General features: G+C 73.5%; 60 protein-coding genes, 1 tRNA gene and 1 riboswitch (2 of these 62 cut by a window edge). Of the genes, 26 read left to right on the forward strand and 35 right to left on the reverse strand.

Annotation, left to right across the window (positions count from 1 at the left end):
* Positions 1–127, forward strand: partial view of a CPBP family intramembrane glutamic endopeptidase gene (locus ACFQPP_RS08540; RefSeq protein WP_376916144.1) — the final stretch only. The gene continues 686 nt to the left of window position 1, outside the view; the window shows 127 of its 813 coding nt (coding positions 687–813); its start codon lies off the left edge, out of view; its stop codon occupies positions 125–127.
* A gap of 16 nt (positions 128–143) precedes the next feature.
* Here ACFQPP_RS08540 and ACFQPP_RS08545 read toward each other — a convergent pair whose 3' ends face one another.
* The 10 genes from ACFQPP_RS08545 to ACFQPP_RS08590 form a co-directional block, all read right to left on the reverse strand.
* On the reverse strand, positions 144–1,901 hold the full coding sequence (locus ACFQPP_RS08545; protein WP_376916145.1) for an ABC transporter substrate-binding protein: 1,758 nt from the start codon (positions 1,899–1,901) through the stop codon (positions 144–146).
* Positions 1,902–2,002: 101 nt separating this feature from the next.
* Positions 2,003–4,816, reverse strand: a complete 2,814-nt coding sequence (gcvP, locus tag ACFQPP_RS08550; protein WP_376916146.1) for an aminomethyl-transferring glycine dehydrogenase — start codon at positions 4,814–4,816, stop codon at positions 2,003–2,005.
* Positions 4,816–5,172: a glycine cleavage system protein GcvH gene (gene gcvH, locus ACFQPP_RS08555; protein WP_376916147.1), complete on the reverse strand. Its 357-nt coding sequence runs from the start codon at positions 5,170–5,172 to the stop codon at positions 4,816–4,818. The genes gcvP and gcvH overlap by 1 nt, the downstream gene beginning before the upstream one ends.
* Positions 5,169–6,269, reverse strand: a complete 1,101-nt coding sequence (gcvT, locus tag ACFQPP_RS08560; protein ID WP_376916148.1) for a glycine cleavage system aminomethyltransferase GcvT — start codon at positions 6,267–6,269, stop codon at positions 5,169–5,171. Before gcvT ends, gcvH begins: the two co-directional genes overlap by 4 nt.
* A 64-nt stretch (positions 6,270–6,333) precedes the next feature.
* Positions 6,334–6,422, reverse strand: a riboswitch (glycine riboswitch).
* Between the two features lie 76 nt (positions 6,423–6,498).
* Complete coding sequence (gene mnhG, locus ACFQPP_RS08565) at positions 6,499–6,840, reverse strand: monovalent cation/H(+) antiporter subunit G (protein WP_376916149.1); 342 nt, start codon at positions 6,838–6,840, stop codon at positions 6,499–6,501.
* Positions 6,837–7,127, reverse strand: a complete 291-nt coding sequence (locus tag ACFQPP_RS08570) for a monovalent cation/H+ antiporter complex subunit F (RefSeq protein WP_376916150.1) — start codon at positions 7,125–7,127, stop codon at positions 6,837–6,839. Before ACFQPP_RS08570 ends, mnhG begins: the two co-directional genes overlap by 4 nt.
* Complete coding sequence (locus tag ACFQPP_RS08575) at positions 7,124–7,657, reverse strand: Na+/H+ antiporter subunit E (RefSeq protein ID WP_376916151.1); 534 nt, start codon at positions 7,655–7,657, stop codon at positions 7,124–7,126. The genes ACFQPP_RS08570 and ACFQPP_RS08575 overlap by 4 nt, the downstream gene beginning before the upstream one ends.
* Before the next feature lie 8 nt (positions 7,658–7,665).
* A complete protein-coding gene (locus ACFQPP_RS08580; protein ID WP_376916152.1) occupies positions 7,666–9,162 on the reverse strand; it encodes a Na+/H+ antiporter subunit D in 1,497 nt (498 codons plus the stop codon).
* Positions 9,162–9,713, reverse strand: coding sequence for a Na(+)/H(+) antiporter subunit C (locus ACFQPP_RS08585; protein WP_376916153.1), 552 nt, complete (start codon positions 9,711–9,713; stop codon positions 9,162–9,164). The genes ACFQPP_RS08580 and ACFQPP_RS08585 overlap by 1 nt, the downstream gene beginning before the upstream one ends.
* The gene (locus ACFQPP_RS08590) at positions 9,710–12,586 is read right to left on the reverse strand and encodes a Na+/H+ antiporter subunit A (protein WP_376916154.1); all 2,877 of its coding nucleotides are present in this window, start codon (positions 12,584–12,586) and stop codon (positions 9,710–9,712) included. The genes ACFQPP_RS08585 and ACFQPP_RS08590 overlap by 4 nt, the downstream gene beginning before the upstream one ends.
* Positions 12,587–12,744: 158 nt before the next feature.
* Between ACFQPP_RS08590 and ACFQPP_RS08595 the strand changes: the two genes are divergently transcribed.
* The gene (locus ACFQPP_RS08595; RefSeq protein ID WP_376916155.1) at positions 12,745–13,323 is read left to right on the forward strand and encodes a hypothetical protein; all 579 of its coding nucleotides are present in this window, start codon (positions 12,745–12,747) and stop codon (positions 13,321–13,323) included.
* 91 nt (positions 13,324–13,414) lie between these two features.
* A complete protein-coding gene (locus ACFQPP_RS08600; RefSeq protein WP_376916156.1) occupies positions 13,415–14,011 on the forward strand; it encodes a hypothetical protein in 597 nt (198 codons plus the stop codon).
* 18 nt (positions 14,012–14,029) lie between these two features.
* On the opposite strand, the gene ACFQPP_RS08605 is transcribed toward ACFQPP_RS08600, so the two are convergent.
* Positions 14,030–14,509: a glutathione peroxidase gene (locus tag ACFQPP_RS08605; RefSeq protein ID WP_376916157.1), complete on the reverse strand. Its 480-nt coding sequence runs from the start codon at positions 14,507–14,509 to the stop codon at positions 14,030–14,032.
* 33 nt (positions 14,510–14,542) lie between these two features.
* Positions 14,543–16,108, reverse strand: coding sequence for an APC family permease (locus tag ACFQPP_RS08610; protein WP_376916158.1), 1,566 nt, complete (start codon positions 16,106–16,108; stop codon positions 14,543–14,545).
* A 68-nt stretch (positions 16,109–16,176) separates the two neighbouring features.
* Here ACFQPP_RS08610 and ACFQPP_RS08615 point away from each other — a divergent pair, with 68 nt between their 5' ends.
* On the forward strand, positions 16,177–17,280 hold the full coding sequence (locus ACFQPP_RS08615; protein WP_376916160.1) for an LOG family protein: 1,104 nt from the start codon (positions 16,177–16,179) through the stop codon (positions 17,278–17,280).
* A 6-nt stretch (positions 17,281–17,286) separates the two neighbouring features.
* Here ACFQPP_RS08615 and ACFQPP_RS08620 read toward each other — a convergent pair whose 3' ends face one another.
* Both ACFQPP_RS08620 and ACFQPP_RS08625 read right to left on the reverse strand, forming a co-directional pair.
* The gene (locus ACFQPP_RS08620) at positions 17,287–17,994 is read right to left on the reverse strand and encodes a hypothetical protein (protein ID WP_376916161.1); all 708 of its coding nucleotides are present in this window, start codon (positions 17,992–17,994) and stop codon (positions 17,287–17,289) included.
* A gap of 49 nt (positions 17,995–18,043) precedes the next feature.
* A complete protein-coding gene (locus tag ACFQPP_RS08625; RefSeq protein ID WP_376916162.1) occupies positions 18,044–19,546 on the reverse strand; it encodes an MDR family MFS transporter in 1,503 nt (500 codons plus the stop codon).
* A 179-nt stretch (positions 19,547–19,725) separates the two neighbouring features.
* Here ACFQPP_RS08625 and ACFQPP_RS08630 point away from each other — a divergent pair, with 179 nt between their 5' ends.
* On the forward strand, positions 19,726–20,304 hold the full coding sequence (locus tag ACFQPP_RS08630) for a CDP-alcohol phosphatidyltransferase family protein (protein WP_376916163.1): 579 nt from the start codon (positions 19,726–19,728) through the stop codon (positions 20,302–20,304).
* A 149-nt stretch (positions 20,305–20,453) separates the two neighbouring features.
* The gene (locus tag ACFQPP_RS08635; RefSeq protein ID WP_376916164.1) at positions 20,454–21,509 is read left to right on the forward strand and encodes a Glu/Leu/Phe/Val dehydrogenase dimerization domain-containing protein; all 1,056 of its coding nucleotides are present in this window, start codon (positions 20,454–20,456) and stop codon (positions 21,507–21,509) included.
* Between the two features lie 52 nt (positions 21,510–21,561).
* On the opposite strand, the gene ACFQPP_RS08640 is transcribed toward ACFQPP_RS08635, so the two are convergent.
* Entirely contained in the window at positions 21,562–22,743 is a 1,182-nt protein-coding gene (locus tag ACFQPP_RS08640) for an FAD-dependent oxidoreductase (RefSeq protein WP_376916165.1), read from the reverse strand.
* Positions 22,744–22,839: 96 nt separating this feature from the next.
* Here ACFQPP_RS08640 and ACFQPP_RS08645 point away from each other — a divergent pair, with 96 nt between their 5' ends.
* Complete coding sequence (locus ACFQPP_RS08645) at positions 22,840–23,304, forward strand: MarR family winged helix-turn-helix transcriptional regulator (RefSeq protein WP_376916166.1); 465 nt, start codon at positions 22,840–22,842, stop codon at positions 23,302–23,304.
* A gap of 9 nt (positions 23,305–23,313) precedes the next feature.
* On the opposite strand, the gene ACFQPP_RS08650 is transcribed toward ACFQPP_RS08645, so the two are convergent.
* The 3 genes from ACFQPP_RS08650 to ACFQPP_RS08660 all read right to left on the reverse strand — a co-directional run bounded on the left by ACFQPP_RS08650 (position 23,314) and on the right by ACFQPP_RS08660 (position 26,991).
* Complete coding sequence (locus ACFQPP_RS08650) at positions 23,314–25,449, reverse strand: DEAD/DEAH box helicase (RefSeq protein ID WP_376916167.1); 2,136 nt, start codon at positions 25,447–25,449, stop codon at positions 23,314–23,316.
* Between the two features lie 251 nt (positions 25,450–25,700).
* The gene (locus ACFQPP_RS08655) at positions 25,701–26,564 is read right to left on the reverse strand and encodes a hypothetical protein (RefSeq protein WP_376916168.1); all 864 of its coding nucleotides are present in this window, start codon (positions 26,562–26,564) and stop codon (positions 25,701–25,703) included.
* A gap of 61 nt (positions 26,565–26,625) precedes the next feature.
* Positions 26,626–26,991, reverse strand: coding sequence for a winged helix-turn-helix transcriptional regulator (locus ACFQPP_RS08660; protein ID WP_376916169.1), 366 nt, complete (start codon positions 26,989–26,991; stop codon positions 26,626–26,628).
* 118 nt (positions 26,992–27,109) lie between these two features.
* On the opposite strand from ACFQPP_RS08660, the gene ACFQPP_RS08665 reads away from it, so the two are divergent.
* The 7 genes from ACFQPP_RS08665 (at position 27,110) to ACFQPP_RS08695 (ending at position 30,324) form a co-directional block, all read left to right on the forward strand.
* Positions 27,110–27,958, forward strand: coding sequence for an SDR family oxidoreductase (locus ACFQPP_RS08665; RefSeq protein WP_376916170.1), 849 nt, complete (start codon positions 27,110–27,112; stop codon positions 27,956–27,958).
* Positions 27,959–28,082: 124 nt separating this feature from the next.
* A complete protein-coding gene (locus ACFQPP_RS08670; protein WP_376916171.1) occupies positions 28,083–28,424 on the forward strand; it encodes a hypothetical protein in 342 nt (113 codons plus the stop codon).
* A gap of 111 nt (positions 28,425–28,535) precedes the next feature.
* Positions 28,536–28,871: a hypothetical protein gene (locus ACFQPP_RS08675; RefSeq protein WP_376916172.1), complete on the forward strand. Its 336-nt coding sequence runs from the start codon at positions 28,536–28,538 to the stop codon at positions 28,869–28,871.
* A gap of 152 nt (positions 28,872–29,023) precedes the next feature.
* Positions 29,024–29,365 carry a hypothetical protein gene (locus tag ACFQPP_RS08680; RefSeq protein ID WP_376916173.1) on the forward strand — a complete coding sequence of 114 codons (342 nt, stop codon included), beginning with the start codon at positions 29,024–29,026 and terminating at the stop codon, positions 29,363–29,365.
* Positions 29,366–29,479: 114 nt separating this feature from the next.
* Positions 29,480–29,818, forward strand: coding sequence for a TraR/DksA C4-type zinc finger protein (locus tag ACFQPP_RS08685; protein ID WP_376916174.1), 339 nt, complete (start codon positions 29,480–29,482; stop codon positions 29,816–29,818).
* 99 nt (positions 29,819–29,917) lie between these two features.
* The gene (locus ACFQPP_RS08690; RefSeq protein ID WP_376916175.1) at positions 29,918–30,082 is read left to right on the forward strand and encodes a hypothetical protein; all 165 of its coding nucleotides are present in this window, start codon (positions 29,918–29,920) and stop codon (positions 30,080–30,082) included.
* 83 nt (positions 30,083–30,165) lie between these two features.
* Complete coding sequence (locus ACFQPP_RS08695; protein ID WP_376916176.1) at positions 30,166–30,324, forward strand: hypothetical protein; 159 nt, start codon at positions 30,166–30,168, stop codon at positions 30,322–30,324.
* Between the two features lie 178 nt (positions 30,325–30,502).
* Here the strand turns inward: ACFQPP_RS08695 and ACFQPP_RS08700 are convergent, their stop codons facing one another.
* Positions 30,503–31,018, reverse strand: a complete 516-nt coding sequence (locus tag ACFQPP_RS08700; RefSeq protein ID WP_376916177.1) for a hypothetical protein — start codon at positions 31,016–31,018, stop codon at positions 30,503–30,505.
* Positions 31,019–31,151: 133 nt separating this feature from the next.
* Entirely contained in the window at positions 31,152–31,478 is a 327-nt protein-coding gene (locus ACFQPP_RS08705; protein WP_376916178.1) for an RNA polymerase subunit sigma, read from the reverse strand.
* 162 nt (positions 31,479–31,640) lie between these two features.
* Between ACFQPP_RS08705 and ACFQPP_RS08710 the strand changes: the two genes are divergently transcribed.
* Positions 31,641–32,111, forward strand: a complete 471-nt coding sequence (locus tag ACFQPP_RS08710) for a MarR family winged helix-turn-helix transcriptional regulator (protein ID WP_376916179.1) — start codon at positions 31,641–31,643, stop codon at positions 32,109–32,111.
* A 59-nt stretch (positions 32,112–32,170) separates the two neighbouring features.
* Positions 32,171–32,611 (forward strand): alternative ribosome rescue aminoacyl-tRNA hydrolase ArfB, encoded by a 441-nt coding sequence (gene arfB / locus ACFQPP_RS08715; RefSeq protein ID WP_376916180.1) that lies wholly within the window; start codon positions 32,171–32,173, stop codon positions 32,609–32,611.
* A 34-nt stretch (positions 32,612–32,645) separates the two neighbouring features.
* Here arfB and ACFQPP_RS08720 read toward each other — a convergent pair whose 3' ends face one another.
* From ACFQPP_RS08720 to ychF, 4 genes are all read right to left on the reverse strand, one after another.
* Positions 32,646–33,230: an IMPACT family protein gene (locus ACFQPP_RS08720; protein WP_376916181.1), complete on the reverse strand. Its 585-nt coding sequence runs from the start codon at positions 33,228–33,230 to the stop codon at positions 32,646–32,648.
* 12 nt (positions 33,231–33,242) lie between these two features.
* On the reverse strand, positions 33,243–33,626 hold the full coding sequence (locus ACFQPP_RS08725; RefSeq protein WP_376916182.1) for a helix-turn-helix domain-containing protein: 384 nt from the start codon (positions 33,624–33,626) through the stop codon (positions 33,243–33,245).
* A gap of 212 nt (positions 33,627–33,838) precedes the next feature.
* Positions 33,839–36,409, reverse strand: a complete 2,571-nt coding sequence (locus ACFQPP_RS08730) for an excinuclease ABC subunit A (RefSeq protein WP_376916183.1) — start codon at positions 36,407–36,409, stop codon at positions 33,839–33,841.
* Between the two features lie 113 nt (positions 36,410–36,522).
* Positions 36,523–37,596, reverse strand: coding sequence for a redox-regulated ATPase YchF (ychF, locus tag ACFQPP_RS08735; RefSeq protein ID WP_376916184.1), 1,074 nt, complete (start codon positions 37,594–37,596; stop codon positions 36,523–36,525).
* A 104-nt stretch (positions 37,597–37,700) separates the two neighbouring features.
* On the opposite strand from ychF, the gene ACFQPP_RS08740 reads away from it, so the two are divergent.
* On the forward strand, positions 37,701–38,399 hold the full coding sequence (locus ACFQPP_RS08740) for a DsbA family protein (protein WP_376916186.1): 699 nt from the start codon (positions 37,701–37,703) through the stop codon (positions 38,397–38,399).
* 112 nt (positions 38,400–38,511) lie between these two features.
* On the opposite strand, the gene ACFQPP_RS08745 is transcribed toward ACFQPP_RS08740, so the two are convergent.
* Positions 38,512–38,910 (reverse strand): VOC family protein, encoded by a 399-nt coding sequence (locus ACFQPP_RS08745; RefSeq protein WP_376916188.1) that lies wholly within the window; start codon positions 38,908–38,910, stop codon positions 38,512–38,514.
* Positions 38,911–39,068: 158 nt separating this feature from the next.
* Here ACFQPP_RS08745 and ACFQPP_RS08750 point away from each other — a divergent pair, with 158 nt between their 5' ends.
* On the forward strand, positions 39,069–39,815 hold the full coding sequence (locus ACFQPP_RS08750) for a YqjF family protein (RefSeq protein ID WP_376916190.1): 747 nt from the start codon (positions 39,069–39,071) through the stop codon (positions 39,813–39,815).
* Between the two features lie 20 nt (positions 39,816–39,835).
* A complete protein-coding gene (locus ACFQPP_RS08755; RefSeq protein ID WP_376916191.1) occupies positions 39,836–40,105 on the forward strand; it encodes an acylphosphatase in 270 nt (89 codons plus the stop codon).
* A 130-nt stretch (positions 40,106–40,235) separates the two neighbouring features.
* Here the strand turns inward: ACFQPP_RS08755 and ACFQPP_RS08760 are convergent, their stop codons facing one another.
* From ACFQPP_RS08760 to leuC, 7 genes are read right to left on the reverse strand one after another with little or no spacing between them, the layout of a single operon-like run.
* Entirely contained in the window at positions 40,236–40,976 is a 741-nt protein-coding gene (locus tag ACFQPP_RS08760; RefSeq protein WP_376916193.1) for a hypothetical protein, read from the reverse strand.
* Entirely contained in the window at positions 40,973–42,061 is a 1,089-nt protein-coding gene (locus ACFQPP_RS08765; RefSeq protein WP_376916194.1) for a D-alanine--D-alanine ligase family protein, read from the reverse strand. Before ACFQPP_RS08765 ends, ACFQPP_RS08760 begins: the two co-directional genes overlap by 4 nt.
* Positions 42,058–43,068 (reverse strand): NAD(P)H-dependent glycerol-3-phosphate dehydrogenase, encoded by a 1,011-nt coding sequence (locus ACFQPP_RS08770; protein ID WP_376916195.1) that lies wholly within the window; start codon positions 43,066–43,068, stop codon positions 42,058–42,060. The genes ACFQPP_RS08765 and ACFQPP_RS08770 overlap by 4 nt, the downstream gene beginning before the upstream one ends.
* On the reverse strand, positions 43,061–43,801 hold the full coding sequence (locus ACFQPP_RS08775; RefSeq protein ID WP_376916196.1) for a lysophospholipid acyltransferase family protein: 741 nt from the start codon (positions 43,799–43,801) through the stop codon (positions 43,061–43,063). Before ACFQPP_RS08775 ends, ACFQPP_RS08770 begins: the two co-directional genes overlap by 8 nt.
* Positions 43,802–43,803: 2 nt before the next feature.
* Entirely contained in the window at positions 43,804–45,126 is a 1,323-nt protein-coding gene (gene murA / locus ACFQPP_RS08780; RefSeq protein WP_376916780.1) for a UDP-N-acetylglucosamine 1-carboxyvinyltransferase, read from the reverse strand.
* Positions 45,127–45,161: 35 nt separating this feature from the next.
* Positions 45,162–45,770, reverse strand: a complete 609-nt coding sequence (leuD, locus tag ACFQPP_RS08785; RefSeq protein WP_376916197.1) for a 3-isopropylmalate dehydratase small subunit — start codon at positions 45,768–45,770, stop codon at positions 45,162–45,164.
* On the reverse strand, positions 45,770–47,206 hold the full coding sequence (leuC, locus tag ACFQPP_RS08790) for a 3-isopropylmalate dehydratase large subunit (protein ID WP_376916198.1): 1,437 nt from the start codon (positions 47,204–47,206) through the stop codon (positions 45,770–45,772). Before leuC ends, leuD begins: the two co-directional genes overlap by 1 nt.
* Before the next feature lie 111 nt (positions 47,207–47,317).
* On the opposite strand from leuC, the gene ACFQPP_RS08795 reads away from it, so the two are divergent.
* Together ACFQPP_RS08795 and ACFQPP_RS08800 are read left to right on the forward strand one after the other, a co-directional pair.
* Complete coding sequence (locus ACFQPP_RS08795) at positions 47,318–47,914, forward strand: hypothetical protein (protein WP_376916199.1); 597 nt, start codon at positions 47,318–47,320, stop codon at positions 47,912–47,914.
* Between the two features lie 63 nt (positions 47,915–47,977).
* The gene (locus ACFQPP_RS08800; RefSeq protein ID WP_376916201.1) at positions 47,978–49,177 is read left to right on the forward strand and encodes a cobalamin-independent methionine synthase II family protein; all 1,200 of its coding nucleotides are present in this window, start codon (positions 47,978–47,980) and stop codon (positions 49,175–49,177) included.
* Positions 49,178–49,229: 52 nt separating this feature from the next.
* On the opposite strand, the gene ACFQPP_RS08805 is transcribed toward ACFQPP_RS08800, so the two are convergent.
* The 3 genes from ACFQPP_RS08805 to ACFQPP_RS08815 all read right to left on the reverse strand — a co-directional run bounded on the left by ACFQPP_RS08805 (position 49,230) and on the right by ACFQPP_RS08815 (position 50,918).
* Positions 49,230–49,628 (reverse strand): zf-TFIIB domain-containing protein, encoded by a 399-nt coding sequence (locus ACFQPP_RS08805; RefSeq protein ID WP_376916202.1) that lies wholly within the window; start codon positions 49,626–49,628, stop codon positions 49,230–49,232.
* A 174-nt stretch (positions 49,629–49,802) separates the two neighbouring features.
* Positions 49,803–49,878: transfer RNA gene (locus tag ACFQPP_RS08810), tRNA-Glu, on the reverse strand.
* 98 nt (positions 49,879–49,976) lie between these two features.
* A complete protein-coding gene (locus ACFQPP_RS08815) occupies positions 49,977–50,918 on the reverse strand; it encodes a diacylglycerol/lipid kinase family protein (protein ID WP_376916203.1) in 942 nt (313 codons plus the stop codon).
* A gap of 35 nt (positions 50,919–50,953) precedes the next feature.
* On the opposite strand from ACFQPP_RS08815, the gene ACFQPP_RS08820 reads away from it, so the two are divergent.
* The 5 genes from ACFQPP_RS08820 to ACFQPP_RS08840 all read left to right on the forward strand — a co-directional run.
* A complete protein-coding gene (locus ACFQPP_RS08820) occupies positions 50,954–51,586 on the forward strand; it encodes an MBL fold metallo-hydrolase (protein WP_376916204.1) in 633 nt (210 codons plus the stop codon).
* Between the two features lie 187 nt (positions 51,587–51,773).
* Positions 51,774–52,472 (forward strand): IclR family transcriptional regulator, encoded by a 699-nt coding sequence (locus ACFQPP_RS08825; protein ID WP_376916205.1) that lies wholly within the window; start codon positions 51,774–51,776, stop codon positions 52,470–52,472.
* A 7-nt stretch (positions 52,473–52,479) separates the two neighbouring features.
* Positions 52,480–53,229, forward strand: coding sequence for a TSUP family transporter (locus ACFQPP_RS08830; RefSeq protein ID WP_376916206.1), 750 nt, complete (start codon positions 52,480–52,482; stop codon positions 53,227–53,229).
* Between the two features lie 51 nt (positions 53,230–53,280).
* A complete protein-coding gene (locus tag ACFQPP_RS08835) occupies positions 53,281–53,760 on the forward strand; it encodes a hypothetical protein (RefSeq protein WP_376916207.1) in 480 nt (159 codons plus the stop codon).
* Positions 53,757–53,774: the 5' end (the start) of a 4'-phosphopantetheinyl transferase superfamily protein gene (locus ACFQPP_RS08840; RefSeq protein WP_376916208.1), read on the forward strand. 477 nt of this gene lie beyond the right edge of the window; the window shows 18 of its 495 coding nt (coding positions 1–18); the start codon lies at positions 53,757–53,759; the stop codon falls past the right edge of the window. The genes ACFQPP_RS08835 and ACFQPP_RS08840 overlap by 4 nt, the downstream gene beginning before the upstream one ends.

Consider the following 53,774-nt stretch of genomic DNA (forward strand, 5'->3'; position numbering starts at 1 on the left):
GCTCTACACGCGGTACGGCCGCCTGCTGCCGCTCGTGATCGCGCACGTCCTCATCGACGTCGTCGCGTTCGTCGGCTACCCGGTCGCGGCGGGCGCCTGGCCCGCGCTGTTCGGCCTCGACGGCTGAGCCGCGCGCGGGCGCCTCACTCGAGCGCCCACGCCTCCAGCTGCCACGTGAGCCTCGCGTCGGGGCCGTTGCGCGGCTGCACGCCCTCGACGCCCGGCGCGACGACGTCGGCGACCACGACGTTCGACAGCGGCAGCACCACGCCCTGCGCGACGATCGACGTCTCGACGGCGACCAGGTCGTCGCGCTCGAGGAAGGGATCCGTGCGGGTGCCCGAGGAGGCGATGAGCGCGTCGCGCTCGGGGTCGCCGATGCCCGTGAGGTTCTCCGACCCTCCGGTGCCCCACTGCGCCGCGACCTCCTCGGCCGTCGTCGGCAGCGGCACCGCCGCGATGACGGCGTCCCAGCCGCCCTCGGCGATGCGGGCGTCGAGGTCGTCGGCGCCGCAGTCGGCGATCGCCCACCCCGACTCGGCGACGCCGGCGGCGAGCGCCTGGAACGCGCGCGCCGCGAAGGGCTCCGTGCGGTCGTAGACGACGCAGATCGCCGTGCCCGCCGCGACGCCCGCCTGCTCGCGCTCGATCGCGGACAGCTCGGCGTCCGAGGTGCCCCATCGCTGCGCGAAGCCCGCATCCTGCAGCGCGATCTGGTAGCCGGGCGAGCCCGTCGGGAAGAGCGCGACGTCGGTCGTGCCCATGCTCTGCGCCCACTGGCCGCCCGCTGCCGCGATGACGTCGCTGCGCGGGATGCCGTGGAGCAGCGACTGCCGCGCGAGCGTCGACTGCAGCACGCCGCGGTCGCCGCGCAGCTGCAGCGTCCAGATCTCCCCCGTCTGCGCCGCCGTCAGCACGAAGCCGTTGCGCGTCAGGTCGCGGATGGGGACGAAGTTCTCCTCCGTCGGCTCGACCTCGATCGCCTCGACGTCGCTGCCGACGGCCGTCACGAGCCGATCGACGGGGAGCGACACGAGCTCGACGGACTCGATCGTGGGCGTCGTGCCCGCGTAGCGTCGGTTGGGCTCGAGCGTGACGCCGCCGTCGTCGACGTCGGCGACGACGTACGGCCCGCTCGAGACGAGCAGCGCCGCATCCGGGTCGGCATCGATGGCGAAGCCGTCGTTCCACTCCGCGGCGATCGCGGCGAGCGCCTCGGGATCGGCGATGCGGATGGCATCGAGCACGGCCTGCTTCGCCTCCATCGGATCGTCGATGCCGAGCGCGCGCTGCCCGACGACGTGCGCGGGCACCGCGAGCTGCAGCATCGTCTGCCAGTCCTCGACGGGGGCCGAGAGCGTGACGTCGAGCCTGCGCTCGAACTCGTCGAGTTCGGGCTCGCCCTCGGCGAGCGCGAGGCCACCGGGCTCGGCGACGTCGAACCAGGCGACGTCGTCGGGCACGACGAGGGCGCCCGCATCGTCGACGGACGCCTCGGGATCGAAGCCCCCCGGGGCGAGGGCGTTGGATCCTGCCGCCCACGCCAGCAGGAGGTCGGCCGCGTCGAGCGGGACGCCGTCCGACCACGACACCCCGTCGGCCACGTCGAAGCGCACCGTGAACGGGTCGTCGCTCTCGATCTCGACCGTGCCGAGGTCGGTGTTCGCCACGAGGGCGCCGTCGTTGCCGATCGACGCGAACTGCGCACGCGTCGCCGCCGCGACGTCGACGTTGCCCGGCGTCGCCCCGGCGGTCGAGGCGACGTTCGTGCTCGTGAGCTCGCCCTGCCACCCGATCGCGACCTCGCTGCCCTCCACGACCGACTGCGGCAGCGAGGGTCCGCACGCCGTGAGCAGCACGAGGGCTGCCGCGGCTGCGACGACGGGGCGCGCACGGCGCATGGCCACCTCCGGGTGTCGACGAGGTCGTCGGGATCGGTCGAGGGACGTCAGGATGCGCCGACGATCCTACGGACGCACCCTGACGGCTCCTCCCAGCGGCCTCAGTCGGCGAACGCCTCCGGCGGCGGGCACGCGCACACGAGGTTGCGGTCGCCGAACGCCTGGTCGATGCGCGACACGGGCGGCCAGTACTTCGCGTGCTCGACGCCGGGCACGGGGAACACCGCCTCCTGGCGCGAGTAGGCCCGCTCCCACTCGTGCACGATCGAGCCCGCCGTGTGCGGCGCGCGACGCAGCGGGCTCTGCTCGAGCTCCCACTCCCCCGCGGCCACGCGCTCGGCCTCGGCCTTGATCGCGATCATGGCGTCGCAGAAGCGGTCGAGCTCGGCGAGGTCCTCCGACTCCGTCGGCTCGACCATGAGCGTGCCCGCGACGGGGAACGACATCGTCGGAGCGTGGAAGCCGTAGTCGACGAGGCGCTTCGCGACGTCGTCGTTCGTGACGCCCGTCGCCTCCTTGAGCGGTCGCAGGTCGAGGATGCACTCGTGCGCGACGAGGCCGCCGGGGCCCGCGTAGAGCACCGGGAAGTGCTCGCGCAGACGCGCCGCGACGTAGTTCGCCGCGAGCACCGCGGCGCCCGTCGCCGCCGTGAGCCCCTCGGTGCCCATCATGCGCACGTAGCTCCACGAGATCGGCAGGATCGACGCGGATCCCCACGGCGCCGCCGACACGGGCTGCGCACCCAGCACGAGGCCATCGACCTCGATGGGGGCCTCGCGCGGGTCGCGCGGCAGGAACTCGGCCAGGTGCTGCTTCGCCGCCACCGGACCGACGCCCGGCCCGCCACCGCCGTGCGGGATGCAGAACGTCTTGTGCAGGTTGAGGTGGCTCACGTCGCCGCCGACGTCGCCGAACGACGCGTGGCCGAGCAGCGCGTTGAGGTTCGCGCCGTCGATGTAGACCTGGCCACCCGCCTCGTGCACGAGCTCGCACACGCGCCGCACGCCCTGCTCGTACACGCCGTGCGTCGACGGGTACGTGATCATGAGCGCCGCGAGGCGCTCGGCGTGGCTCGCGATCTTCGCCTCGAGGTCGGCCATGTCGACGTCGCCGGACTCGTCGGTCGCGACGACGACGACGCGCATGCCCGCGAGCACCGCCGAGGCGGCGTTCGTGCCGTGCGCCGACGCCGGGATGAGGCACACGTCGCGCGCCTCGTCACCCCGCGAGCGGTGGTAGCCACGGATGGCGAGGAGCCCGGCGAGCTCGCCCTGGCTGCCCGCGTTCGGCTGCAGCGAGACGACGTCGTAGCCCGTGAGGGCCGCGAGCCACTGCGAGAGCTCGTCGATCATCGCGAGCGTGCCCGCGGCATCCGCATGCGGCGCGTACGGGTGCAGCTCGGCGAACGCCGGCCAGGTGACGGGCTCCATCTCGGTCGCCGCGTTGAGCTTCATCGTGCACGAGCCGAGCGGGATCATGCCGCGGTCGAGGGCGTAGTCCTTGTCGGCGAGCCGCTTCGCGTAGCGCATGAGCGACGTCTCGGACCGGTGCGTGCCGAACACCTCGTGCGTCATGTACTCGGTGGTGCGCGCGAGCGCGATCGCAGGCTCGACCGCGCCCGCGTCGGCGAGGTCGAGGGCTGCGAGCAGGTCGCCGATGCCGGTCTCCGCCCACACCTCGTCGACCGACGCCTGCAGCGTGTCCTCGTCGACGACGTGCACGAGCACGCCGCGCGAGCGGGCGCGCTCCCCCGCCTGCCGCGCACGGCCCGGCAGACGCAGGCGCACGGTGTCGAAGACGTCGTCGTGCACGACCTCGATGCCCGCGGCGCGAGCGGCTGCCTGCAGCCGCACGGCGGCGAGGTGCACGTCCTCGGCGATCCGTCGGATGCCCTCGGGGCCGTGGTACACGGCGTACATGCCGGCCATCACGGCGAGCAGCACCTGCGCGGTGCAGATGTTGCTCGTCGCCTTCTCGCGGCGGATGTGCTGCTCGCGGGTCTGCAGCGTGAGGCGGTAGGCGGGGTAGCCGTCGGCATCCTTCGAGACGCCCACGAGCCGGCCGGGCATCTGCCGCTCGAGCCCCGAGCGCACCGCGAGGTAGCCCGCGTGCGGTCCGCCGAATCCCATCGGCACGCCGAAGCGCTGCGTGGAGCCCACCGCGATGTCGGCGCCGAGGGTGCCCGGCGACTCGATGAGCGCGAGCGCCAGCAGGTCGGCGCCGACGACGGCGACGCCGCCCGCTGCCTGCACGGCCGCGATGGCCGCACGCGGATCCCACACGCGTCCCGAGGCGCCCGGGTACTGCAGGAACGCGCCGAACGCGTCGGGCACGTCGCCGTCGAACGACGTCGTCGCGAGCTCGATGCCGACGGCCTCCGCGCGGTGCTGCAGCAGCGCCTTCGTCTGCGGCAGCGCATCGGCGTCGACGAGGAAGACGTTCGACGTCGCCTTCGACACGCGTCGTGCGAGCAGCATGCCCTCGACGACGGCCGTCGACTCGTCGAGCATCGACGCGTTGGCCGTGTCGAGCCCCGTCAGGTCGGAGACCATCGTCTGGAAGTTGATGAGCGCCTCGAGGCGGCCCTGCGAGATCTCGGGCTGGTACGGCGTGTACGCCGTGTACCAGGACGGGTTCTCGAGGATGTTGCGGCGGATCGGCGCCGGCGTGATCGTGCCGTGGTAGCCGAGGCCGAGCGCGCTGCGGCGCACGGTGTTGCGGCTCGCGAGCTCGGCGAGCCGCTCGGTCGCCTCGCGCTCCGTGAGCGCGGCGCCGATGCCCTCCGGCGTCGAGCGGATGCCCTCGGGCACCGCCGCATCCATGAGCGCCTCGAGCGAGTCGTGGCCGAGCAGCTGCAGCATCGTCTGCTGCGCCGCCGCACCCGTGCCGATGTGGCGGTCGCGGAACGCCCGCATCAGGCGAGCGACGCCTGGTAGGCGGCGGCGTCGAGCAGCTCGGGCTCGGAGGTGAAGCGCACCTTCACGAGCCAGCCGGCGCCCTCGGCGTCCTGGTTGACGAGCGTCGGGTCGCCCGCGACCTCGTCGTTGACCTCGACGACCTCGCCGTCTGCGGGCGCGAAGAGCTCGCCGACCGACTTCGTCGACTCGATCTCGCCGATGGCCTCGCCGGCCTGGAACGTGCGGCCGACGACGGGGAGGTCGACGTAGACGACGTCGCCCAGCTGGTGCTGCGCGTGGTCGGTGACGCCGATGACGTGGACGTCGCCCTCGGCGCGCACCCACTCGTGGTCTGCGGTGTACTGCGTGGTCATGCTCGCTCCTGACGGCGGTAGAAGGGGAGGTCGACGATCGTGACGGGGATGCGCGTGCCGCGCACGTCGATGGCGAGCGACCCGGAGTGGCCGGGGCGCACGAGCGCCATCGCGATGGGGTGGCCGAGGGTCGGCGAGAGGGCGCCGGACGTGACGACGCCCACCTCGACGTCGCCGTCGACGACCGGGTAGCCGGCGCGGCCGGCGCGGCGCCCCTCGGCGACGAGGCCGACGAGCACGGGCGCGTCGGCGGCGGGACCGGCCTCGATCGCGGCGCGACCGACGAAGTCGCCCTTCGTGCGCAGCGCGACCGATCGGCCGACGCCGACCTGCGCGGGCAGCGTCTCGGTCGACAGCTCGTGGCCGTAGAGGGGCATGCCCGCCTCGAGGCGCAGCGTGTCGCGCGCGGCGAGGCCGGCGAGGGTCAGGCCGAGCGGCGTGCCGACGCGCACGAGCGCATCCCACAGGTCGTCGGCCGCGTGGGCGGGCACGTACAGCTCGAAGCCGTCCTCGCCCGTGTAGCCCGTGCGGGCGACGAGGACGTCCTCGCCCTCGAAGATCGCCTCGAGCACGCGGTAGTAGCCGAGGTCGGCGAGCGGCTCGGACTCGAGCCCGATCGCCTCGACGATCGCCTGGGACGCGGGGCCCTGCACCGCGATGAGCGCCGTCTCGTCGGTCTCGTCGACGACGGTGGCGTCGAAGCCCGCGACGCGCTGAGCGAGCGCGTCGACGACGACGGCGCGATTGCCGGCGTTCGCGACGACGAGCCACTCGGTCGCTCCCAGGCGGTAGACGATGAGGTCGTCGAAGATGCCGCCCGACTCGGCGAGCAGCAGCGTGTAGCGCGCCTGCCCGAGCTCGAGCGCCGAGAGGCGACCGGCGAGCGCATGGTCGAGGAACGCCCCTGCCTCGCCGCCGCGCACCCGCAGCTCGGCCATGTGGCTGAGGTCGAACAGACCCGCCCGCTCACGGACGGCCGCGTGCTCGGCGAGGTCCGAGCCGTAGCGCAGCGGCATCATCCAGCCGCCGAACTCGGTGAGCTGCGCCCCGGCGGCGACGTGTCGCGCCTCGAGCGGCGTGTGCAGTGGATCGGGCATGAGTCCTCTTCGTGGGTCGGGACTCCCCCTCAGTCGCACCCGTCGACGGGATGCTCCTGAGCGGCCTGCGCATGCGGTCTTCGGACCTGAGAGGTTGGCGGGGAGTGCTTGCTCCTTCGGTGTCGCGCGAGGCGACTCTTCCGCATGGGCTGCGACGGCCGGTTCTGCAGTTGTGCCTCGATGCTAGCCGACGCCGCGGCCCATGACGGGCGTCGCGGCCGCGCCGCGCTCAGCGGTCGTCGTCGGTCTCGTCCTCGACGAGCAGATCCTCGCGGTACTGACCCGCGAGGTAGGCGGAGCGCGACATCATCTGGCTCGCGACCGGCGCCGTGAGCAGCTGCAGCAGCGCGACGAGCAGCAGCATGCCGGAGGCGAGCGGGTCGCGCAGCTCGAGCGCGAGGCCGACGGCGATGAGCGCGATGCCGAGCGTCTGCGGCTTCGACGCCGTGTGCATGCGGCCGAGCGCATCCGGCAGTCGCAGGAGGCCGAAGGCGGCGATGACCGTCAGCAGCGCGCCGAGCAGGATCAGCACGGCACCCGCGACGGTGAGGACGGTCTCGACGCCGCTCATGCGTCGCCCTCCTCTCGGCCGCGCACGGCCGCGGCACGGCCGGCGACGAATCGCGCCATCGCGACGGTGCCCGCGAACGCGACGAGCGACAGCACGAGCATCACCGGCACCGTGTACGGATGCTGCGACACGGCGGCCTCGATGGCGAGCGCGCCGACGACGACGGCGATGAGCACGTCGGTCGCGAGCACGCGGTCGATGGGCGACGGACCGCGCACGAGCCGCACGATCGCCATGACGGCGGCGGCGGCGAGCAGCACGCCCGCGACGACGAGCACGAGGCTCATGCGGTGACCTCCTGGTAGCGCGCCTGCTCCGCGCGCGACGCGAACGCGCGCACGAGCAGCCGCTCGGCCTCGTGGACCTCGTCGCGCGCACGCTGGAGGGACTCGGCGCTCGACGCGTCGAAGACGTGCAGGACGAGCTCCTGCCGCTCGAGCTCGACGACGACGGAGCCGGGGATGAGGGTGACGACCTCGACGGTCATCGCCTTCACGAAGGGGCTCTCGCTGTGCAGGGGCACGCGGATGAGCGCGTGCTGCACGGGGCGACGCACGGCGAGCACGCCGATCGACACCGACACGGACGCGCGCACGAGCCCCCAGCCGATCCACGCGAGCAGGCGACCGAGCGCGAGCGGCCGGAAGCGCTCCATCTCGGGCACGTCCGGCAGCGGGAAGGCCACCTGCACGCCGAGGGCGACGACGAGCCCGAGCACGGCCGCCGCGAGCGACAGGTCGCCCCACAGCAGCATCCACACGATCGTGAGGCCGATGGTGGCCGTCCAGGACAGCCGCGCCCTCAGGCGCCTGTGCACGCGCCGCATCATGGGATGGCCTCCTCGACCGCGTCGACGTACGTCTGGTCGCGCAGGTCGTGGGCGGCGTCGGTCGAGAACGACGACAGCGGACCGGCGACGACCGAGATCGCGCACGTGATGGCCACGAGCACGCCCGCCGTGATGAGCCAGGACGCGGGCAGGCGTCGATGCTCGGCATGCTCCTCGCGCTCGGGCTCCCAGAAGGCGCGGTGCCACACGCGGATGATCGCGAGCAGCGTGAGGAGGCTCGTCGCGATGCCGCCGAAGACGAGGGCGTACGCGAGCGGCGTGCCCTCGGCGATGCCGGCCTGGAAGAGCGCCACCTTGCCGAGGAATCCGGAGAACGGCGGGAGTCCTGCGAGGTTGATCGCCGGCACGAAGAAGAGCACCGCGAGCACGGGCACCGACGCGAGGCCGCCGATCTTCGACATCGACGTCGAGCCGCCCGCGCGCTCGATGAGCCCGACGACGAGGAAGAGCGCCGTCTGGATGAGGATGTGGTGCGCGACGTAGAAGATCGCACCGGCGAGCCCCGCCTCGGTCGCGAGGCCGATGCCCAGCACCATGTAGCCGATGTGGCTGATGAGCGTGAACGACAGCAGGCGCTTGATCTCGTTCTGCGCGAGCGCGCCGAGGATGCCGACGATCATCGTCGCGAGCGCGGCCCACAGCAGCAGGTCGGTGAGCGGGCTGTCGGGGAAGAGCAGCGTCTGGAGTCGGATGATCGCGTAGACGCCCACCTTCGTGAGCAGGCCCGCGAACACCGCCGTCACCGAGGCGGGCGCCGTCGGGTACGAGTCGGGCAGCCACGACGAGAGCGGGAAGATGGCGGCCTTGATCGCGAACACCGTGAGCAGCAGCAGCTGGATGACGAGCTGGATGCCCTCGCCGAGCCCCGCGAGCCGCTCGGACATCTGCGCGAAGTTGACGGTGCCGACGGCGGCGTAGACGACGGCGATCGCCAGCAGGAACAGCGTCGACGAGACGATGCTGACGACGATGTAGGTGCTGCCCGCCCGCACGCGCTCGCGCGGCGCGCCGAGCGTCAGCAGCACGTACGACGCGAACAGCAGGATCTCGAAGCCCACGAACAGGTTGAAGAGGTCGCCGGCGAGGAAGGCGTTCGCGACGCCCGCCGACAGCACGAGGTACGTCGGGTGGAAGATCGACACGGGCGCCTCGGAGGTGCCGGCGTCCTGATCCTGCCTCGTGGCGAAGACGAGCACCGTGATCGTGACGATGCTCGACACGAGCACCATGAGCGACGAGAGCCGGTCGGCGACGAGCACGATGCCGAGGCCCTCGGGCCACGCGCCCACCCACAGCACCTGCGGCCCGTCGGTCGATCGCCACACGAGCAGCGACGCGACGATGAGGACGAGCGACAGCGACGACGCCGACACGATGCGCTGCACGCGCGGGCTGCGCGGGAAGCACATCGCGATGCCCGCGCCGATGAGCGGCAGCAGCACCGGCAGGGGGATGAGGTTCACGGCATCCATCAGCCCCTCCCCTCCGGCTCGATCGTCTGCTCGCTGTCGCTGTGGTCGGCGCCCGGCTCGGGCAGGTGCTCGTCGGTCGCGTCGTCGGGCACCGCATCCGGCGCGTCCGGATCTCGCACGCCGCCCGACTCGGTGTCGTCATCGCCGTCGTCGTCGGAGCCCTCGCGCTCCGCGAACGATGCCGACGTGAGGTCGGCCTCGGCGCGGCGGCGCACGAGTGCGTCCTCGACGTCGTCGGCGACCTCGTCGTGCCCGTCGAGCTGGAAGGAGCGGTGCGAGAGCGCGAGCATGAAGGCGCTCGCGGCGAGCGAGATGACGATGGCGGTCAGCACGAACGCCTGCGGCAGCGGGTCGGCGATCTCGTCGGCGCCCTCGCCGATGATCGGGGCGCGGCCTGCGGCGCCGCCTGCGACGAGGAAGAGCAGGTTGACGCCGTTGCCGGCGAGCAGCACGCCCGCCATGATGCGCAGGATGGAGCGCTCGAGCAGCAGGTAGACGCCGCACGCGAGGAGGGCGCCGCCTGCGACGACGAGGGCGAGGCTCGGGATCACGACGACTCCCCCGTCCGGGCGCGGTCCGACGATGCGACGGGCACAGGCGCCTTGCCCTGGCGCACCTGCACGTCGATGCCGGCGCCGAGGCTGCGCACGAAGTCGAGCATCGCGCCGACGACGATGAGGTAGACGCCGACGTCGAAGACGAGCGTCGTCACGAGGTAGGACTCGCCGAGCAGCGGCAGGTCGAGGTCGATGCGGTACGACTCGCCGATGCGGCCGCCGATGAGCACGGGCCACAGCATGCTCGCCGCCGCGGTCGCGATGCCGATCCCCAGCAGGCGCCCCGCGTCGAAGGGTGCGGCGTTCGCGAGCTCGTCGCGGCCGGCGGCGAGGTAGCGCAGCGCGATGGCCAGCCCGCCGACGAGCCCGCCTGCGAAGCCGCCGCCCGGCAGGTTGTGGCCGACGAGCAGGAGGTAGATCGACACGACGACCATCACGGGGAACATGAGGCGCGTCATCATCTCGAGCACGGGTGCCGCATCCGATGCCTCGATGCCGCGCCCGCCGCTCAGGAACGCGCTCGAGCGCGCCGTGCCGGTGGACGGGCGGCCGCGGTCGCCGCGCAGGGTGCCGCGGGGGTCGGCGGAGCGCGTGCGGATGAAGATGAGGCTCGCGACGCCGGTGGCGGCGACGAGCAGCACGGCGATCTCGCCGAGGGTGTCCCACGCGCGGATGTCGACGAGGGTGACGTTGACGATGTTCGAGCCGTACCCGAAGTCGTACGCGCGCTCGTAGAACCGCTCGGAGATCGGGGCCTCGATGCGCGCACCCGCCGCCGCGAGCGCGATGAGCGACGCGACCGCGCCGACGCTGATCGCGAGGGCGGCGCGCAGCCAGCGGGCCGACTTCAGCGGCCGATCCGTGAAGTACTTCGGCTGGCGACGCAGCACGAGCACGAGCAGCACGAGCAGCACGGTCTCGCAGAGCACCTGCGTGAGCGCGAGGTCCGGGGCGCCCTGCAGCAGGAACAGCAGCGCGACGCCGTAGCCGACGACCGACAGGAGCATGAACGTCTTGAGGCGGCCGCGCGTGTTCGCGGCGAAGACCGCGGCGACGATGACGGCGGCGACGACGGCGAGCTGGCCGGGGCCGTCGGCGATGCGCACGGGCTGCAGGAAGGAGCCCGTCGCGAGCACGACGACGCCGGGCAGCGCCACGACGGCGCCGAGGATCGTCGAGACGTGGAGCGGCAGCGAGCCGGACTGCGTGCGACCCGTGACCTCGACGGCGAGGCGGTCGATGCCGCGGATGAGGAGGCGGAAGCCGCGCTCGAAGGGGTCGGCGAGCTCGTGGTCGCGCAGGCGCCTGCCGAGGCTCAGCCAGACGAGCACGCCGAGGACGATCGCGGCGAGCGTCAGCACGAGCGGCACCGTCACGCCGTGCCACAGCGCGAGGCGCTCGACGTCGTCGGCACCGATCGCCGACGCGAACGCGGGCTCGAGCACCCGCGTGATCGGCTCGCCGACCGCACCGAGCACGAGGCCGGCGGCCGCCAGCGCCACGGGCGCGGCGACCATGGGCCAGGCGAGGCCCGCCGAGACGACGGACTCGTCGCGCCGACGCCCGAGCAGCACCGTCACGGTGAGCCGCAGCGTGTAGGCGACCGTCATGGCGGCGCCGACCGCCAGCGCGCCGAGCGCGACGTACCCGACCCAGGGGTCGACGCCCTCCATGTGCGCGGCGTGCTCGGCGGCGGCGAGGCCGGACTCCTTCGCGACGAACGCGAGGGCGGGCGGCACGCCCGCCATGGCGGCGGCCGCGACGAACGCAGCGGTGGCGAGCACGGGATGGTCGCGGCCGACGCCGCCGAGCCTGCGCAGGTCGCGCGTGCCGTAGGCGCGGTCGACGGCACCGACGACCATGAAGAGCGCAGCCTTGAACATGGCGTGTGCTGCGAGCATCGCGAGGCCCGCGAGCATCGCCTGCGCCGTGCCGATGCCGAGGATCGTGATGAGCAGGCCGAGCTGGCTCACGGTGCCGTGCGCGAGCAGCACCTTCGCATCCGTCTGCCTGAGCGCCCGGGCCGCGCCCACGAGCATCGTCGCGGCACCGAGCACGATGAGGGTCGGGCGCCACCACGGGAGGTCGGCGAACGCGGGCGTGAGGACGGCGACGAGGAAGACGCCCGCCTTCACCATCGCTGCGGCGTGGAGGAAGGCCGAGACGGGCGTGGGCGCCGCCATGGCGCCCGGCAGCCAGAACTGGAAGGGCACGATCGCCGACTTCGCGAGCGCGCCGACGACGGCGAGCGCGACGCCGACCGACGCGACGGGCGTGTGCGGTGCGTCGGCCAGCACGTCGGCGAGCGACAGCGAGCCCGCCTCGTGCCCGATCATGAGCACGCCCACGAGCAGCGCGAGACCGCCGATCGTCGTCACGACGAGCGCGGAGTGCGCCGCGATGCGGTTCTTGCGCACGTGGTGGTTGAGGCCGACGAGCAGATAGCTGAAGACGGTCGTGAGCTCCCAGAACACGACGAGCAGCACGAGGTCGTCGGAGAGGACGAGGCCGAGCATGCTGCCCGCGAAGCCCGTGAGCAGGCCGACGGTGCGCGGGGCGAGGCTCGCCGAGCGGAAGTACCAGGCGCAGTACGCGAAGATCAGCGCGCCGACGCCCGTGACCACCATCGCGAGCAGCCATGCGGGGGACGTGAGGCGCAGGTCGATCGCGATGTCGAGCGTCGGCATCCACTCGATGCGCTCCTGCAGCACGACGCCTGCCGCGACGGTCGGCGCCTGGGCGGCGAACCATGCGGCGCCAGCGGCGCTCAGCGCGGCGGGCACGAGGAAGACGGAGCGCCCGAGCCTGCGGCTGAGCACGCTCGCGCCGACGGCCACGAGGGCGTAGGCGGCGACGAGTGCGATCACGGCGGCCTCTCTCGCGCCCTTGCGGCGCGGACGGGGTCGGAGTGCTCTCCCAGCATACCGTCAGCGGCATGCAAGGTGATGGCGAGGAGGCACGCCGAGGGCGAACGGCCGATCCTCGTGCGCGGCGGATGCGCAGGCCCGTGCGGGAGGATCGGGCCGTGCAGCTCCCCCGCCCCGTCGCCGCAGCGCTCGTGCTCGCCGCCACGGTCGTGCTCGGCGGCTGCGTGCTCGTGCCCGCATGGGCTCCCGTCGCCGACGTGCCGCCGCGGGGACCGCAGCCGGCGGCGGTGCTCACCGATCCGGACGATGCCCTCGAGGACGTCGTCGTCGCCGTCGAGTCCGCCGAGCCGGGAGACGGCGGCGAGCACACGGTCGACGACGGTGCGGGCGACGCGTGGACGTACGCGGTCGATGCGATCGAGGCGCCCGCCGAGCTCGCCTCCGACGACGTGCCGGAGGGGATGGTCGCCGTCGCGGTCGTGCTCGACGCCGCGCACCTGCACGGCATCTCTGCCTTCGGCGAGGTCTTCGAGGTGCTCGTCGTGCTCGACGACGGCACGGTGTGGACGTCGCTGTCCGACGAGTCGCAGGCGCTCGTGGGCGTCGACGACGCGGCCGCGCGCACCGACGACTTCGCGGGTGGCCGCATCGTGGTCGCGGTCGCCGCCGGAGCGATCGTCGAGCAGGTCGTCGTCGACTCCGTCTTCGGCGACGACCAGCGCTCGTTCACCCCGTGACGCGGCGCGCGGGGGACGCGGGGGAAGAGCCCCTGGTCCCCCGCGACGCCCGGTCCTACGCTTCGCTCATCCTGTGAGGAAGGAGCGCACCATGACCCTGCGCCGCACCATCGCGGTCGGACTCGTCGCCCTCGCGAGCGCGACGCTCGTCGGCTGCATCCAGCTGCCCGTCGGCGCGGCGCCGACGAGCCCCGCCACGTCGCCCACCACGAGCGCGCCCGCCACGAGCGAGCCCGCGTCGAGCGCTCCCGCATCCGAGCCCGCATCCTCCGAGCCGACGACGCCCGACGCAGGCGGCCTCGGCCCCTTCACGGTCGACGACGGCGTCGGCGACACGTGGACGTACACCGTCACGGGCTACGAGCTGCCCGCGACGCTCGAGAGCGGCACGGTGCCCGACGGCATGGTCGCGGTCGCGCTGCTGCTCGACGCGACGCACGACGAGGGCACCGCCTCCTGGGGCATCTGCTTCGAGGTGACGTTCACGGGATCGCAGGGCACGTACTCCGTCGCCGACGAGGCGTCGCAGTCCGTGGTCGCCGTGAACGACGTCTACCTGTCGGTGTCCGAGTCCTTCACCGAGGGGCGAGCCGTCGTCGTCGTGCCGGCGGCGGAGGCCGTGCCCGGTGCATCCTTCACGGTCACGTCGGTGTACGGATCGTCGTCGGAGACGTTCCCGCTCGAGTGAGCCGGATCGGGCGCGCGCTCAGGCTGCGAGCGCGCGCTCGACGTCGCCCGCGATGTCCCTCGGCTCGACCGTGGGCGCGTAGCGCTTGATGACGGCGCCGTCGCGGCCGACGAGGAACTTCGTGAAGTTCCACTTGATCGCGTCGCCGAGGATGCCGCCTTGCTCCTTGCGGAGCCAGCGGAACAGCGGGTCGGCGTCCTTGCCGTTGACGGCGACCTTGGCGGACAGCGGGAAGCTCACGCCGTAGTTCACCTGGCAGAACTCCGCGATCGCGGCGTCGTCGCCCGTCTCCTGCTTGAACTGGTCGGACGGGAAGCCGAGCACCACGAGCCCCTGCTCGCCGTACTGGCGGTGCAACGCCTCGAGCCCCTCGTACTGGGGCGTGAAGCCGCAGGACGATGCGGTGTTGACGACGAGCACGACCTTGCCCGCGTAGTCGGCGAGCGACTGCTCGGCGCCGTCGTTCCTGGTCATGGTGAAGTCGGCGATCGTCGTCATGGGCTCAGCCTGCTCCCGCATCCTCTGCGTCGTCTATGCCCGGTCGCTCGGCGTGGAGCCGGCGAGCTCGATGGGGCCGAGGGCTGCCGTCGCGATCTCCTGCGTCACCGACTCCCCACCCCTGCGGGCGAAGAACGCGCGGCCCTGGCCGAGGTACCAGAGCACCATGAGCACGAGGCCGACGACGAAGAGCCCGATCGCGATCGCGAGCGGCGCCCCGACGCCGAGGATCGGCGTGCCCGAGTACGACGCCTCGGGGTCTGCCTGCTCGACGACGGCGGCGACGAGGAGCGCGAGCAGCGTCACCGACCCCACGAGCGGGCCGAGTCCCACGAGCAGGAAGCCCTTCACGCTGCGCAGCAGCACGCGGCGCCAGTAGATGACGCACGCGATGCCCGTGAGCGCGTAGTAGAAGGCGACCACGATCGACAGCGCCGTGAGCGAGTCGAACAGGAAGTTCTCGCTCACGATCGACGCGCCGACGTACCAGGCGATCGCGACGATGCCGATGACCCAGGTGCCGAACGCGGGGGTCTCGAACCGCTCGTGCACCCTCGCGAACGCCCGCGGGAAGGCGCCGGACACCGCCATCGACAACGACGTGCGGGATGCGGGCAGGATCGTCGTCTGCGTCGACGCCAGGCCAGAGATGATGATCGACAGCACGAGGACCCATCCGAAGGGGCCCATCACCTGGCTCGCGACGGCGCCGAACAGGCCGGCGTCGTCGTCGAACTCCTCGACGGCGGAGAGCCCGGCGACGCCGATGATCGCGATCGCCGTCGTGAGGTAGGTGACGAGCAGGAGCACCGTCGAGACGACGCCCGCGAGGCCGGGGGCCGTCGCGGAGTCCTGCGACTCCTCGGTGAGGTTGACCGCCGACTCCCAGCCCCAGTAGATGAAGACGCCGAGCAGCATGCCGGCCACGAGGGCGCTCGGCTCGACGCCGACGGGGTTCAGCCAGTCGATCGAGAACGTCGGCGCATCGGCAGCGACGTCGCCGGACGCCATCGCCGCGATGCCCAGGCCGGCGAAGAGCAGCACGGCGCCGACCTGCGCGAGCACCATGACGCGCTGCACCGCCGCCGACAGCTCGGTGCCGATGACGCACAGGAGCGTCATGACGACGATGATGACGACCGCGAGCGCGACGACGACCCAGCGCATGTCGCGCAGGTCGTGGAGGCCGACGAGGTCGAGCAGGTAGTAGGCGGAGACGTCGGCCTGCGCGCCGATGACGAGCACGCCCGTCGTGAAGATGGCCCAGCCGCCCATCCACCCCACCCACGGGCCCATGGCGCGCGTGACCCAGGAGAACGTCGTGCCGCAGTCCTGGTCGGCTCGGTTCATGTAGAAGAACGCGCCGGCGATGAGGAACATCGGCACGAACGAGACGAGCAGCACCGCGGGCGCCTTGACCCCGACGATGACGACGATCGAGCCGAGCACCGCCGCGAGCGAGTACGCCGGCGCCGTCGAGTCGAGGCCGATGGCGAGGCCGTCCCAGAAGCCGATCGCGTCGGGCTTCAGGCCCTTGCCGCCCCGATCGGCGGCGACGCCCCGGGGTGCCGTCGCCTGGGACTCGTCGGATGCCGTCATGGCGCCTCCTTCGCTCGTCAGCCGATTCTGCCCCCTCGACGCCTCGGCGACGGGCTAGGCTCGCGCCCATGCGCGCCGACCACGGCAGGATCGTCGACGTCGACTCCCTCGACCAGCTCGACGCGTTGCTCGTGCGCGGCGCGCGAGCCATGACGGGCTGGCGGCTGCAGGACCTCGATCTGCGGGCGCGCGACGAGCAGCTGCGGCAGCTCGACCCGCGAGGCGCCGTGCTGCTGGGCTGCGATCTCACGCCCGAGCAGGAGTCGCGGCTCGTCGCCGGCGGTGCGCTCGTGTTCCGCGACGTGCCCGAGACGCCGTTCAACGCGTACCGGTCGACGCTCTACGACCCCGACGAGCTGCTCGACGTGCCGCCAGAGGAGCACGAGCGCAGCCTCGACGCCCGCGTGTACGCCTGGTCGCGGCAGCGCTCGCGCGACGTGGCGCACACGCTCGCCGCCGCGATGCACGACCACGCGATCGACGACGCGCTCTCGACCTGGGTGGTCGGGCGGAGGATCGTCGGCGTCATGGGCGGGCATCGCGTGCAGCGCGACCAGCCCGCCTACGCCGACGCCGCGCGCCTCGGGCGAGCCCTCACCGCATCCGGACGCACGGTCGCGACGGGAGGCGGGCCCGGCGCGATGGAGGCGGCGAACCTCGGGGCGCGTGCCGCCGGCGTCGACGACGCCGTGCTCGCCGAGGCGCTGCGGATCGTCGCGACCGTGCCGACGTACGCGAACGCCATGGCGCCCTGGCTGCGCACCGGGCTCGAGGCGCGCGCCCTGCTCGAGCCCGCATCCGACACCCTCGGCGTGCCGACGTGGCACTACGGCCACGAGCCGCCCAACGTCTTCCAGACCGCGGCGGCCAAGTACTTCCAGAACTCGGTGCGCGAGGATCTGCTGCTGCGCGTCGCCACCGCGGGCCTCGTGGTGCTGCCCGGCGAGGGCGGCACGGTGCAGGAGATCTTCCAGGACGCGTGCGAGGTGTCGTACGCCGACGAGTCGGGGTGGACGCCCATCGTGCTCGTGGGGCGCGCGTACTGGACGGAGCGGTACCCCGCGTGGCAGCTGCTCGAGGCGGTCATGCGCGGCAGGCCGGGCGCGCAGGGCATCGCGCTCGTCGACTCGGTCGACGAGGCCGTGGATGCGCTGCTGCGGCTCGAGCGCTGAGTCGCGTCAGACCGTCGTCGTGCCGCGCTCGATCGCGCCGGCGATGCGCTGCTCGAGGTCGGCGGTCGTCGCATCGGGCAGCACGATGAGCCCGTCGAGCTCGGCGCGGGCGCGGCGGTAGGCGCTCTGCCGCTCGGCGGCCGAGGCGGCGCCGTCGACGGCGATGCCGACGAGCATCCTCGCGGTCTGCAGGCGCTTGCGCTCGGCATCGGAGAAGTCGTGCTGCGCGCGACGGCGCGCCTCCGACAGCGCGACCTCGAACGCGTCCTCGAAGGCGTCGACCGCCTCGCGGTACTCGGCGACGCGCGCGGCGTCGGGCTGCTCGCCCTCCTCGGGGCGCAGCGCATCCGCTCGGCGCTTCGCGCGATGGAAGTCGCGCGTGAGCGGCTCGCGCATGTCGGTCATGAGCGGGTAGTCGATGACCTTCGCGGCGTCGAGCTCGTGGTCGAGCCATCGACGCGAGACCGCGTCGTGGTCGGCGAGCGCCCGCTGCAGGTCGCGCGACGCACCGTCGCCGTGCGATGCGGGCGCGGGAGCCGCCGATCCGGCGGCGACGCCGTGCTCGAGCCGCAGCCGCTCCATGCGCATCTCGTGGCGCTCGCGCCTGCCGCGCTCGAGGTGGTGGCCGATGCCGGCGACGCCCGCCCAGATGAAGCCGCCGAACGGGAAGACGAGCCACCAGAAGCCCCGGAGCAGGTCGAAGAAGGCGTCCACCCGCCCGACCCTAGCCGCGCATCCTCCACGCGGCCGGAGCGCGACGCCCTCAGGCGGAGACGGGCTCGGCCGCAGCGTGGTCGCGGTCGGCGACGACGTCGTCGGGGCGGCGCACCGTCGTGGCGATGACGATGCCGACGACCCACAGCGCGGCCGCGCCGACGAACGCGAGGCGCGCGCCCGCGACGAACGACTCGTCGAACGGCGTGCCCGAGGTCTGCAGGCTCGCCGACTGCGTCGCGAGCACCGTGACGAACAGCGCGGTGCCCGCCGCGCCGGCGACCTGCTGCAGCGTCGACACCATCGCGGAGCCGTACGAGTAGAGGCGGCGCGGCACGGCACCGAGCGAGACCGTGAAGAGCACGGGGAAGGTCGCCGCGAACCCGAGGCTCATCGTCACGTGCAGCAGCAGCACGAGCCACCACGGCGTCTGCGCCGTCAGCAGCGTCGCGAAGCCCACGAGGGCGACGAGCACGACGATCGAGCCGGGCACGAGCAGCACGCGCGGACCGTGCCGGTCGTACAGGCGGCCGACGACCGGGCCGAGGAGTCCCATGAGCAGCGCCCCGGGCAGCGTGACGAGGCCGACGACGACCGGCTCGAAGCCGAGCGCTCGCTGCAGCACGAGCGGCAGGGCGATGATGGCGCCGAACATCGCGATCATCGCGATGGCCATGACCGAGAGCGCACGCGTGAACAGCGGGTAGCGGAAGGTGCGCAGGTCGAGCAGCGCGTCGTCGGTGCGCTGCAGGACGCGCTGGCGCAGCACGAACGCGACGAGGGCCGCGACGCCGAGGACGGCGGCGACGGGCAGCTCCCATGCGGGCGCGTCGGCCTCGCCGATGAGCGCGAGCGCGTAGACGCTGCCGCCGAAGCCGAGCGCGGCGAGCGGCACCGAGGGCCAGTCGAGCCGTGCGGGCCGCACCTCCCCCACGTCGCGCAGGCGCGAGAGGCCGACGACCGCGAAGCCGATCGCGATCGGCAGGACGACGATGAAGATGAACCGCCAGTGCAGACCCTGCAGGATGACGCCCGAGAGCGTCGGGCCGAGCGCGGGCGCGCAGGAGATGACGAGCGAGACGTTGCCCATCACGAGGCCGCGGAGGCTCGGCGGCACGAGATCCATGATCGTCGTCATCATCAGCGGGAAGACGATCGCGGTGCCCGCAGCCTGCACGACCCGGCCGCCCAGCAGCATCCAGAATCCGAACGACGACGCGGCGATGAGCGTGCCGAGGATGAACAGCGCCATCGCCAGCGCGTAGGTCTGCCGCGTCGTGAGCCGCTGCTGCAGCCAGCCCGTGATGGGGATGACGACGGCCATCGTGAGGAGGAAGCCCGTCGTGAGCCACTGCGCCATGCGCTCGGTGACGCCGAGGTCGTCGATGATCGCGTCGAGCGCGACGTTCATCGCCGTCTCGTTGAGGATGACGACGAAGGCCGACAGCAGCAGCACCGTGATGGTGACCTTGTCGTCGGGCCGCAGGCGGGCGGCGACCGGCTGCGAGCCGGTGGCGGGCCCGGCGGTGGGATGCGCGTCGATGGATGCCATGGGGAGCTCTCCGGTGGTGGGGCGACGGCTCGCGGCGTCGGATGCTGCTGGTCGCTCGCGGGCGCGCGGCGCGACGGGTGGGTGAACGCGGAGGCGGCCGGGTGCATTCCCGGCGCACGCGCAGGCGGCACGCGCTCGACGTGGCTGCGCGCGGACATCCAGGATGCCAGACTGGCGACATGGAGTCGACGCCGCGGGACGCGGGCTGGGCCACGATCCCGAACCTCGTGACGGTGCTGCGGTTCCTGCTCATCGTGCCGGTGTGCGTCGTGCTGCTGCAGGGCGGCGAGGGCGACTGGCTGCCGGTCGTGCTGCTGGGCGTGTGGGCGTCGACCGACTGGATCGACGGCCAGCTCGCCCGCAGGCTCGACCAGGTGTCGGTGCTCGGCGCGAAGCTCGACCCGTTCGTCGATCGTCTCGGCACCGCGATCATCGCCGTCGTGCTCGCGATCGTCGGCGCGCTGCCGTGGTGGATGCTCGCGGTGCTCATCGTCTTCGACGTGGCTGCGACGCTCTTCGGCGTCAAGGCCGCGGCGCAGGGGCGCCTCCCCGTCACGTGGGTCGGCAAGGTGCGCACGTTCGTGCTGTTCACGGCGCTCGTCGCGCTCGTCGCGGCCGTCACGATCGCGCCGTGGCTCCTCGTGCCCGCGTACGTGCTCCTCGGCGCAGGTCTCGTGCTGCACGCGTGGGCGGCGATCGGGTACGTCGCCTCGGCGACGCGGCAGAGCCGCGAGCGCCGCACGCGCGCCGCCGGGTGACGATGCGGTGCGCAGGATGCGCGGCCTGACGCGCTCCTCGACGCATCCCGCGCATCCGCGAGGCTCGTGATTGCGCGTTCGGCGCTCCGGGCGCACCATGGGTGCACGCCGCGCGATCCGCGGCGACCGACAGCACAGGAGCGACCGCCATGAGCGCCATCCCCGACCTGACGCACGAGCGCGTCGTCACCGCATCCGGATCGAGGTCGGGCCTGCCGATCACGGTCGCCCTGCACTCCTCGGTGCTCGGCCCCGCACTCGGCGGCTGCCGCATGTGGACGTACCCGACGTGGGCGGACGGGCAGGCGGATGCGCTGCGGCTGTCGGCGGCGATGACGCTGAAGAACGCGGCGGCGGGGCTCGAGGCCGGCGGCGGCAAGTCGGTGATCGCGCTGCCGATGGGCACCGTGCTGAGCGACGACCTGCGCCGCGCGGCGCTGCTCGACCTCGGCGACCTCGTCGAGACGCTCGACGGGCGCTACCGCACGGCCGAGGACGTCGGCACGACCGAGCACGACATGCTCGTGGTGCGCGAGCGCACGAGCCACGTCGTCGGGCTGCCCGCCGAGGCAGGCGGCGCCGGCGAGCCGGCCGTCGGCACCGCCCTCGGCGTGCTCGCCTCCATCGCCCCCACGCTCGAGGCCGCGTTCGGCGACGCCCGCATCGCGGGGCGCTCCTTCGTGATCTCGGGTCTCGGGCAGGTCGGCGGACGCCTCGCGCGCATGCTCGCCGACGCCGGCGCCGACCTGACCGTCACCGACGTCGTGCCCGCGAAGCGCGCGCTCGCCGACGAGCTCGGCGCCCGCTGGATCGCACCCGAGGAGGCGCTCGTCACCCCCGCCGACGTGCTCGTGCCCGCAGGCCTCGGCGGCGTGCTCACGGCATCCGCCATCGCGTCGCTGCCCGTGCGCGCCGTCGTCGGCCCCGCGAACAACCCGCTCGACGAGCGCGAGGGCGCAGCGCAGCTCGCCGCGCGCGGCATCGTCTACGCGCCGGACTTCGTGGTGAACGCCGGAGGCGTCATCCACCTGACCCTGCTCGGCACCGGGTCGTCGGCCAGCGAGGTCGACGAGCGCGTGCGCGCCATCGGCGACACGACGCGCCAGGTCCTCGCGACGGCGCGCGAGCGCGGCGTGACGCCGCTCGAGGCCGCCGAGGCCATCGCCCTCGAGCGCATCGACGCCGCGCGGCTCGTGCGCGTCTGACGCGCGGCGCCGAGGCGCGCGGGCCACGCCGCGCGCGCCTCGGCGACGCCCGTCACGTGCGCGCTGCCGAGCGCGTGCCGAGGATCATGCCGACGCCCACCATCGCGCGGCCGACGGCGGCCGCGCCCCGCTCGCGCATCCGCGCGTGCACGCCCTCGAGCGCTGCGGCGAGCGCGACGTCGTCCGCGGCGTCGGCTGCCGAGAGCGCGCGCACGAGGTCGGCGGCGTCCTCGATCGCGACGCCGGCGCCCATGCCCGCCGTCGGCGGGGTGGCGTGCACGGCGTCGCCGATCGCCGTGACGCGCCCGCCCGGCCACGGTGCGAGCGCGGATGCGTCGGCCGAGGCGGCGTGGAAGCGGAAGGCCGCGACGCCCTCGGCGTCGGTGGCGAGCAGTGCCTGCAGCGGCGCCTCGCCCCAGCCCGCATCGCGCAGCGCGCCGACCGTCGCGTCGCGCAGCGCGGCGCCGCGCAGGCCGCGCAGCACGGCTCCCCTGCCGTCCTCGGCGAGCATCGCACCCCAGATGTAGGTCTCCTCCCGGGTCTCGGACATGCGCAGCGACGCATCGTCGACGACGGCGTGGCCGATGGGGTCGTGGTGCCCGACGTAGAGCGCGGTGGCGTCGGCCCCGATCGCGAGGCTCGACCGCGTGCCGAGGCGCTCGCGCTCCGCGTCGTCGAGGGCTGCCGCCAGCGTGCGGCCGGAGACCCCGACGAGGCCGGTCGGTGCGCTCGTGGGAGCACCTGCGAGCGTCGTCGCGATGGGCGAGCCGACGCCGTCGGCCGCGACGACGAGGTCGCCGTGCAGCACGGTGCCGTCGTCGAGCGCGACGGATGCCGCCTCGCGCGTCGCCGTCGCGGCGACGCCGACGCGCCCGCGCAGCAGGACGTGCGCGACGGGCTCGGCGAGCAGCAGTCGCAGCGTGACGCGATCCACGTCGATGCCGACGTCGGGGTCGACGTCGAGCGCGCCGCGCTCGGCGCCCTGGTCGTCGAACAGCGCGTCGGCGCCGCGCATCGCACCATCCGACGCCGAGGCGCGCAGGCGCTCGACGTCGCGCTGCGGCAGCAGCTCGGCGAGCGCCTGCTGCGCGGCGCGGCGCAGGGTGATGTGGTAGCCGGGCGTCGCGCGCAGGTCGCGGTCGCGTTCGACGACGACGGCGTCGTGCCCGCCTCGCACCAGGCCGTTCGCGAGGGCGAGCCCTCCGATGCCTCCACCGACGACGATCACGCGCATGATGCCTCCTCCGATTTCGCTGCGTCGCGCAGCAACTGCGTCACACAGTAACCTCGGTAGACTGCCGTGGCAAGCATGCAGACGGTGGAGGGTGCCATGACCGACGGCCTCGAGGCGACGCGCGACGCGATCGTCGACGCGCTCCCCGCCTGGCAGGTGCTCGTCGTGCAGCACAACGAGCTCGTCGCCCGCCGCATGGGCGTCTCGGCATCCGACCTGCAGTGCCTGTTCGTGCTCAGCAGGCACGGGGCGAGCACGCCGGGGCGCATCGCGGCCGAGATCGGGCTCACGACGGGCTCCGCGTCGCGGATGGTCGAGCGACTCCTCGTCGCCGGGCTCGTCGCGCGCACGCCCGACCCCGACGACCGGCGCCGCGTCGTCGTCACGGCACGGCGCGAGGCCCTCGAGCGCGTCGGCGAGCTCTACGGGCCGCTGAACGCGCGGCTGCGTGCGCTGCTCGCCGACCTCAGCCCCGCGGCGCTCGAGGGCATGCTCGGCTTCGTGCGCGCCGCGGAGGGCGCGACCGCGCAGGCGCTGCGCGATCGCGCCTCCGACGCGTAGCGGCCTCGGTCAGTCGCCGCGGCGGCGCAGCGTCTGCTCGAGCAGTCCCACGAGGGTCTCGAGGCGCATGTCGACGCTCGTCGCATCCTGCTCGATGCCGTCGAGCGCCGCCTGCGCGAGACCCGCCTTCGAGTCGAGCAGCTCGGCGATGCGCGTGTCGACCGTGTGGGCGGCGATGATGCGCCACACCGTCACGGGCAACGACTGGCCGATGCGGTGGATGCGGTCGATCGCCTGCGTCTGCTCGGCATCCGTCCACGAGAGCTCCGCGAGCACCATGTTCGACGCGACCTGCAGGTTGATGCCGATGCCGGCCGCCGTGAGCGAGCACACCGCCACCGACACCGAGTCGTCGCCCACGAAGGCGTCGATCGCCGCCTGGCGGGCCGTCGGCGTCTGGTCGCCGCGGATCGAGACCGTCTTGAGCCCGCGCTCGGCCAGCGTGCGCTCGGCGATGTCCATCGCGTCGACGTGCTTCGCGAACAGCACGACCTTGCCGACGCTGCGCGCGAGCTGCGCGGCGTAGTCGGCGGCGAGCGCAGCCTTCGCCGTGCCGATCTGCCGCACGAGGCGGAAGACGTTCTCGCCCGTGCCGGCGCCGTCGTCGCCGTCGACCTCGCTCGTGGCGATGCGGCGCACGAGGTCGTGGTCGATGCCGATCGTCGGCTCGGCGCGGTTCGCGACGGCGCGGTCGTAGCGCTGCACGAGCCGTGCGGCGAGCTCGCGCTCCGCCTCGCGGATCGAGCGCGCCGCCGCGTCGTCGAGCTCGACCGGCAGGTCGGCGATCGTGCGAGCGGGGATGTCGGAGGCGACGTCGACCTTGCGTCGGCGCACGATGCCCATGTCGACGACCGCGTGGCGCGCCGCGCGGTAGAACGCGGCGTCCATCGGCGTGAGGTGGGTGGCCTCGAGCGCGTCGGTGAGCTGCGCGTTCGGCTGCCGCCCGTCGATCCAGCCGAGCAGCTGCCAGATGGCGCGGAAGTCCTCGATGTCGTTGATGAGGGGCGTGCCCGTGAGCGCCATGAGCAGCGGGTTCGCGTGCCGCGCACGGATCGACGATGCGACGTCGAGCACGAAGCGCGAGCGCTTCGACGCCGTGTTCTTGATGAAGTGCGCCTCGTCGACGACGAGGCCCCGGAAGCCGTGGCGACGCATCCAGCCCACGTGGCGGTCGAGCACCTCGTAGTTGATGACGATGACGTCGGCGAAGCCGTCGAGGCGCGCGCCGTCGCCCTGCACGATCGAGACCGTGCGGTTCGGGATCCACCGCTCGGCCTCGCGGGCCCAGTTCATCTTCACGACGCTGGGGCTCACGACGAGCAGCGGGAACGCGTCGGCCGCCTCGGCGGCGAGCAGCGCCTGCGCCGTCTTGCCGAGGCCGGGCTCGTCGGCGAGGAGGAAGCTGCGGTGCCCGTCGGTCACGGCACCGACGAGCTGCGCCTGGTGCCGCATGAGCTCGAGTCCGCGCGGGGTGAAGCGGTCGACGCCCTCGGGCAGGTCCATCGTGGCTGCAGTGCCGTCGGCGCCGTACTCGAACGAGTGGAACAGGGGGTCGAGCAGGTCGAAGCCCGCGAGGCGGTCGGGCTTCGGCGCCCGCCGCGGGGTGTCGAGATCGGGCGCGAGGAAGGGGCTCGCGAGCTGCTGCGCCTCGACCGACGCGGGCACCACCTGGCGCTCGAGCTCGATCGTCATGACGGGGTCGGGCACGGGCTGCGGCTCGGGCTCGACCTCGATGCCCGCGGCCTGCAGCATGGTGCGGCGCGCCTCCTGCGCGGCAGCCGACGCGGGAGCGCCCTCGCCGAGGAGCGGCAGCAGGGAGGGATCGCGCGACGCGGCCTTGCCGAGGATGAGGGCGACGCCGTCGAGGCGCTTGAGCTCCTCGGCGCGGCGCTCGTGGCCGAGCTCGGCGTCGGCCTTCACGCGGGCGCGCTCCTCGCGCACGAGCATCGCGGCCGCCTGCAGCTTCGCGCGCGCCGACCGGCTGGCGGCGCCGCGCTGCACGCTGCCCTCGACCTCGCGAGCAGCTCGTGCGAGCCTCGGGATGATGCCGCCCTCGCGACGCTGCTGCTGCTGGTGACGCTGTGCGCGCCGATCGCCCTCGGGACGCTCGGCCGTCGCGGTGCCCGCACCCTGCGGATCTGCCACTGAGACTCCTCTCGACGCTGACGCGTCGTCGTTCGCGCACCGGCTCGGCCGACGCCATGGCGCGAGCCTCGCGGATCCGAACCACGCGGACGGGCGATCGCTGCGACGGTGGCGGGGGCGGAGGCGATCGTGCCTGGGATACGGCCACGACCGCGCGGACGCCGGTGCTGGCGACCACGATAGCGCGTCGGAGCGCGAGCCGCCTGCGCTCGGCGAGCGAGTCGGCCGCGACGCGTCGTCGGCGCGAGCCGTCAGCGTCGCTCGCGCACCGCGAGTCGGGCGGCGTCGAGCGCGATGGATGCGACGAGCACCGTGGCGCCGAGCGAGCCGATCGCGAGCGCGAGCATCACGCCGGGCAGCACCGCGAGCCCGATGATGGCGGGCACGACGAGCGCGAGCCCGAGGAGCGTCGCGACGACGATCGCGCCCGCGCCGCACGCCGCGGCGGTGCGCAGCACCCGGCGGTCGAGCGCGGCAAGCGTCACGCGGTCGTGCCAGGCGTGCCAGCCGTCGAGCACGTCGACGCTCGCTGGCGCAGCCCTGTCCTCCACGGCGACGCGGGCGACGACGAGCCCGAGCGATGCCGCGACGACCGGCAGCCGCAGCACGCCGGCCCCGACGCGGTGCGCGAGCGCCGCGGCGACCGGCGCGCGCATGACGACGAAGCCGGGCGACGCGGCCCGCGCGAGCCCCTCGCCGACGACGACGTCCACGTCGCCCGCCTCGAGGCGCGCGAGCAGCGCGGGGAGGTCGGCGGGGTCGTGGCGACCATGCTCGCCGAGCGTCGCGACGACGTCGGCACGCGAGGCGGCGGCGCGCAGCGCCGACGCGAGCGCCGCGGCCTCGTCCGGCACCGCGCGCAGCGGCGCGACGTCGACGCGCGCGTCGCCGGCCGCATGCTCCTCGGCGGCGATGGCCGCGGCGACGCTCGCGGGCACGACGAGGATCTCGAGGTCGAGCTCGGCGCCGTCGGCCGTGCCCAGCAGCTCGGGCACGAGCACGTCGAGCGCCTCGGCGTCGTGGGCGGCGACGATCGCCACGACGCGTCCGGCGGCGGCCGGCCCGGCCTGGCCCGCCGCATCCGCCCGCTCGTCGCCGTCGATGCGCTCGTCCATGGCGCCGAGCCTAGAGGCGGCACCTCCGCGCCGTGCCGAGTCGAGCGGCGAGGGCCTGCGGTCAGGCCTGCGGCTCGAGCATGGCGTCCGCGTTGTCGCCGATCCACGCGAGCAGCGGCAGCATGCGGTCGACGAGCTCCCGGCCGCGCGGCGTGAGCGAGTAGTCGACGTGCGGCGGCACCGTCGGGTGCGACTCGCGCTCGACGAGGCCGTCGCCGACGAGCACGCGCAGGGTCTGGCCGAGCATCTTCTCGCTGATGCCGTCGACCTCGCGACGCAGCTCGCTCCAGCGGCGCGTGCCCTCGCCGAGGGTGCAGAGCACGAGCACCCCCCATCGGCTCATGACGTGGTCGAGCACCGTGCGCGTCGGGCACGCATGCGTGAAGGCGCCGGGTCGATCGGCCAGGATCTGCGCAAGACTCACCATTGGGTGAGTACCGTACCAGAAGGTGGGTACCCACGATCGGGAATGCCATGGACGCGCGCGTCGCTGGACGCCCATGGACGGCGCGGACGCAGCGCACGCCACACGGAAGGGACACCCCATGACCATCCTCGTCACCGGCTCCACCGGCCACCTCGGCCGCCTGATCGTCGAGCGCCTCGTCGATCGCGGCGCCTCCCCCGCCGACGTCGTCGCCGGCGCGCGCTCCCCCGAGCGCGTCGAGGCGCCCGAGGGCGTCCGCACGGCGCTCGTCGACTACGACCGCCCCGAGACGCTCGCGCCCGCCTCCGCGGGCGTCGACGTGCTCGTGCTCGTGTCGGGCTCCGAGCCCGGCAGGCGCACGCCGCAGCATCGCGCGGTCATCGACGCCGCCGTCGAGGCGGGCGTCGGCCGCATCGTCTACACGAGCATCCTCGGCGGCGAGGCCTCGCCCCTGCCGCTCGCACCGGAGCACGTCGAGACCGAGGCCGCGCTCGCAGCCTCGGGCATCCCCGCGACCATCCTGCGCAACGACTGGTACACCGAGAACTACGTCGCCGACGTCGCGCGCGCCCGGGAGACGGGCGCGATCGCCGGCTCGGCGGGCGACGGACGCGTCGCGAGCGCGAGCCGCGTCGACTACGCCGACGCCGCCGCGGTCGTCGCACTCGACGACGCGCACGCCGGCCGCACGTACGAGCTCGCCGGCGACGTGGCCTGGACGTTCGACGAGCTGGCCGCCGCCGTCGGCGAGGTCGTGGGCCGCGAGGTGCGCTACGAGCGCCTCACGACCGACGAGCACGTGGCCGCGCTGCAGGCAGCGGGCCTCGACGGCGGCACGGCCGGCTTCGTCGCCGCGCTCGACGCGGGCATCGCCGCGGGAGCGCTCGACTCCTCCGACCGCACGCTCTCGCAGCTCATCGGCCGCCCGACGACGCCGCTCGTCGAGGGCCTGCGCACCATCGCGTGACCGCCGACGGGATGCGCGTCGCCCGGCGCGCATCCCGTCGCCGATCGACGGGCCGCTCGCCCCGAGGCCCGGCGATCGACGGCGCCCGCGATGCGTGTCGATGGTGCCGCCTACGCTCGCCGGCATGACGATGCGACCCGTGGAGTGGGAGGTGCGCCACCCCGTCTCCGGCGACCTCATCGCCATCGTCCGCGTGGTCGCGCTCGGCGCGGCGCGCGAGTGGTACGCGCGTGCCGTGTCGCCCGAGGCCGATCGGGCGCAGCGCTCGCTCATCGGCTACTGGGACAGCCCCGACGACGCCCATCGCGGCGTGCTCGCCCTCCACGAGCGACGGACGGGCCGATCGCTGGCGGCGGGCGGCGGTGGCGAGCCGACCCTGCCCATGGTGCCGATGAAGCCACCGCCCGACGAGCGGCCGCAGCGGGGCATGGCGGCACGCCCGCGACTCCACGCGTCGAGGCGCTGAGCCTGTACCCCACGACACGCGCCGCGGCGGTGGTAGCACGCCTCTCACCCAGACGCTCGTACGATCGAGCCCGTTGCTCGCGCGCGCTGCGCGCGCACCCGAGGAGGCACCGTGTCGACGGCCAAGAGGTTGCAGGCCATCCGAGAGCAGACGACTGCGCGGGCGCTGCAGGGCGAGCTGCCCGACGAGATGACCGAGGCGATGCTGGGCATCTGGGCCGCGCTCGACGAGATCGCGGTCGCGGTCGACTCGCGAGGGCGCGCGTCGTCCGGCGACGGCATCACGCCGCGCGAGCTCGGTCGGGAGCTCGGCGAGCCCGACCGTCGCATCCGTGCCTTCCTGCGCGAGCCCGACGACGGCGGCCCCGCCTTCACCCACATGAAGCACAAGCACTGGAGCCTCGGCCCCGAGGACGCCGAGCGCGTCCGCAGGCGCTTCGCCGGCTGACGCAGCCTCCACCGGGCCTCGCGAGGCCCGGCATCGGTGCGCGTCGCGCCGCGATCCGGGTGGCGCGCGACCCTGGACGATCGCCGTGAACGCCGTTCGACACGGGGCGTACCATCGTGCGCAGGAAACCCTACGCCGCAGGAGGATTCCCGATGAGCACCGCAGGAGACGTTCGCACGATCCGCGAGCGCTCGATGGAGCGGATGCGAGCGGAGTGCGACCCCGAGCGTGCGGCCGCCTACGCCCTCGCCGGGCTCTGGGATGCGGTGGAGCTGCTCTCGCGGGCGATCGAGGCCGACGGCGACGCCGACCGCGTCGCGCGTGCGCAGCTGCAGCGCCTCGTGCGATCGCTGCCCGTGCGACTCGCCGCCGTCGACCGCGACGCGTACGCCACGGCCGCCGTGACCGAGCACCTCGCCGAGGTGCTGGCGATGCCGAGTCGCGAGCACGGCCTGGGCCCCGCGAGCGGTCGACGACGGCGCTGCGGCGCCTGAGGGGCACGATGGCGCATCGCTCGCCGACGGCGCTGCGCTCCCCGGTGGCGCGCGGCAGCGGCCCGGGCCGGCGGCGTCGGCGTCGGTGTCGGTGGCTCGTGATGGGCTGACGTGATGGCACCCACCCACGCGGATCGCATCGCCGAGGAGCGCATCGCCGCACGATCGCGGCTCGCCGGCCTCGAGCAGCAGCTCGTCGAGCTGCGCGCCCTGCGCCGCGGCGAGTCCGACGACGACGAGCACGATCCCGACGGCGTGCCGCTGTCCGAGGAGTGGTCGCGGCTCGAGGGCCTGCGCGAGGCGGCGGTCGCGACGCTCGCCGATCTCGACGCCGCGGCCGAGTCCCTCGCGTCCGGCGAGGCGCCGCGATGCACCCGCTGCGGAGCCACGATCCCCGCCGCGCGGCTGCAGGTGCGGCCGCAGGCGCGCACGTGCGTCGCCTGCGCTGCGTGACCATCCGTGCGACGACGGCGGCGCGCGACGTCGCTGGCACGGTCGACGCGCGCTGTCGAGCCCGCGCGGTCGGGCCCGGTGCGCACGTAGCGTGAGCGCATGACCGAGCCGACGCACGAGCCCCAGCACGACCCCGACGACGCCCGCCTCGGCGGCACCGAGGACGCAGCGGTCGACGAGCGCGCCGAGGAGCTGCGCGAGCAGGGCATCATGCCCGACCCCGCCGCGATCCGCGAGGACGACCGCGAGGGTCGCGGCCTCTAGGGCGCGGCATGGTCGCGAGGGCGCTCCCCCGCGGCTGCGCAACCCCTTCGCGTCCGCGAACGACCTCGACCATGCTCGAGGGCATGACCGAACGCGACGACCTGCAGCACGACGCCGAGGCGGCAGCGCCCGGCGACGACGACATCCTCGTCCCCGACGACGCGCCCGAGAGCGGGCCGCTGACGCCGTCCGACGACCCCGACGGCGGGCCGAACGACGGCTCCGTCGGCAGCCCTCCGTGAGCACGGGCCCGACATGACGAACGCCCCGCCGGCCGGCGGGGCGTTCGTCGTGCTGGAGGGTCAGTCGCCGTGGTTGATGAGGCGCAGCCAACGCCCGAACTCGGCGTCGTCCTCGCGGTCGGCGATCGACGCGGGTGCCTGCTGCGGGGTCATGGGTGCCATGGGTCTCCTTCGTGGGTCAGTGCGCGACGAGCGCAGCGAAGGGGCTGTGCCGGTCGGCCTGGAAGTGGGTGGCGACGGCGTCGAGCGCGGCGTCGGGGATGGCGTCGATCGTGCGGCCGGCGCCGAGGTCGACGTGGCTGAGCTCGAGCCACGCGAGATGCTCGCGTGCGGCATCGAGCGACGCCTGCGGCGCGGCTCCTGCAGGATGCGCCGAGAGCGAGGCGATCACGGCGCCGAGGGATCCCGTCACGCGGTCGAGCAGCTCGGCGTGGGTGACGCGAAGCAGGGCGTCGTCGGCGATCGGCTCGGGCGTGCCCTCGATCGCGGCGAGGCGACGGTCGGCGTGGCGCACGAGCCGCGCGACCACGTGCCGCCGCGTGCCGAGCCGCGTGACGCTCGGCTCGGCGAGCGCCGCGTCGTCGAGCGAGAGCAGCGTCAGGAGCAACTGGCGCGTCGAGCCCTGGATGAGCTCGACCTCGGCGGCGAGGAGGTCATGGGGTGACCGCGCATCGCGATCGACGACGATGCTCATCGCGGTCGCTCCTCGTCGGGATGCCCGCGCGTCGCGCTGGGAGCGGCCTGCGCACCGGGGTCCGCCACGATGGGGTGCAGCACCTGCGCACCGACGGCGCGCCACGGGCTCGCGGCCGGCGCGAGTCGGCGCCTCATGCGGCCACCGCCAGCGCCTCGACGGCCGCCGGGCGGGCGACGAGCGCATCCTCAAGCACGAGCCCGGTGGGGCGGTTCGACTCCTTCACCATCGCCTCGAGTCGCGCCTTGTCGAGCGTCGTCGGGGCCGGCTCGTCGTACGAGAAGCGCACCGTGCTCGCACCATGCAGCCAGATCGCCTCGCGCGACGACTCCGAGCGGCAGGTCAGCAGGAACGGCTCGTGCCTGCGCAGCTTCGCGACCATCACCGCGGCGAGGTGCGCGAGCGTCTCGTCGTCGATGCGGATGCCGGCGTCGGCGATGCCGTAGTGCAGCGTTCCCATGGATGCTCCTGACTCGTGCGAGGCGATCGCCGGCCTGGCGAAGATCGTTCGATCGCGATATCGTTAGTTCACCGAGCAAGTTACATACTCTCGATGTCGGGCGCAACGGGGTCCGAGGAATGGTTCATCGAGACGTCATCTGCGATACGGAGGTCGAGCCACATGACGCAGCTGCAGACCGCATCGAGCACCGACTCCCGAGCGGCCGAGTCCCGCGCGGCGTGGGCGATCGAGGAGCTCCGGCTCGCCGAGGCGCGCCTCGTGCGACGACGCCAGAGCGCCTGCGGACCGAGCCAGACGACACGTGAGGTGCTTCGTCTCGTCACCGAGGCTGCCGACGACGATCGCCCGCTCACCCCGAAGGCGCTCGCTCGACTGGTGAACATCACGCCCGGTGGCATGACGGCCATCCTGAAGCGGCTGGCCGAGAACGGCCTCGTCGCGTACCGCCCCGTCGCCGGCGACGCGCGCAGCAAGGTCGTCGTGCCGTCGAACCGCAACGACCCCGACGCCGCCGACCCCGTGACCGAGCGCATCCGCGACGTCGTGCGCGGCCTCGACGCCGGCGAGGCGGAGGTGCTGGTGCGCGTGCTGGCACAGGTGCAGCGGGCGGTCGACGAGGAGTGCCGCTAGACGCGGGCGAGCCTGCGTCGACGTTCGCGGCGGGCGAGCAGGCGCGCCATGCTCGAGGCATGGACGACCTGCACGTGCCACCGGGCCCGGGAGCGCCGCGCGGCCTGCGCATCCGCGCGGCGGAGCTGGACGAGCGGTTCTCGCGCGCATCGGGCCCGGGCGGTCAAGGCGTGAACACGACCGACTCGCGCGTGCAGCTCTCGCTCGACCTCGCCGCGACGACCGCGCTCACCGACGTCCAGCGCACGCGAGCGCTCGCGCGCCTGGCGCCGCGCCTCGCCGGCACGGTGCTCACGGTCGTCGCGACCGAGCAGCGCTCGCAGCGGCAGAACCGCGTCGTCGCACGCGAGCGTCTCGCCGCCCTGCTGCGCGAAGCGCTCGCGCCGCCCATCCCCCGCCGCGCGACGCGGCCGACGCGCGCCTCCGGCATCCGCAGGCTCGACGGGAAGCGTCGCCGCGGAGCGACGAAGCGCGGGCGCGGGCGGCCGGGCGTCGAATGATCGGCCACGGCGCGACGACGCGAGGACACGGCGGCTAGCGACGCCAGCGCGCGCGACCCTGCGCGAGGTCGTCGACGCGGGCGATCACGCTCGAGGCCTCCTGCTCGTCGATCGTGAAGACGGCGACGACGTCGGCGCCGTGCGTCACGTCGTCGAGCGTCGCGCCCGACGCGTCGAGCTCGCGTCGCAGCGCACCCTCCAGCGCGTACGGCACCGCGACCGAGAGCCCGATCGTGCGTCGCACCGGCACGAGCGTCGCCTGCTGCAACGCGAGCGACGTCGTCGTGGAGTAGGCGCGCACGAGCCCACCCGCGCCGAGGCGCACGCCCCCGAACCAGCGCACGACCGTCGCGAGGGCGCCGTCGACGTCGTTGTGCCGCAGCACGTCCATCATCGGCCGCGCCGCGGTGCCCGAGGGCTCGCCGTCGTCGACGGCCGCCGACTCGCCGCCCGCGAGGAGCGCCCAGCACACGTGGGCCGCGTCGGGATGCCGCTGCCGCAGCGCCGCGACGATGCGCACCGCCTCGTCGCGGCCGGCGACGGGCTCGATGCGCCCGACGAAGCGGCTGCGCCTGACGACGAGCTCGCTGTCGACCGGGGCGAGGAGGGAGACGGGCACGGTGCGGGCTGCTCAGACGTCGAGGCGGGATGCGGCGGGCACGATCGAGGGTACCGACCACGCCCACGCGACGAAGCGCGGGGTGCCGGCGCCGCCTGGGCGCGGCCGCGCACGCCCCACGCCGAGGCGGCTGGGTCTCGCGGGTCGCCGGGCACGTCGGACGCGCGCGTCGAACCGATGCCGACAGGCGGACGGCGTCGTGCCGAACGCGGCGCCGAAGCCCTGACGGAGCGTGACCGCGCTGCCGAGGCCGCATGCGTCGGCGATGCGATCGACCGGCCGGTCGGTGGTCTCGAGCAGACGACGTGCCCCGTCGAGACGCCGCGACCGCACCCAGGCGGCCGACGTCGTGCCCGTCGAGGCGCGGAAGGCGGGTGCGAAGGTGCGGCGGCTCATCCCCGCTGCGGGTCCGGATGCTGCACGGTCAGCGGCCCGTCGAAGCACTCCCGCTGCACGTCGATGACGATGAGTGCTCGGCGCGTCTGCGTCACGGGTGAGTCCTCTCCTCGATGAGGTCGATGCGACCGGCTCCAGCCTCGCAAGACCCGGGGCGGCACGCGGGTGGCACGACGGACGCGCATCGATGGGTCCGGGCCACGAAGCGACGCTCAGCGGGTCGACGCCCGCCGTCGCAGGGCGGCCTCGAGGTAGCGCGCGGTGCGGCTCGTCTCGGAGGAGGCGACCGTCTCGGGCGTCCCCTCCGCCACCACGCGCCCGCCGGCCTCCCCGGATCCCGGACCGAGGTCGATCACCCAGTCCGCCTCCGCCACGACCCGCATGTCGTGCTCGACCATGACGACGGTGCAGCCGCCGTCGACGAGCCGCTGCAGGTGCGCGAGGAGGCGGTCGGAGTCGGACGGGTGCAGGCCGGACGTCGGCTCGTCGAGCAGGTAGAGGGTGTCGCCGCGCTGCACGCGCCGCAGCTCGGCGGCGAGCTTCACCCGTTGGGCCTCGCCGCCCGAGAGCTCGGTGGCCGGCTGCCCGAGGGCGACGTAGCCGAGCCCGACGTCGAGCAAGGCGTCGAGATGGCGCACGATCTCCTCGTCGCCGTCGAAGGCGACGCGGGCCTCCTCGACGCTCATGGCCAGCACGTCGGCGATCGTGCGCCCGTGCAGCTCGATCTCGAGGGTCTCGGCGGCGTACCGCGTGCCGCCGCACGCGGCGCACGGCGACGAGACGGACGGCAGGAACAGCAGCTCGACCTCGACCGTGCCCTCGCCCTTGCACACCGGGCAGCGGCCCGCCGCGACGTTGAACGAGAAGCGGCTCGCGCCGTAGCGGCGCCGTCTCGCCTCGGGCGTGGCGGCGAAGGCGGCGCGGATGCGGTCGAACACGCCCGTGTACGTCGCGACGTTCGAGCGCGGCGTGCGTCCGATGGGTCGCTGGCTCACCTGCACGATGCGGCGCAACCGGTCGGCCGGGCCCGACGCGCTGCCGCGCGTGACGACCGACTCGGTCTCGGCCAGCGGGTCGTCGACGACGGGCTGCGACTCGACGCCCGACGCGTGGGCATCGAGCTCGCTGCCAGCCCCTGCCTGCAGCAGGTCCGGCAGCGCCTGGTCGATGAGCGTCGACTTGCCGGAGCCCGAGATGCCCGTCACCGCCGTCAGCACGCCGACGGGGATCGAGACCGTCAGGCCGTGGAGCGTGTGCCGGTGCACGTCGACGAGGTCGATGGCGCCCTGCGGCGCGCGCCTCGCGCGCGGCTCGTCGCTCGCGGCCGGCTCGTCGAGGAGGTAGCGACGGGTGACGGAGTCGGTCGCGTCGCCGATGCCGTCGAGCGGACCGGAGTAGACGACGCAGCCGCCGGACCTGCCTGCACCCGGCCCGATGTCGACGATCCAGTCCGCCTCGCGGACGACGTCGACGGAGTGCTCGACGAAGAAGACCGTGTTCCCCGAGTCGCGCAGCCGGCGGAGGATGCCGAGCAGCGACTCGGTGTCGGCCGGGTGCAGCCCGGCCGACGGCTCGTCGAGCACGAAGACGACGCCGAAGAGCTGCGAGAGCACCTGCGTGGCGAGGCGCATGCGCTGCAGCTCGCCCGACGACAGCGTCGAGGTCGGCCGATCGAGCGACAGCGCCCCGAGGCCGAGGTCGACGATGGGCTCGAGCCGCGCGAGCACCTCGCCGACGAGCCGCTGGGCCGCGAGGCGTCGCTCGGGGCTCACCGCGTGGGCGCCCCTGCCCCAGCCCGGTTCCTGCACGCGACGCAGCACCGCGGAGAGGTCGTCGAGCGGCATCGCGGCGAGCTCGACGATGTCGAGGCCCTCGAACGTCACCGCCAGCGCATCCGCCTTCAGACGACGGCCGCCGCAGGAGGGGCACGTGACGCTGCGCATGAACGACGCCGCACGCTCGCGCATCCGAGCGCTCTTCGAACCCGCGAACGTGTCGAGCACGTACCTCCGCACGCCGAGGAACGTGCTCATGTACGAGGGCTCGAGGCCCTCGGCGACGGCCGCGCGAACCTGCGCGGGCGAGCGGTCGCGGAAGATCGGCACCTGGGGCGACTCGTCGGTGAGCAGCGCCCACTCGCGCTGCGCGCGCGGCAGGTCGCGCCACGGCACGTCGGGGTCGTAGCCGAGCGAGATCAGGCTGTCGCGCAGCTGCTTGCCGTGCCACGCCGTCGGCCATGCCGCGAGCGCGCCCTCCGCGATCGAGAGCGAGTCGTCGGGCACCATCGACTCCTCCGGCACGTCGTAGACGCGACCGAGCCCGTGGCACGTCGGGCACGCGCCCTGCACCGTGCTCGTCGAGAAGTCCTCCGCGAGCAGCATCGGGGCCCCGTCGGGGTAGCTGCCGACGCGCGAGAACAGCATCCGCACCACGTTGGCGATCGTCGTCGCGCTGCCGACGGTGGAGCGCGCCGAGCCGCCCGACCGCTGCTGCGGCAGCGCGACGGCCGGCGGCAAGCCCTCGATGAGGTCGACGTCGGGCACGCCCACCTGGCTGATGAGCCGGCGCGCGTACGGCGCGACCGACTCGAAGTAGCGGCGCTGCGACTCCGCGTAGATCGTGCCGAACGCGAGCGAGCTCTTGCCCGAGCCCGAGACGCCCGTGAACGCGACCAGCGCATCCCGGGGGATGTCGAGGCCCACGTCGCGCAGGTTGTGCTCTCGAGCGCCGCGGATGCGCACGCGCCCCGGTGGGGCTGGCTCGGGTCGGCGCTCGTCGTCCATGCGTCCAGTCTCACGCGGATGCGTGGGGCGCGCGGCCGCCTCGGCGGTCGCGCGTTCCTGCGGTAGTGGGGATGCGTGGCGCGACCGGTCGCGAGGACCGGTCGCGCCGAGGGTCACACGTTGAAGCGGAACTCCACCACGTCGCCGTCGGCCATGACGTAGTCCTTGCCCTCGATGCGCACGCGGCCCTTCGCCTTCGCGTCGGCCATCGAGCCGGCGGCGTCGAGGTCGTCGAACGACACGACCTCCGCCTTGATGAAGCCCTTCTCGAAGTCCGTGTGGATGACGCCGGCGGCCTGCGGCGCCGTCCAACCCTTGCGAATCGTCCAGGCGCGCGACTCCTTCGGGCCGGCCGTGAGGTACGTCTGCAGGCCGAGGGTGTCGAAGCCGATGCGGGCGAGCTGGTCGAGGCCCGACTCCTCCTGGCCGAGCGACTGCAGCAGCTCGAGCGCCTCCTCGGGCTCGAGGTCGACGAGCTCCGACTCGACCTTCGCGTCGAGGAAGACGGCCTTCGCGGGCGCGACGAGCGCCGCGAGCTCGGCCGTGCGGGCGTCGTCGGTGAGCACGGCCTCGTCGACGTTGAAGACGAACAGCATGGGCTTGGCCGTCATGAGGCCGAACTCGCGCAGCAGCGTCAGGTCGACGTCGGCAGCCGACAGCAGCGTGCCCGCGTCGAGCGCCGCCTTCGCCTGCTCGGCGGCGGCGAGCACGGCCGGGTCGGCCTTCTTGCCGCGCACCTCCTTCTCGAGGCGCGTGATGGCCTTCTCGAGGGTCTGCATGTCGGCGAGGATGAGCTCGGTGTTGATCGTCTCGAGGTCGCTCGCCGGGTTCACGGCGCCTGCGACGTGCACGACGTCGCCGTCGGCGAAGCCGCGCACGACCTGCGCGATCGCATCCGCCTCGCGGATGTTCGCGAGGAACTGGTTGCCGAGCCCCTCGCCCTCGCTCGCACCCTGCACGATGCCCGCGATGTCGACGAACGAGACCGTCGCCGGCAGGATCTTCGCGGATCCGTGGATCTCGGCGAGGCGATCGAGGCGCGGATCCGGCAGCTCGACGACGCCGACGTTGGGCTCGATCGTCGCGAACGGGTAGTTCGCGGCGAGCACCTGGTTCTTGGTCAGTGCGTTGAAGAGGGTCGACTTGCCCACGTTGGGGAGTCCGACGATGCCGATCGTGAGTGCCACGGGGATCGAGCCTACCGGCGACCCCGTCGCCGCCGGGCCACTGCCGCGACGACGCCGATCGACGCGAGGAAATGCCCACGGTGATCCGTGCGTTGCACCACGGCATGCAGGTTGAGATCTGGTCCGACATCGCGTGCCCGTGGTGCTACATCGGCAAGCGTCGCTTCGAGGCGGCGCTCGAGCGGTTCGCGTTCCGCGACCAGGTCGAGGTCACCTACCGGTCGTACCAGCTCGATCCCACGCTGCCCGAGCACCACGACGGCACCGAGGCCGAGTACCTCGCGACGCGCAAGGGCATCTCGGTCGAGCAGGCCGAGCAGATGTTCGCCCACGTCACGCAGCAGGCGCGCACCGTGGGCCTCGCCTACGACTTCGACGCGCTCGTCGTCGCCAACAGCATGCGCGCGCACCAGATCCTCCACCTCGCCAAGGAGCACGGCGTGCAGGCCGAGGTGAAGGAGGCCCTGCTCGCCGCGCACTTCGAGCAGGGTCGCGACATCGGCGACGCCGGCCTGCTCGAGTGCATCGCCACCGCAGAGGGCGTGCCCGCTGAGGCCGTGCGACAGGAGCTCGCGACGGGCTCGCGCATCGCAGACGTGCAGCAGGACGTCGCCGAGGCGCGCGCTCTCGGCATCCAGGGCGTGCCGATGGTCGTGCTCGACCGGGCGTACGGCGTCTCGGGAGCCCAGCCCGAGGAGGTCTTCCTCAGCGCGCTCGAGCAGGCCTGGGCGGCGCGCTCGCCGCTGCAGCCGGTCGGCACGACCGCCGACGGCGAGGTGTGCGGACCCGACGGCTGCGCCTGAGCCGCGCCCCGCGTCGGCGGGCACGAGATGAGCGTCAGCGGACCGCGAGGTGGAATGCGCCCTCGATGCACCGCTGAGGCTCATCTCGTGCGGGGCGATGGCGCGCATTCCATCAGGCGGCGCCCTCCGGAGCCTGCACGCGCTCCATGACGGCGATCACGTTGCCGGCCGGATCGGTCGTCCAGGCGATGTCGGGCCCCTGGCCGCCGCCCGGCACGATGCCGCGCTCGTCGTGTCGGAACCCGTCGTAGCGCACGAACTCTGCGCCCTTCGCGACGAGCAGGTCGACGGCGGCGGGCAGGTCGGGCACGACGAGGTTCAGCACCGTGAAGGCCGCAGGCTCGTGATCGGGCCTCGGGTAGACGAGCACGCCAGCTCCCCCGGGCAGCGCGAGGAAGAGCATGCCGTGCTCCTCCTTGACGACGAGGCCGAGCACGTCGCGGTAGAACGCCGCAGCCGCGGCGGTGTCGGGCACGGCGAAGCCGCTGAACCCCTCGATGTAGTCGGGCATGGACCACCTCCTCGCGACGAGCCTGGCGACGACGACGCCCGGCCGCAAGCGTTCCTCGCCGATCCGCGGCGCGGCGCATGCGAGACGGATGGGACGCGCGGCGCATGCGAGACGGATGGGACGCGCGGGGCGCGGGGCGCGGGTGGCACGATGGCGACGTGCCGCATCCCGCACCCCTCGGCGTGAGCGCCGCCCCACCGCCGCTGGGCGGCCCCCGCATCCTCAGCCAGCGCTGGAGCGACGTCGTGTTCGTGCACTGGCGCGTCGACGCGTCGCTCGTGGTCCCGCACCTGCCGCCCGGCTGCGTCCCCGACCTGCACGACGGCAGCGCGTGGGTCGGCCTCATCGCCTTCCGCATGTCGCGCAGCGCCTTCCTCGGTGGGCCGCCCGTGCCATGGCTCGGCGACTTCCCCGAGGTCAACGTGCGCCTCTACGCCGTCGACGACGCGGGCAACCGCAGCGTCGTCTTCGCGAGCCTCGACGCCGACCATCTCGTGCCGGTGCTCGTCGCGCAGGCGGCGTTCGGGCTGCCCTACCGGTGGGCGTCGATGCGGCACGGGCGGCGCGGCGACCTCGTCGCCTACCGCACGCGCCGCCATGGGAGCCCGGGTGCGCGCTCCCACCTCGTCGCACGCGTGCTGCCGCGCGAGCACGACGCATCCGAGGCCGACGACGGGCTCGCCACCTTCCTCACCGGCAGGTGGGGCTTCCATGAACGCCACCTCGGCCGCACCATCCTCTGCCGCAACGAGCACGAGCCGTGGCCGCTGCAGCCCGCCGAGCTCGTGCACCTGCGCGACGGGCTGCTCGAGGCAGCGGGCTTCTCGGGCGTCGCGAGCCGCGAGCCCGACAGCGTGCTGTTCGCGCCGGGGGTGTCGACCTCCTTCACGGTGCCGCAGCGCTGACGACGCGTATCGTCGGGGCCATGACGACGCGCAGGGTGGTGACGGTGCACGGCTCGGTGCAGGGCGTCGGGTTCCGGTGGGCGGCGAAGCAGGAGGCCGACCGGCTCGGCGTCGCCGGCAGCGCCCGCAACCTGCTCGACGGCTCCGTGGAGGTCGTCGTCGAGGGCGACGACGACGCCGTCGAGCGCATGCTCGCCTGGCTGCAGCACGGCCCGGCGTCGGCGACCGTCGCGGGAGCCGAGCAGGTCGAGCAGGAGCCGCAGGGCACGACGGGGTTCGCGATCCACTGAGCCTCGACGAGGCACGGCGGATCCCGCGCGCTCGACGGCCGGCACCCGGCGCGGATCGCGGCGTCGCCTGCCGCGGCGCCCACGCGGACGCCGCGATCGCGACGACCCTGGCCGGCTCGGCGTCGTCGGGCTAGGCCGCGTCGGCCGCTCGCGCCCGCCGACGCTGCGCCGAGCGGAACATGAGCAGCCAGGCCACCGTGACGACGACGGAGGCTGCGGCGACGATGAGCGAACGCGGGCCATCCCACGCGAAGCCCGCGAACGCGAACGTCAGGATCGACTGCGCGACGCCCGCCGTGATCCACCGCTGCCACCACGCGCCCGTGGAGAGGTACCCGAGCAGCACCGACAGCGCGATCGACGTCACGATCGTGCCGACGATCGTCGACGCCTCGTCGACCTCGAGCCGCCACGCCGCCCACACGAGGCCGACGGCGACGCTCGCGCCCATGCGGCCGAGCCGCGACTCGACGAGCGGCTGCAGCGTGCCGCGCCACCCGAGCTCGAGCGCGAAGGCGCACGGCACCGCGAGCAGCCAGAGCGGGAGCACGTCGACGCGGGCGTCGTGCTCGGGGATGGCGTCGATGCCCGTCGCGATGCCGATGCCCGCGGCCGCGAGCACGACGACGAGCGCGGCCGCCGCGGCGCCGAGGATCGTGTGCGCGACGAGCTGCCTGCGCGGCACGGGGCCGGGCAGCATGATCGCGAGCGCCCTCCGCCCGATGAGCCACGTGACGCCCGCTGCGACCGCGGGCGCCGCCCAGAGCAGCGAGGGCGAGTCGGCCGACGCCGCCGGGTCGACGAGCCGAGCGAGGCCACCGGCGGTGAAGACCGTCACGACGAACGTCGCGACCGCCCACCACGGGCTCATCGCTCCTCCGCGAGCCCCAGCTCGACGAGCTCGGTGATGAGGTCGCCGTAGGCGACGCCGGAGGCTCCCCACGCGAGGGGGAACATCGAGATGGTCGTGAAGCCCGGCATCGTGTTGATCTCGTTGACGACGAGGCCGTGCTGCTCGGAGATGAAGAAGTCGACGCGCGCGAGGCCGGAGCCCTCGATGGCCTCGAAGGCGCGGATCGCCGTGGCCTGCACCGCGGCCGTCGTGGCCTCGTCGAGCTCGGCGGGGCAGACGACGCGTGCGCGATCGGGGTCGACGTACTTCGCGTCGAAGTCGTAGAACTCCCCCGGCCGCAGCACGATCTCGCCGGGCAGCGATGCGCGCGGCATCGCGCCGTCGCGGCCCTGCAGCACGGCGACCTCGACCTCGCGGCCCGGGCATCCGGCCTCGATGAGCACGCGCGAGTCCTCGGCGAACGCCTCGGCCATCGCGCCGTCGAGCTCGAGGAGCGACGTGACGCGGGAGACGCCGACGCTCGAGCCCGCGCGGGCCGGCTTCACGAACAACGGCATGGTGAGGTCGCCGAGCCGCGTGCGGATGGCCTCGGGGTCGGCATCCCACTCGCGACGCTGCACCGTGATCCACGGCGCGACCGTGATGCCCGCGTGCGCGAGCACCGTCTTCGTGAAGTGCTTGTCCATGCCGACGGCGCTCGCGAGCACGCCGTTGCCGACGTACGGGATGCCGGCGAGCTCGAGCATGCCCTGCACGGTGCCGTCCTCGCCGAACCGGCCGTGGAGGATGGGGAAGACGACGTCGACGGGGCCGAGCGAGCGCATGGCACCGGAGGCATCGATCGCGACGAGGTCGCGCGAGTCGGTCGTCGACGGCAGCAGCACGCGGTCGCCGTCGCCCACCTCGGGCATGCGGTCGAGCGTCATCGACTCGGGGTCGTCGGGCTGCAGCACGAGCGCGCCGGCACGCGTGATGCCGATGGGCACGACGTCGTAGCGGTCGCGGTCGATGTGCGCGAGCACGCTGCCTGCGGTGGCGCACGAGATCGCGTGCTCGCTCGAACGGCCGCCGAAGAGCAGGGCGACGCGGATGCGGTCGGTCACGAGAGCATCTCCATGGTGGGCTCGGCGTCGTCGGTCGTGAGGTGCGGGGCGATGTCCCTCGGGTCCATCGCCTCGTCGATCACGAGCCGCACCTGCTCGAGGATGGGCATCGGGATGCCGCGCGCGGCGGCGAGCTCGGCGACGGGCGCGATGGACGAGAGCCCCTCCGCCACCTGGTTCATGCGTGCGACGACGTCCTGTCGCGAGTAGCCGAGGCCGAGCAGCCGGCCCGCGGTGAAGTTGCGCGACAGCGGCGACGCGCACGTCGCGATGAGGTCGCCGAGGCCCGCGAGCCCCTGCATCGTCTCGGGCTTCGCGCCGTGCGCGACGGCGAAGGCCGTGAGCTCCGCGAGCCCGCGCGTGATGATCGACGCCTTTGTGTTCTCGCCGTAGCCCACGCCGTCGACGATGCCGATCGCCACGGCGACGAGGTTCTTCAGCACGCCGCCGAACTCGGTGCCGATGACGTCGTCGTTGACGAACGAGTGGAAGTAGTCGTTGCGCGCGACGCGCGCCACGGCCATCGCGACGTCGATGTCGGCGCAGGAGACCACGGCGGCCGTCGGATGCTCCTTCGCGATCTCGAGCGCGAGGTTCGGGCCCGACACGACGGCGACGCGCTCCGGGCCGACGTGCGCGGCCTCGGCGATGACCTCGCTCATGCGCAGGCGCGTGCCCGCCTCGACGCCCTTCATGAGGCTCACGAGCGGCACGCCGTCCGGCAGCACGGGCAGCAGCGCGCCGAGCGTGCTGCGCAGCTGCTGGCTCGGCACCGCGAGGTAGACCTGCTGCGCGCCGGCGACGGCCTCGGCCGCATCCGACGTCGCGGTGAGCGCATCGGGCAGCGTGATGCCGGGCAGGTAGCGGGTGTTGCGGCGCGACTCGACGATCTCGCGCGCAGCCTCGGGCCTGCGCGCCCACACCGTCACGCGGTTGCCGCCGTCGGCGAGCACCTTCGCGAACGTCGTGCCCCACGAGCCGGCGCCGAGCACGGCGACGTCAGCCATCGAAGCGCCCCGTCTCGCTCTGGCCGCGCTTCGCCGGATCCCACCGCTCGGCGGGCGCCTGCTGGCCACGCAGCTCGGCGAGCAGCGCCGTGATCGCCTCCATGAGCTCGTCGGTCGCGCGCAGCAGGGTCGCCTGATCCATCGGGCCGCCTCGGTACGCGTCGAGGTCGAGCGGCTCGCCGAACAGCACGTCGATGCGCTTGCGCGGGAACGGCCGCACGCCGCGCCCGTACCGCGGCATGAGCTCCTGCGCACCCCAGTGCGCGACGGGGATGAGCGGCACGCCAGCCTGCAGGGCCATCCGCACCGCGCCGCTCTTGCCCCGCATGGGCCACAGCTCGGGATCGCGCGTCAGCGTGCCCTCCGGGTAGATGATGACGGCGAGCTCCTGCTCGACGAGCGCACGCGCCGCCTGCATGGGATCGGCGCCGCGCACGACGCCCGCCCGATCGACGGGGATCTGCTGCGTCGCCCGCATGAAGCGCCCCAGCAGGGGCACGCGGAACAGGCTCGACTTCGCCATGAAGCGCGGGGCGCGCCCCGCCTTCCAGACGGCGACGCCGATCGCGAGCGGATCGATCTCGCTCATGTGGTTCGGTGCGAGCACGAAGGCCCCCGACTGCGGCACGCGCTCGGCGTGATGCAGCCGGATGTCGGCCATCGCCGTCATCGGCGGCACGACCGCGCCCGCGAGGACGCGGAACGCGGGCGTGCGCTCGCCGTGACGGGCCATGGTCATCCGTCGACGTCGAAGTCGGCCCCGAGCACGGTCAGCTTCTCGATGAAGCGCTCGTAGCCGCGCGCGATGATGCCCACGTTGGAGATGCGCGAGGTGCCCTCGGCCGTCAGCGCCGCCACGAGGTGGCTGAAGCCGCCGCGCAGGTCGGGCACGACGATGTCGGCGCCGTGCAGCGTCGCCGGGCCCGCGATGACGGCCGAGTGCTGGTAGTTGCGCTGGCCGAAGCGGCACGCGTGGCTGCCGAGGCACTCGGTGTGGATCTGGATCGTCGCGCCCATGTCGCGCAGGGCCTCGGTGAAGCCGAAGCGCTGCTCGTACACCGTCTCGTGCACGATCGAGATGCCCTTGGCCTTCGCGAGCGCCACGACGAGCGGCTGCTGCCAGTCGGTCATGAAGCCCGGGTGCACGTCGGTCTCGACGACGACGGGCTTGAGGTCGCCGCCGGGGTGCCAGAAGCGGATGCCGTCGTCCTCGATCTCGAATGCGCCACCGACCTTGCGGTACACGTTGAGGAAGGTCGTCATCTCCTGCTGGCGCGCACCGCCGACGAAGATGTCGCCGCCGGTCGCGAGCGCCGCGCACGCCCAGGAGGCGGCCTCGTTGCGGTCGAACAGCGCCGTGTGGCTGTAGCCCACCAGCTGGTCGACGCCCTCGATGCGGATGGTGCGGTCGGTGTCGACCTGGATCTCGGCGCCCATCTTCTGCAGGATCGCGATGAGGTCCATGATCTCGGGCTCGACCGCCGCGTTCGACAGCTCGGTGCGGCCCTTGGCACGCGTCGCCGTCAGCAGCACCTGCTCGGTGGCGCCGACCGACGGGTACGGCAGCCGCACCTTCGCGCCGTGCAGGCCCTCGGGGGCCGACATGCGGATGCCCGTCGGCAGCTTCTCGACGACGGCGCCGAAGTTGCGCAGCACGTCGAGGTGGTAGTCGATGGGGCGGTCGCCGATGTGGCAGCCGCCGAGGTCGGGGATGAAGGCCTCGCCCAGGCGGTGCAGCAGCGGCCCGCAGAACAGGATGGGGATGCGGCTCGAGCCTGCGTGCGCGTTGATCGAGGTCTCGTGCGCGCTCTCGACGTCGACCGGGTCGAGACGCATGGTGTCGCCGAGCGTCTCGACGACGACGCCGTGGATCTCGAGGAGCCCGCGCACGACGCGGACGTCGCTGATCTCGGGCACGGAGCGCAGCTCGGAGGGCGTGTCGGCGAGCAGCGCCGCGACCATCGCCTTCGTGACGAGGTTCTTCGCGCCCTTCATCTCGATGCGTCCGGTCAGCGGCTTGCCGCCGCGGACCGTGATCGCGTCGACGTCGAGCCCGATGGCCTTGGCTGAGGTCGCGGACAGCTGGTCGGCGTTCACTTGGTTCCCGTCTGCACCGGCAGCGTCCTCGGCATCCAAGCGGGTCGGGTGGCCTCGAAGGCCGTGATCCGCTCCTCCTCGCGCAGCGTGAGCGCGATGTCGTCGAGGCCCTCGAGGAGGCGCCAGCGCGTGTAGTCGTCGATCTGGAAGTCGATCGTCTCGTCGCCGATCGTCACCGTACGGGCAACGAGGTCGACGGTGGTCTGCATTCCCGGGCTCGCCTCGGCCGCGGCCCAGAGGCGCTCGACGGCCTCCTCGGGGATGACGCCCGTCAGGAGTCCCTGCTTGCCCGAGTTGCCCCGGAAGATCTCGCCGAAGCGGGGGCTCAGCACCGCGGTGATGCCGAAGTCGCGTAGCGCCCACACGGCGTGCTCGCGGCTCGACCCCGTGCCGAAGTCGGGCCCGGTCACGAGGATGCCGCCGTGGCGGTAGGGCTCCTGGTTGAGCACGAACGCCGGATCCTGGCGCCAGTGGTGGAAGAGGGCGTCGTCGTAGCCCGTCTTCGTGACGCGCTTGAGGAAGACGGCGGGGATGATCTGGTCGGTGTCGGTGTTCGACGACCGCAGCGGGATGATCGGGCCGGTCAGCTGGGTGATCTGCTCCATCAGGCCATCGCCTCCTCGGTGCGGCGCGCATCCATCTCGAGATCCCACGGGCTCGACAGCGTGCCGCGGATCGCGGTCGCCGCGGCGACGAGCGGCGACACGAGGTGGGTGCGCCCGCCCTTGCCCTGGCGCCCCTCGAAGTTGCGGTTCGAGGTGGATGCGCAGCGCTCGCCCGGAGCGAGCTGGTCGGGGTTCATGCCCAGGCACATCGAGCACCCGGCGAAGCGCCACTCTGCGCCGAAGTCGGTGAACACCTTGTCGAGGCCCTCGGCCTCGGCCTCGAGGCGCACGCGCGCCGAGCCGGGCACGACCATGACGCGCAGGCCCTCGGCCTTGCGCCTGCCGCGCAGGATGTCGGCGGCCGCACGGAGATCCTCCATGCGCGAGTTCGTGCACGAGCCGATGAAGACGGTGTCGACCCGCACGTCCTTCAGCGGCGTGCCGGGCGCGAGATCCATGTACGCGAGCGCCCGCTCGGCCGCGGCGCGGTCGACGGGATCGGCGAACGACTCGGGTGCGGGCACCGTCTCGGACAGCGGCGAGCCCTGGCCGGGGTTCGTGCCCCACGTCACGAACGGCTCGAGCTCGTTCGCGTCGATGACGACCTCGGCGTCGAAGACGGCGTCGTCGTCGGTCGGGAGGGTCTTCCAGTAGTCGACGGCGGCGTCCCAGTCGGCGCCCTTCGGCGCATGGTCGCGGCCCTCGATGTAGTCGAACGTCGTCTGGTCGGGCGCGACCATGCCCGCACGGGCGCCTGCCTCGATCGACATGTTGCAGATGGTCATGCGGCCCTCGATCGAGAGGGCGCGGATGGCCGAGCCGCGGTACTCGAACACGTAGCCGGCGCCGCCGCCCGTGCCGATCCTCGCGATGACGGCGAGGATGATGTCCTTCGCGGTGACGCCGGGGCGCAGCTCGCCCTCGACGGTGATGGCCATGGTCTTGAACGGCTTGAGCGGCAGCGTCTGCGTGGCCATGACGTGCTCGACCTCGCTCGTGCCGATGCCGAACGCCATCGCGCCGAACGCGCCGTGCGTCGAGGTGTGCGAGTCGCCGCACACGACGGTGATGCCCGGCATCGTGAGGCCCAGCTGCGGCCCGACGATGTGGACGATGCCCTGCTCCTTGTCGCCGAGCGAGTGGATGCGCACGCCGAACTCGGCGGCGTTGTCGCGCAGCGTCGAGATCTGCTTCGCGCTCGTCGGATCCTGGATGGGCTTGTCGATCGCGAGCGTCGGGGTGTTGTGATCCTCGGTCGCGACGGTGAGATCGACGCGCCGGAGGGGGCGATCCGCCTGCCGCAGCCCGTCGAACGCCTGGGGGCTCGTGACCTCGTGCACGAGGTGGAGGTCGATGTAGATGAGGTCGGGCGAGCCGTCCTCCCCCTTCACGACGACGTGGTCGTCCCAGACCTTCTCGGCCAGCGTCCTGCCCATCCGTGTCCTCCTGTGCTCCAGTCGGCCAGTCTACGCCCGGGGTCCGACGGGGGCGTCCGACCGCCGGGAGCCACGCACGGGGCGTCCAGCAGGCGCGAGGAGGATCGGAGCGTGCAGCACGCTCCCTCGCATCCGCCCGTCGCGCATCCGGCCGCGCTCGTCGTCACGACCGATCGCGCCGCGGTCGACCGCTTCTACCGACCGCTCGTCGTGCTCGTGTCGATCCTCGTCGCCATCATGATCCTGCTCGTCCTCGCGATGGCCGTGCTCGCCGGCGCGAGCACGGCCGTCGGCGACGGCTCGGCGATCTGGACGGTCGCGCCCATGGGCGCGATCATGCCGTTCGTCGTGCTGACCGCCGTCGCGAACCTCGTGATCATGGCGCACGCGTGGGGTGGCCTGCGCGCGCTGCGCGAGCGCGTCGTCGCCGATGCGCGCGGGCTCGCGATCACCCTGCCTGGCATGCAGGTGCGGATGCCGTGGCAGGCCGTGCGGTCGGCGACGCTCGCCGGCTCGACCCGCCGCGCCCGACTCACGCTGCACGTCGACGCCGCGATGCTCGACGGCGATCTCTCCGACGCGCAGCGACGACGCATCGCGAGGCGCGGACTCGCGCTGCACCAGATCGGGATGCGGCCGAGCCTCGACGCCGTCGCGCACGCCATCGCGACCTGGACGACGGGTCGCGTCGTGCCGCAGCGGCGCTGACCGCGGCGTCACGCGGCGTCGCACCCTGGCGCCGTGCCCACGGCCCCTGCGAGGCTGGCGCGCGTGACCGAGATCCTCACGACCCACGCCGGCTCGCTCCCCCGCACGCCCGCCCTCCTCGCGGCGAACGCGGCGCGCACCGTGTCCGCCGACGGCTTCACGCTCGAGCGCACCGCCGAGCACGACGCGCTCGTGACGGCTGCGGTCGCCGACGTCGTCGTGCGCCAGCGCGACGCGGGCATCCGCATCGTCGGAGACGGCGAGTACGGCAAGGCGATGTCGACGGCCGTCGACTACGGAGCGTGGTGGTCGTACGCCTTCCAGCGCGTCGCGGGCCTCGCGCTCACCGACGACGACGTCTACCGATCGGGGCACGTCGCGAGCGAGCCCGGGCGCATCCGCCTCACGTCCTTCCCGCATCGCCGCGACCGCGTGGGCTTCCCCGGCGCGTACTCGGATCCGGACGGCGTGCTCGCAGGGCGCCGAGCCGTGCGATTCCCCGCGACCACCGGCCCGCTGTCGTACGTCGGGCAGGATGCGGTGGCGTCCGACGCGCGGGCGCTGCGGTCGGCGATCGACGCGGCGGGCGTCGAGGAGGGCTTCCTCACGGCGCTCTCCCCCGGCTCGGGCGCGCGCGTCGCCGACGAGCACTACGGGACCGACGAGGAGCACGTGTGGGCATGGGCCGACGTGCTGCGCGAGGAGTACCTCGCGATCGTCGACGCGGGCCTCACCGTGCAGGTCGACGACCCCTCGCTCGCCGAGAGCTGGGACCAGATCTCGCCCGAGCCGACCGTCGCCGACTACCGGGCATGGCTGCAGGTGCGCATCGACGCGCTGCGGCACGCGTTGCGCGGCATCCCGCCGGAGCGCGTGCGCCTGCACGTGTGCTGGGGCTCGTGGCACGGCCCGCACGTCACCGACCTCGGGCTCGAGCACATCGTCGACCAGGTGCTGCAGGTCGGGGCCGGCGCCATCTCGTTCGAGGCCGCCAACGTGCGGCACGAGCACGAGTGGCGCGTGTGGCAGGGCGTCGACCTGCCCGAGCACGTGCGACTGCTCCCCGGCGTCGTGAGCCACGCGACGAACGTCGTCGAGCATCCGCGCCTCGTGGCCGACCGCATCGAGCGGTGGGCGTCGATCGTGGGGCCCGAGCGCGTCGTCGCATCGACCGACTGCGGCCTCGGTGGCCGCGTGCATCCCGAGATCGCATGGGCGAAGCTCGCCGCCCTCGGCGAGGGTGCGGCGCTCGCGCGCCCCTAGCCCCGCACCGGGGCGCCCGGTGCCGCGCAGCGCGGTCGCCGGGGCGTGGTCGTCAGCGCAGGATGTCCCCGAGCCAGCTGCGCCGGCCCTGCTGCCCATGGCCCTGCTGGCCGTAGCCCTGCTGCTGGCCGCCGGAGCGCTTCTGCACCTGCTTCAGCACCTGGTCGGCGACCTTCCCGACCATCGCGGCCGTGCCACCCTGCCCGGGCTGCTGCCCGTGACCCTGCTGGCCCTGGCCGTAGGGCTGCCCGCCGTGCCCCGGCTGCGAGGGCCACTGCTGCTGGCTCTGCCGCTGCTGGTCGCTCTGGCGCTGCTGCCACGACTCGGAGTGCGGGGCCGGAGCCTGCTCGGTGAAGGAGCGCTCGATCAGCTTGTCGAGCTCGCCGCGGTCGAGCCAGATGCCCCGGCACTGGGGGCAGTAGTCGATCTCGATGCCGCTGCGCTCGCTCATCACCAGGGTGCTGCCATCGGTGGGGCACTGCATGGGAGGTCTCCTCTCGCGGCCCGGATCGGGCCACCGCCATGCTGACGCGGCATCCTCTGCGCGACCTATGCCCCATGCGGCACGCACGACCCGCGGACATGACGAAGGCCCGGGCGTGGAAGCCCGGGCCTTCGTGTTGGTTGGTGACCCCAGCGGGATTCGAACCCGCGTTACCGCCGTGAGAGGGCGGCGTACTAGGCCGCTATACGATGGGGCCGCATTGCAACCTGACAAGGATGCCACACCGATCCGCCGCGATGCAAAACGAGGCATGCTCGCCCCTCCGCACGGCGTGTCGCGGCTTCGGCGCAGCGCTCAGCGCGGGGTGCCGAAGACCCGCAGCGCCCCCACCGCGACGCTGCACTCGACGGGGAGCCTGCCCACGATCTCGCCGTCGGCGCACGCGAGCACCGTCTGGTCGTCGCACGCGATCGTCACGGTGCCGATGTCCTCGACGTGCACGCGCGGGTCGCCGAGGTGGCGCCCCTTGAGCGCCTTCGCGAGCAGCCCGAGGAACTGCGGGCGCGTGAGCTCGTCGGCCAGGATGCCGGTGAGCCTGCCGTCGACGGTCGACGCCGTCGGGGCGATGGGGATGCCGCCGCCGAACACGCGGTGGTTCGCGATCGCCGCGATCACCGTGCGCCATGTGCGCTCCTCGCCGCCGTCGATGCGGATGCGGAAGGTGCGATGCCGCAGCGACGCGAGCGTCGCGACGATCGCGGCCTGGTACCGCATCCGGGCCGGCACCCGCGTCATGCGGAAGGAGCGCACGTTGACGTCGGCGTCGAACCCGACCGACACGATGCCGGCCGCGAACGTCTCGCCGTCGGGGTGACGGATGCGGATGAGGTCGCAGCGCACCGGCTCGGTCTCGAGGAGCGCCGCCAGGCCCGCGATCGACGAGTCGACGTCGGGCATGCCGATCTCGGTCGCGAAGTCGTTGCCGCTGCCCGCGGGCACGATCGCGAGCGGCGTCGACGTGCCGCCCACGGCGTTGACGCCGAGGTGCACCATGCCGTCGCCGCCGACGACGACGAGCGCATCCGCTCGCTCGGCCGCGGCCCGCGCCGCGCGCTGCAGCGCGGCGAAGTCGGGAGCCGTGCGGTGCACGACCTCGTGGCCCGCGGCGCGCAGCACCTGCACGACCCGCTCCCCCACGGGCCCGGAGCGGCCGAACCTGGCGTGGGGGTTGGAGGCGACGACGACGTGCACGTCGGCGAGCCTACTTCCGGCGTGGCCGCCCGGCTCGGCGGGCATGCCCGCACGGCGGGCGCGCGCGTAGCGTGAGCGTCATGGAGATCACGAAGCACGTGCACGCCTGCCTCACGATCCGCAAGGGCGACGAGATGCTCGTCGTCGACCCGGGCGCGTTCACGCCCGCGTTCGACGCGCCGGGCCTCGTCGGCATCGTCGTGACCCACGAGCATCCCGATCACTGGTCGCCCGAGCACCTGCGGCGACTGCAGGAGGCGTCGGGCGGCGTGCCGGTCGTCGGCCCGGCCGGCGTGGCCGCCGCCGCGTCGGGCTTCGACGTCGACGTCGTCGCAGGGGGCGACGAGCGCACGATCGGGTCGTTCGCGTTGCGCTTCCACGGCGGCACGCACGCGCGGATCCACGCGTCGATCCCGCTCGTCGACAACGTCGGCGTCATGGTCGACGACGCCCTCTACTACCCGGGCGACTCCTACGCCGTGCCCGATCGCCCGGTCGAGCTGCTGGCGACGCCGTGCGGGGCGCCGTGGCTGAAGATCGGCGAGGCGATGGACTTCGTGCTGGAGGTCGCGCCCCGCCGCACGTTCGCCACGCACGAGCAGACGATCTCGGAGATCGGCAGGCGCATGGCGAACGAGCGCATCCGCTGGGCGGTCGAGCAGGGCGGCGGCGAGCACCACGACGTCGAGCCCGGCTCGGTGCTCGCCATCTGATCGCACCGCGCACGATCCGCACGTCGGGGCATCGCTCGCACGCCCGGGCGTCCCCGTTCGGTATGTGAACGGGATGACCTATGCTTGCGATGCCAGGACGCTGCATCACGACGCGGTCGGCGCCCGCAGCCCACGCCCGGACGCCGAGCCGACCGCGAGCCGCGTCGATCACGACGACGGCAGGAGCATGGTGGCCGAGCAGCTCGCAGGAGCCCAGACCCTCTCGCGCGGGCTGCGCGCGCTCGAGCTGCTCGCCGAGCACGCGCCCCTCACGATCCAGGAGCTCGCCGACCACCTGGGCGTGCACCGCTCGATCGCCTACCGCATCGTGCGCACCCTCGAGGCGCACCGGCTCGTCGTCAGGGATGCGGGCGGCAGGCTCGAGCTCGGTGCGCAGCTCGCCGTGCTCGCGCAGTCGGTCGACCGCGACCTGCGCGGCGCCGCCCTCCCCCACCTCACGGCGCTCGCGCAGGCGACGGGCTGCACGGCCTTCGTCGCCGTGCAGGACGGCGACGACGTCGTGACGCTCGTGAGCGTCGAGTCGCGCAGCGCCCGCGCATCCGTCGCGCAGCGGCCGGGCAGCAGGCATCCGCTCGCGCTCGGCGCACCCGGCATCGCCATCCAGACGCTGCTCACCGCGCGCGAGTGGACGGCGCTCGGGCACGACGACGCCATGCGCGCCGAGGTCGCCGTCGCCGCCGAGCGCGGCTACGCCACGAGCAGCGACGAGGTCGTGCCCGGGCTCTCGGGCGTCGCGGCGCCCATCCGCCACCCGCTGCCGCCGCACGCCGCCGTCGGCGTCGTCACGGTCGGTGCCGCAGACCTCGACGCCCTCGGCGCCGCATCCGCCGACGCCGCCCGCGCCATCGCGGCCGACCTCGTCTGAGCCGCGCGTGGATCTCGCATTCCTCGTCGCCCTCGTCGCGCTCGGCGTGGGCGCCATCGCGCAACGCACCGTCGGCATGGGGTTCGGCCTCGTCGTGACTCCGACGATGGTGCTCGCGGTCGGCCCGCTCGAGGCGGTGCTCGTCGTCAACGCGTTCGGCATCGTCGCGTGCGCGATGATCGTCGGCCGCGTGTGGCGCGACATCGACTGGCGCGGCCTCGCCTGGCTCGTCGTGCCTGCGATCGCGATGACGATCCCCGGCATCCTGCTGGCGCAGGCGTCGGATGCGGATGCGCTGAAGGTCGCCGTCGGCGTGCTCGCGCTCGTGGGCGTCGCCGTGTCCGCCGGGTTCACCCGCACCGAGCACGCGTTCGACGGACCACCGCTGCGCATCGGCGCGGGCGCGCTCGTCGGGGCCCTCAACTCGAGCGTCGGGCTCGGCGCGCCCGTCATCGGCATGTTCGCGATCCTGTCGCGGTGGGAGCACCGCGTCTTCGCCGCGACGATGCAGCCCTTCTGGATCCTGCTCAGCCTCTCGACCGTCGTCGCCCGCCAGACGATCGCCCCGGGCGGGGCGCCGCCGTGGGAGTGGTGGATGTGGCTCGTCGCCGTGGCACCCATCCTCCTCGGCGTGCTCGCGGGCGAGCGGCTCGCCGCACGCATCGACCAGGTCGTCGCGCGGCGCGCCGTCATCGTCTTCTCGCTGCTGTCGGGCATCGCGGTGCTCGTCACGGGCGTCGTGGGCCTCGTCTCCTGACCCGCGCGACCGTCCAGCCACACGACGTCGCGCGCTGCTAGCGTCGGCGCCGTGGGCGTGAACCTGGCGGCGATGGTCGTGCGATCGGCGCGCATCGCCGACCTCGCGCCGCTCGGCTACCGCCCGATCGGCATGCCCATCACGGGCGACGTCGCCGCGTCCTCGCGCGCCGAGCTCTCCGCGCTGCAGCACGACGGCGACGTCGTGCTGCTCGACGCCGGCTACGCGTGGATCGACCTCGGCGAGCGCGTCGTCGCCGCGCTGCGACGGCCCGTCGCGACGGCGCTCTTCGGCGCCGTGAGCGACACGTGGCTCTTCCAGCTCGAGGTGCCCGGGCGCCCCGTGCGTCGCATCGCCTGGAGCCAGGGATCCCTCGCCGACGACACGGGGGCGCGCCTCCCCGAGGAGGTCGACGGGCCGCTCGACGAGGAGTCGCTCGGGCGCGTGCTCGCGCGCGTCACCGGCTTCCCCGGCGGCCTCGACTGGCTCGCGGCGACCTGGCAGCCGCTCACCTTCCCCGACCCCGCATGAGCGCGGTCGAGCCG

This window comes from Agrococcus sp. GCM10030265 (genome assembly GCF_042666675.1).
Classification (GTDB): domain Bacteria; phylum Actinomycetota; class Actinomycetes; order Actinomycetales; family Microbacteriaceae; genus Agrococcus.

What these genes read in the sequence shown, in the direction of transcription:
- ACFQPP_RS08690 (WP_376916175.1), top strand. Translation starts at nt 29,918, where the DNA reads ATGACCGAGCCGACGCACGAGCCCCAGCACGACCCCGACGACGCCCGC.
- arfB (WP_376916180.1), top strand. Translation starts at nt 32,171, where the DNA reads ATGGACGACCTGCACGTGCCACCGGGCCCGGGAGCGCCGCGCGGCCTG.
- ACFQPP_RS08615 (WP_376916160.1), top strand. Translation starts at nt 16,177, where the DNA reads ATGCGCGCCGACCACGGCAGGATCGTCGACGTCGACTCCCTCGACCAG.
- ACFQPP_RS08815 (WP_376916203.1), bottom strand. Translation starts at nt 50,918, where the DNA reads ATGCCCGCCGAGCCGGGCGGCCACGCCGGAAGTAGGCTCGCCGACGTG.
- ACFQPP_RS08700 (WP_376916177.1), bottom strand. Translation starts at nt 31,018, where the DNA reads ATGAGCATCGTCGTCGATCGCGATGCGCGGTCACCCCATGACCTCCTC.
- ACFQPP_RS08635 (WP_376916164.1), top strand. Translation starts at nt 20,454, where the DNA reads ATGAGCGCCATCCCCGACCTGACGCACGAGCGCGTCGTCACCGCATCC.
- gcvH (WP_376916147.1), bottom strand. Translation starts at nt 5,172, where the DNA reads ATGACCACGCAGTACACCGCAGACCACGAGTGGGTGCGCGCCGAGGGC.
- ACFQPP_RS08545 (WP_376916145.1), bottom strand. Translation starts at nt 1,901, where the DNA reads ATGCGCCGTGCGCGCCCCGTCGTCGCAGCCGCGGCAGCCCTCGTGCTG.
- ACFQPP_RS08710 (WP_376916179.1), top strand. Translation starts at nt 31,641, where the DNA reads ATGACGCAGCTGCAGACCGCATCGAGCACCGACTCCCGAGCGGCCGAG.
- ACFQPP_RS08775 (WP_376916196.1), bottom strand. Translation starts at nt 43,801, where the DNA reads ATGGCCCGTCACGGCGAGCGCACGCCCGCGTTCCGCGTCCTCGCGGGC.
- ACFQPP_RS08685 (WP_376916174.1), top strand. Translation starts at nt 29,480, where the DNA reads ATGGCACCCACCCACGCGGATCGCATCGCCGAGGAGCGCATCGCCGCA.
- ACFQPP_RS08820 (WP_376916204.1), top strand. Translation starts at nt 50,954, where the DNA reads ATGGAGATCACGAAGCACGTGCACGCCTGCCTCACGATCCGCAAGGGC.
- ACFQPP_RS08625 (WP_376916162.1), bottom strand. Translation starts at nt 19,546, where the DNA reads ATGGCATCCATCGACGCGCATCCCACCGCCGGGCCCGCCACCGGCTCG.
- ACFQPP_RS08745 (WP_376916188.1), bottom strand. Translation starts at nt 38,910, where the DNA reads ATGCCCGACTACATCGAGGGGTTCAGCGGCTTCGCCGTGCCCGACACC.
- leuC (WP_376916198.1), bottom strand. Translation starts at nt 47,206, where the DNA reads ATGGGCAGGACGCTGGCCGAGAAGGTCTGGGACGACCACGTCGTCGTG.
- ACFQPP_RS08680 (WP_376916173.1), top strand. Translation starts at nt 29,024, where the DNA reads ATGAGCACCGCAGGAGACGTTCGCACGATCCGCGAGCGCTCGATGGAG.
- ACFQPP_RS08705 (WP_376916178.1), bottom strand. Translation starts at nt 31,478, where the DNA reads ATGGGAACGCTGCACTACGGCATCGCCGACGCCGGCATCCGCATCGAC.
- ACFQPP_RS08825 (WP_376916205.1), top strand. Translation starts at nt 51,774, where the DNA reads ATGGTGGCCGAGCAGCTCGCAGGAGCCCAGACCCTCTCGCGCGGGCTG.
- mnhG (WP_376916149.1), bottom strand. Translation starts at nt 6,840, where the DNA reads ATGAGCGGCGTCGAGACCGTCCTCACCGTCGCGGGTGCCGTGCTGATC.
- ACFQPP_RS08740 (WP_376916186.1), top strand. Translation starts at nt 37,701, where the DNA reads ATGCAGGTTGAGATCTGGTCCGACATCGCGTGCCCGTGGTGCTACATC.
- leuD (WP_376916197.1), bottom strand. Translation starts at nt 45,770, where the DNA reads ATGGAGCAGATCACCCAGCTGACCGGCCCGATCATCCCGCTGCGGTCG.
- gcvT (WP_376916148.1), bottom strand. Translation starts at nt 6,269, where the DNA reads ATGCCCGATCCACTGCACACGCCGCTCGAGGCGCGACACGTCGCCGCC.
- ACFQPP_RS08770 (WP_376916195.1), bottom strand. Translation starts at nt 43,068, where the DNA reads ATGGCTGACGTCGCCGTGCTCGGCGCCGGCTCGTGGGGCACGACGTTC.
- ACFQPP_RS08610 (WP_376916158.1), bottom strand. Translation starts at nt 16,108, where the DNA reads ATGACGGCATCCGACGAGTCCCAGGCGACGGCACCCCGGGGCGTCGCC.
- ACFQPP_RS08600 (WP_376916156.1), top strand. Translation starts at nt 13,415, where the DNA reads ATGACCCTGCGCCGCACCATCGCGGTCGGACTCGTCGCCCTCGCGAGC.
- ACFQPP_RS08805 (WP_376916202.1), bottom strand. Translation starts at nt 49,628, where the DNA reads ATGAGCGAGCGCAGCGGCATCGAGATCGACTACTGCCCCCAGTGCCGG.
- ACFQPP_RS08665 (WP_376916170.1), top strand. Translation starts at nt 27,110, where the DNA reads ATGACCATCCTCGTCACCGGCTCCACCGGCCACCTCGGCCGCCTGATC.
- ACFQPP_RS08755 (WP_376916191.1), top strand. Translation starts at nt 39,836, where the DNA reads ATGACGACGCGCAGGGTGGTGACGGTGCACGGCTCGGTGCAGGGCGTC.
- ACFQPP_RS08605 (WP_376916157.1), bottom strand. Translation starts at nt 14,509, where the DNA reads ATGACGACGATCGCCGACTTCACCATGACCAGGAACGACGGCGCCGAG.
- ACFQPP_RS08660 (WP_376916169.1), bottom strand. Translation starts at nt 26,991, where the DNA reads ATGGTGAGTCTTGCGCAGATCCTGGCCGATCGACCCGGCGCCTTCACG.
- gcvP (WP_376916146.1), bottom strand. Translation starts at nt 4,816, where the DNA reads ATGCGGGCGTTCCGCGACCGCCACATCGGCACGGGTGCGGCGGCGCAG.
- ACFQPP_RS08630 (WP_376916163.1), top strand. Translation starts at nt 19,726, where the DNA reads ATGGAGTCGACGCCGCGGGACGCGGGCTGGGCCACGATCCCGAACCTC.
- ACFQPP_RS08640 (WP_376916165.1), bottom strand. Translation starts at nt 22,743, where the DNA reads ATGCGCGTGATCGTCGTCGGTGGAGGCATCGGAGGGCTCGCCCTCGCG.
- ACFQPP_RS08730 (WP_376916183.1), bottom strand. Translation starts at nt 36,409, where the DNA reads ATGGACGACGAGCGCCGACCCGAGCCAGCCCCACCGGGGCGCGTGCGC.
- ACFQPP_RS08570 (WP_376916150.1), bottom strand. Translation starts at nt 7,127, where the DNA reads ATGAGCCTCGTGCTCGTCGTCGCGGGCGTGCTGCTCGCCGCCGCCGCC.
- ACFQPP_RS08695 (WP_376916176.1), top strand. Translation starts at nt 30,166, where the DNA reads ATGACCGAACGCGACGACCTGCAGCACGACGCCGAGGCGGCAGCGCCC.
- ACFQPP_RS08670 (WP_376916171.1), top strand. Translation starts at nt 28,083, where the DNA reads ATGACGATGCGACCCGTGGAGTGGGAGGTGCGCCACCCCGTCTCCGGC.
- ACFQPP_RS08655 (WP_376916168.1), bottom strand. Translation starts at nt 26,564, where the DNA reads ATGGACGAGCGCATCGACGGCGACGAGCGGGCGGATGCGGCGGGCCAG.
- ACFQPP_RS08760 (WP_376916193.1), bottom strand. Translation starts at nt 40,976, where the DNA reads ATGAGCCCGTGGTGGGCGGTCGCGACGTTCGTCGTGACGGTCTTCACC.
- ACFQPP_RS08580 (WP_376916152.1), bottom strand. Translation starts at nt 9,162, where the DNA reads ATGGATGCCGTGAACCTCATCCCCCTGCCGGTGCTGCTGCCGCTCATC.
- ACFQPP_RS08725 (WP_376916182.1), bottom strand. Translation starts at nt 33,626, where the DNA reads ATGAGCCGCCGCACCTTCGCACCCGCCTTCCGCGCCTCGACGGGCACG.
- ACFQPP_RS08645 (WP_376916166.1), top strand. Translation starts at nt 22,840, where the DNA reads ATGACCGACGGCCTCGAGGCGACGCGCGACGCGATCGTCGACGCGCTC.